The 50,290-nt window shown below is 66.9% G+C and carries 45 protein-coding genes and 1 tRNA gene; 13 read left to right on the forward strand and 33 right to left on the reverse strand.

Annotated elements, in window-relative coordinates; translation table 11 throughout:
- The 9 genes from AB839_RS15230 to AB839_RS15270 all read right to left on the reverse strand — a co-directional run.
- A partial coding sequence (locus AB839_RS15230; protein ID WP_197467688.1) for an NAD(P)H-dependent oxidoreductase subunit E occupies nt 1-276 on the reverse strand: 276 nt, incomplete at its 3' end.
- 97 nt (nt 277-373) lie between these two features.
- Nucleotides 374-1,681 (reverse strand): NADH-quinone oxidoreductase subunit D, encoded by a 1,308-nt coding sequence (locus AB839_RS15235; protein WP_061480010.1) that lies wholly within the window; start codon nt 1,679-1,681, stop codon nt 374-376.
- Entirely contained in the window at nt 1,678-2,427 is a 750-nt protein-coding gene (locus AB839_RS15240; protein WP_010486428.1) for an NADH-quinone oxidoreductase subunit C, read from the reverse strand. The genes AB839_RS15235 and AB839_RS15240 overlap by 4 nt, the downstream gene beginning before the upstream one ends.
- 33 nt (nt 2,428-2,460) lie before the next feature.
- Nucleotides 2,461-3,015, reverse strand: coding sequence for an NADH-quinone oxidoreductase subunit B (locus tag AB839_RS15245; protein WP_005417936.1), 555 nt, complete (start codon nt 3,013-3,015; stop codon nt 2,461-2,463).
- Complete coding sequence (locus AB839_RS15250; protein ID WP_005417937.1) at nt 3,006-3,362, reverse strand: NADH-quinone oxidoreductase subunit A; 357 nt, start codon at nt 3,360-3,362, stop codon at nt 3,006-3,008. The genes AB839_RS15245 and AB839_RS15250 overlap by 10 nt, the downstream gene beginning before the upstream one ends.
- A 111-nt stretch (nt 3,363-3,473) precedes the next feature.
- Nucleotides 3,474-3,558, reverse strand: a tRNA-Leu gene (locus AB839_RS15255).
- 51 nt (nt 3,559-3,609) lie between these two features.
- The gene (gene secG / locus AB839_RS15260; protein ID WP_049415231.1) at nt 3,610-4,047 is read right to left on the reverse strand and encodes a preprotein translocase subunit SecG; all 438 of its coding nucleotides are present in this window, start codon (nt 4,045-4,047) and stop codon (nt 3,610-3,612) included.
- A 32-nt stretch (nt 4,048-4,079) separates the two neighbouring features.
- Nucleotides 4,080-4,835 (reverse strand): triose-phosphate isomerase, encoded by a 756-nt coding sequence (gene tpiA / locus AB839_RS15265; protein WP_019660587.1) that lies wholly within the window; start codon nt 4,833-4,835, stop codon nt 4,080-4,082.
- Nucleotides 4,836-5,188: 353 nt separating this feature from the next.
- Entirely contained in the window at nt 5,189-6,166 is a 978-nt protein-coding gene (locus AB839_RS15270) for a 2-oxoglutarate and iron-dependent oxygenase domain-containing protein (RefSeq protein ID WP_061480011.1), read from the reverse strand.
- 149 nt (nt 6,167-6,315) lie between these two features.
- On the opposite strand from AB839_RS15270, the gene AB839_RS15275 reads away from it, so the two are divergent.
- Genes AB839_RS15275 through AB839_RS15285 form a run of 3 tightly spaced genes read left to right on the forward strand, consistent with a single transcriptional unit; the run spans nt 6,316 to nt 10,209 of the window.
- Complete coding sequence (locus tag AB839_RS15275; protein ID WP_061480012.1) at nt 6,316-8,193, forward strand: sulfatase-like hydrolase/transferase; 1,878 nt, start codon at nt 6,316-6,318, stop codon at nt 8,191-8,193.
- Nucleotides 8,194-8,213: 20 nt separating this feature from the next.
- Nucleotides 8,214-9,359, forward strand: a complete 1,146-nt coding sequence (locus AB839_RS15280) for a glycosyltransferase family 4 protein (protein WP_061480013.1) — start codon at nt 8,214-8,216, stop codon at nt 9,357-9,359.
- Nucleotides 9,352-10,209: a polysaccharide deacetylase family protein gene (locus tag AB839_RS15285; RefSeq protein WP_061480014.1), complete on the forward strand. Its 858-nt coding sequence runs from the start codon at nt 9,352-9,354 to the stop codon at nt 10,207-10,209. Before AB839_RS15280 ends, AB839_RS15285 begins: the two co-directional genes overlap by 8 nt.
- 81 nt (nt 10,210-10,290) lie before the next feature.
- On the opposite strand, the gene glmM is transcribed toward AB839_RS15285, so the two are convergent.
- The 5 genes from glmM to trpB form a co-directional block, all read right to left on the reverse strand.
- Complete coding sequence (gene glmM, locus AB839_RS15290) at nt 10,291-11,652, reverse strand: phosphoglucosamine mutase (protein ID WP_061480015.1); 1,362 nt, start codon at nt 11,650-11,652, stop codon at nt 10,291-10,293.
- Nucleotides 11,652-12,527 carry an acetyl-CoA carboxylase, carboxyltransferase subunit beta gene (gene accD / locus AB839_RS15295; RefSeq protein WP_005417947.1) on the reverse strand — a complete coding sequence of 292 codons (876 nt, stop codon included), beginning with the start codon at nt 12,525-12,527 and terminating at the stop codon, nt 11,652-11,654. Before accD ends, glmM begins: the two co-directional genes overlap by 1 nt.
- Before the next feature lie 215 nt (nt 12,528-12,742).
- Nucleotides 12,743-13,552, reverse strand: a complete 810-nt coding sequence (gene trpA / locus AB839_RS15300; protein WP_061480016.1) for a tryptophan synthase subunit alpha — start codon at nt 13,550-13,552, stop codon at nt 12,743-12,745.
- A gap of 1 nt (nt 13,553) precedes the next feature.
- The gene (locus AB839_RS15305; protein ID WP_061480017.1) at nt 13,554-14,243 is read right to left on the reverse strand and encodes a hypothetical protein; all 690 of its coding nucleotides are present in this window, start codon (nt 14,241-14,243) and stop codon (nt 13,554-13,556) included.
- Nucleotides 14,240-15,457 (reverse strand): tryptophan synthase subunit beta, encoded by a 1,218-nt coding sequence (gene trpB / locus AB839_RS15310; RefSeq protein ID WP_061480018.1) that lies wholly within the window; start codon nt 15,455-15,457, stop codon nt 14,240-14,242. Before trpB ends, AB839_RS15305 begins: the two co-directional genes overlap by 4 nt.
- A gap of 98 nt (nt 15,458-15,555) precedes the next feature.
- On the opposite strand from trpB, the gene AB839_RS15315 reads away from it, so the two are divergent.
- On the forward strand, nt 15,556-16,443 hold the full coding sequence (locus tag AB839_RS15315; protein WP_005417955.1) for a LysR family transcriptional regulator: 888 nt from the start codon (nt 15,556-15,558) through the stop codon (nt 16,441-16,443).
- Between the two features lie 71 nt (nt 16,444-16,514).
- On the opposite strand, the gene AB839_RS15320 is transcribed toward AB839_RS15315, so the two are convergent.
- The 13 genes from AB839_RS15320 to prmB all read right to left on the reverse strand — a co-directional run bounded on the left by AB839_RS15320 (nt 16,515) and on the right by prmB (nt 34,886).
- Entirely contained in the window at nt 16,515-17,624 is a 1,110-nt protein-coding gene (locus AB839_RS15320; RefSeq protein ID WP_061480019.1) for a toxic anion resistance protein, read from the reverse strand.
- 44 nt (nt 17,625-17,668) lie between these two features.
- Entirely contained in the window at nt 17,669-18,376 is a 708-nt protein-coding gene (locus tag AB839_RS15325) for a hypothetical protein (RefSeq protein WP_061480020.1), read from the reverse strand.
- Entirely contained in the window at nt 18,373-23,760 is a 5,388-nt protein-coding gene (locus tag AB839_RS15330) for a DNA repair ATPase (RefSeq protein WP_061480021.1), read from the reverse strand. Before AB839_RS15330 ends, AB839_RS15325 begins: the two co-directional genes overlap by 4 nt.
- 82 nt (nt 23,761-23,842) lie before the next feature.
- Nucleotides 23,843-25,861 carry a hypothetical protein gene (locus tag AB839_RS15335; protein WP_061480022.1) on the reverse strand — a complete coding sequence of 673 codons (2,019 nt, stop codon included), beginning with the start codon at nt 25,859-25,861 and terminating at the stop codon, nt 23,843-23,845.
- On the reverse strand, nt 25,861-26,535 hold the full coding sequence (locus tag AB839_RS15340) for an OB-fold-containig protein (RefSeq protein WP_053500243.1): 675 nt from the start codon (nt 26,533-26,535) through the stop codon (nt 25,861-25,863). The genes AB839_RS15335 and AB839_RS15340 overlap by 1 nt, the downstream gene beginning before the upstream one ends.
- A 168-nt stretch (nt 26,536-26,703) precedes the next feature.
- Complete coding sequence (locus AB839_RS15345; protein ID WP_053500245.1) at nt 26,704-27,360, reverse strand: phosphoribosylanthranilate isomerase; 657 nt, start codon at nt 27,358-27,360, stop codon at nt 26,704-26,706.
- Nucleotides 27,357-28,127 (reverse strand): tRNA pseudouridine(38-40) synthase TruA, encoded by a 771-nt coding sequence (gene truA / locus AB839_RS15350; protein ID WP_061480023.1) that lies wholly within the window; start codon nt 28,125-28,127, stop codon nt 27,357-27,359. The genes AB839_RS15345 and truA overlap by 4 nt, the downstream gene beginning before the upstream one ends.
- Nucleotides 28,128-28,160: 33 nt before the next feature.
- Nucleotides 28,161-28,523, reverse strand: a complete 363-nt coding sequence (locus AB839_RS15355) for a VOC family protein (protein WP_049414720.1) — start codon at nt 28,521-28,523, stop codon at nt 28,161-28,163.
- Between the two features lie 26 nt (nt 28,524-28,549).
- Nucleotides 28,550-30,580 carry a FimV/HubP family polar landmark protein gene (locus AB839_RS15360; RefSeq protein ID WP_061480024.1) on the reverse strand — a complete coding sequence of 677 codons (2,031 nt, stop codon included), beginning with the start codon at nt 30,578-30,580 and terminating at the stop codon, nt 28,550-28,552.
- A gap of 129 nt (nt 30,581-30,709) precedes the next feature.
- On the reverse strand, nt 30,710-31,738 hold the full coding sequence (locus AB839_RS15365) for an aspartate-semialdehyde dehydrogenase (RefSeq protein WP_019660602.1): 1,029 nt from the start codon (nt 31,736-31,738) through the stop codon (nt 30,710-30,712).
- An 88-nt stretch (nt 31,739-31,826) separates the two neighbouring features.
- A complete protein-coding gene (locus AB839_RS15370) occupies nt 31,827-32,864 on the reverse strand; it encodes a D-glycerate dehydrogenase (protein ID WP_061480025.1) in 1,038 nt (345 codons plus the stop codon).
- Complete coding sequence (gene aroC / locus AB839_RS15375) at nt 32,857-33,960, reverse strand: chorismate synthase (RefSeq protein WP_061480026.1); 1,104 nt, start codon at nt 33,958-33,960, stop codon at nt 32,857-32,859. The genes AB839_RS15370 and aroC overlap by 8 nt, the downstream gene beginning before the upstream one ends.
- Nucleotides 33,957-34,886, reverse strand: coding sequence for a 50S ribosomal protein L3 N(5)-glutamine methyltransferase (gene prmB / locus AB839_RS15380; RefSeq protein WP_049414727.1), 930 nt, complete (start codon nt 34,884-34,886; stop codon nt 33,957-33,959). Before prmB ends, aroC begins: the two co-directional genes overlap by 4 nt.
- A gap of 122 nt (nt 34,887-35,008) precedes the next feature.
- On the opposite strand from prmB, the gene AB839_RS15385 reads away from it, so the two are divergent.
- On the forward strand, nt 35,009-35,659 hold the full coding sequence (locus tag AB839_RS15385) for an SCO family protein (protein ID WP_061480027.1): 651 nt from the start codon (nt 35,009-35,011) through the stop codon (nt 35,657-35,659).
- Nucleotides 35,656-36,498: an archaetidylserine decarboxylase gene (asd, locus tag AB839_RS15390; RefSeq protein WP_061480028.1), complete on the forward strand. Its 843-nt coding sequence runs from the start codon at nt 35,656-35,658 to the stop codon at nt 36,496-36,498. Before AB839_RS15385 ends, asd begins: the two co-directional genes overlap by 4 nt.
- A 141-nt stretch (nt 36,499-36,639) precedes the next feature.
- On the opposite strand, the gene AB839_RS15395 is transcribed toward asd, so the two are convergent.
- Nucleotides 36,640-36,987, reverse strand: coding sequence for a ribonuclease E inhibitor RraB (locus tag AB839_RS15395; RefSeq protein WP_049414732.1), 348 nt, complete (start codon nt 36,985-36,987; stop codon nt 36,640-36,642).
- 23 nt (nt 36,988-37,010) lie between these two features.
- The gene (locus tag AB839_RS15400) at nt 37,011-38,621 is read right to left on the reverse strand and encodes a transglycosylase SLT domain-containing protein (protein WP_061480029.1); all 1,611 of its coding nucleotides are present in this window, start codon (nt 38,619-38,621) and stop codon (nt 37,011-37,013) included.
- Between the two features lie 122 nt (nt 38,622-38,743).
- Between AB839_RS15400 and AB839_RS15405 the strand changes: the two genes are divergently transcribed.
- Both AB839_RS15405 and greB read left to right on the forward strand, forming a co-directional pair.
- On the forward strand, nt 38,744-40,249 hold the full coding sequence (locus AB839_RS15405; RefSeq protein WP_061480030.1) for a helicase HerA-like domain-containing protein: 1,506 nt from the start codon (nt 38,744-38,746) through the stop codon (nt 40,247-40,249).
- 87 nt (nt 40,250-40,336) lie between these two features.
- The gene (greB, locus tag AB839_RS15410) at nt 40,337-40,843 is read left to right on the forward strand and encodes a transcription elongation factor GreB (RefSeq protein WP_005418006.1); all 507 of its coding nucleotides are present in this window, start codon (nt 40,337-40,339) and stop codon (nt 40,841-40,843) included.
- 86 nt (nt 40,844-40,929) lie between these two features.
- Here greB and AB839_RS15415 read toward each other — a convergent pair whose 3' ends face one another.
- A complete protein-coding gene (locus tag AB839_RS15415) occupies nt 40,930-41,754 on the reverse strand; it encodes a DUF3025 domain-containing protein (RefSeq protein ID WP_061480031.1) in 825 nt (274 codons plus the stop codon).
- Nucleotides 41,751-43,112 carry a 30S ribosomal protein S12 methylthiotransferase RimO gene (gene rimO / locus AB839_RS15420; protein ID WP_061480032.1) on the reverse strand — a complete coding sequence of 454 codons (1,362 nt, stop codon included), beginning with the start codon at nt 43,110-43,112 and terminating at the stop codon, nt 41,751-41,753. The genes AB839_RS15415 and rimO overlap by 4 nt, the downstream gene beginning before the upstream one ends.
- Nucleotides 43,113-43,317: 205 nt before the next feature.
- Here rimO and AB839_RS15425 point away from each other — a divergent pair, with 205 nt between their 5' ends.
- From AB839_RS15425 to AB839_RS21730, 3 genes are read left to right on the forward strand one after another with little or no spacing between them, the layout of a single operon-like run.
- Nucleotides 43,318-43,989, forward strand: a complete 672-nt coding sequence (locus AB839_RS15425) for a dienelactone hydrolase family protein (protein WP_061480033.1) — start codon at nt 43,318-43,320, stop codon at nt 43,987-43,989.
- A complete protein-coding gene (locus tag AB839_RS15430; RefSeq protein WP_005418010.1) occupies nt 43,986-44,408 on the forward strand; it encodes an HIT family protein in 423 nt (140 codons plus the stop codon). The genes AB839_RS15425 and AB839_RS15430 overlap by 4 nt, the downstream gene beginning before the upstream one ends.
- Before the next feature lie 15 nt (nt 44,409-44,423).
- Entirely contained in the window at nt 44,424-44,591 is a 168-nt protein-coding gene (locus AB839_RS21730; RefSeq protein ID WP_005418011.1) for a DUF5668 domain-containing protein, read from the forward strand.
- A gap of 106 nt (nt 44,592-44,697) precedes the next feature.
- On the opposite strand, the gene dcd is transcribed toward AB839_RS21730, so the two are convergent.
- Nucleotides 44,698-45,270 carry a dCTP deaminase gene (gene dcd / locus AB839_RS15435; protein WP_005418012.1) on the reverse strand — a complete coding sequence of 191 codons (573 nt, stop codon included), beginning with the start codon at nt 45,268-45,270 and terminating at the stop codon, nt 44,698-44,700.
- Between the two features lie 78 nt (nt 45,271-45,348).
- The gene (gene apbC, locus AB839_RS15440; protein ID WP_005418013.1) at nt 45,349-46,203 is read right to left on the reverse strand and encodes an iron-sulfur cluster carrier protein ApbC; all 855 of its coding nucleotides are present in this window, start codon (nt 46,201-46,203) and stop codon (nt 45,349-45,351) included.
- A gap of 214 nt (nt 46,204-46,417) precedes the next feature.
- Between apbC and AB839_RS15445 the strand changes: the two genes are divergently transcribed.
- Nucleotides 46,418-49,207 (forward strand): TonB-dependent receptor, encoded by a 2,790-nt coding sequence (locus AB839_RS15445; protein ID WP_061480034.1) that lies wholly within the window; start codon nt 46,418-46,420, stop codon nt 49,205-49,207.
- Between the two features lie 412 nt (nt 49,208-49,619).
- Nucleotides 49,620-50,290, forward strand: a 671-nt coding sequence (locus AB839_RS15450; protein ID WP_156476676.1) for a TonB-dependent receptor plug domain-containing protein, incomplete at its 3' end; no start/stop codon positions are given.

The following is a 50,290-nucleotide window of genomic DNA, read 5'->3' on the forward strand; positions in this document are numbered from 1 at the left end:
CACCTTCTCGGTCTCGAACATCGAGTAGAAGCTGGCGACCTCGTAGGCCCACACCGGCGGCAGGTCCAGGTACTTGGCCACGCCGGCGATCAGTTCGTCGGTCAGCCAGCCCTGGTTCTGCTCCTGGGCCGCATGCAGGCCCTGCAGCACGGCAGAGCGCTTGCGGTCCGGCGGGAACTTGGACAGCCAGTGATCGATGTGAGCGCGGGTCTTGTCGCTCAGCACCACCATCGGGTCGACGTCGCGCGCCGCCTCGAAATTACCTGTCGCCTTCATCGGCCGACCTCAGCGAAATGCATAACGTGAAATTCCAGAAACTGCGGCGCCGGCTTGCGCCGGCTGCCTGCAGCGGGCGTTGGCGTGGCGGACGGCATTACCGGTCAACCTCGCCGAACACCAGGTCGTAGGTGCCGATCATCGCCACCACGTCAGCCAGCATGTGGCCGCGCACGACCGAATCGATCGAGGACAGGTGGGCGAAGCCCGGCGCACGCAGGTGCACGCGGAACGGCTTGTTGGCGCCATCGGAGACCAGGTAGCAGCCGAATTCGCCCTTCGGGGCTTCCACCGCCGAGTAGGTCTCGCCGGCCGGCACGCAGTAGCCTTCGCTGAACAGCTTGAAGTGGTGGATCAGCGCTTCCATGTCGTCCTTCATGTCCTCGCGCCTGGGCGGAGCGACCTTGAAGTTCTTCACCATCACCGGGCCCGGGTTGGCCTTCAGCCACGCCACGCACTGCTTGATGATGCGGTTGGATTCGCGCATTTCGGCAACGCGGACCAGATAGCGGTCATAGCAGTCGCCTTCCTTGCCCAGCGGGATGTCGAAATCGACGGCATCGTACTTGGCGTACGGACGCTTCTTGCGCAGGTCCCAGGCAATGCCCGAGCCGCGCAGCATCACGCCGGTCATGCCCCACTGGTGGGCCAGTTCGGGAGCGACCACGCCGATGCCGACGGTACGCTGCTTCCAGATGCGGTTGTCGGTCAGCAGGGTTTCGTATTCGTCGATGCGCTTGGGGAACTCGACGGTGAAGTTCTCCAGGAAGTCCAGCAGCGAACCCTCGCGCGAAGCATTGAGCTGCTTCAGCGCCTTGCCCTTGTGCCAGCGCGATTCCTTGTACTTCGGCATGTGGTCCGGCAGGTCGCGGTAGACACCGCCCGGACGGTAGTACGCCGCGTGCATGCGCGCGCCGGAAACCGCTTCGTAGCAGTCCATCAGCTCTTCGCGTTCGCGGAAGGCGTACAGCATCACCGCCATCGCGCCCAGGTCGAGCGCGTTGGAGCCCAGCCACATCAGGTGGTTGAGGATGCGGGTGATTTCATCGTACATGGTGCGGATGTACTGGGCACGCTCCGGCGCCTCGATGCCCATCAGGGTCTCGATCGCGCGCACGTAGGCGTGCTCGTTGCACATCATCGACACGTAGTCCAGTCGATCCATGTAGCCGATCGACTGGTTGAACGGCTTGGACTCGGCCAGCTTTTCGGTACCACGGTGCAGCAGACCCACGTGCGGGTCGGCGCGCATGATGGTTTCACCGTCCATTTCCAGGATCAGGCGCAGCACACCGTGAGCGGCCGGATGCTGCGGGCCGAAGTTCATGGTGTAGTTGCGGATTTCCTGCCGGCTCTCGGCGGCGTTGCTGGCGAATGCTTCGCCGGCCTGGTGTACGTGGCTCACTTCACTGCCTCCTGCGCGCGCTCACCTTCTGCGGTCTGCAGACGGGCGTCGTCGCGGATCACGCGCGGCACGCCGACACGCGGCTCCACCGAGGTGACCGGTTCGTAGATCACGCGCTTCTTCTCTTCGTCGTAGCGGACTTCGACATTGCCGATCAGCGGGAAGTCCTTGCGGAACGGATGGCCGACGAAACCGTAGTCGGTCAGGATCCGGCGCAGGTCCGGGTGGCCTTCGAAGATCACGCCGTACAGGTCGAACGCCTCGCGCTCGAACCAGTTCAGACCCGGCCAGATACTGGTCAGCGAGGACACCACCGGCAGCGCTTCGTCAGGAGCGAAGCAGCGCAGGTGCATCATCAGGTTGTGCTGGTAGGAACGCAGCTGCGCGACCACGGCGAAGCGCTGGGTCGGCATGTGCTGCGGGCGGGCACCGTCGGCACCGTTTTCCTCGGTGGGGAACTCGCCCCACGCGAAGCGGCCCTGGGCCTTGCCTTCGACGCCTCGGCTGAACCCCTGCGAGGACACGTCAGCGGTGTCCCATTCGTCGGAGCCATAACCGAGGTAGTCGACGCCGCACAGATCCACGGCCTGCTCGAAACCAAACTCGTCACGCAGCGCCAGGGCGGTGGCGTGCCACTCGGCGGCAGGCACTTCCAGCGTCACTTCGCCGCGGGGTTCGACCACGATGACCTTCGCACCAGCGAAACGTGCGGAGAGTCGGTCGATGAAGGATGCTTGCTCTGCCATGGGGGCTTGGCGCGCTCTAGTCAGGTGAAGGGGTCAGCGGGCGATGGTCTGTGTACGCCAGATCTTCTTCTGCAGCTGCAGGATCCCGTACACCAGCGCCTCGGCAGTCGGCGGGCAGCCCGGGACGTAGACGTCCACCGGCACCACGCGATCACAGCCGCGCACCACAGAATAGGAGTAGTGGTAGTAGCCGCCACCGTTGGCGCAGCTACCCATCGAGATGACCCACTTCGGGTCCGGCATCTGGTCGTAGACCTTGCGCAGCGCCGGGGCCATCTTGTTGACCAGGGTACCGGCCACGATCATCACGTCGGACTGACGCGGCGAAGGGCGGAACACTACGCCGTAGCGATCCAGGTCCAGGCGCGCGGCGCCGGCGTGCATCATCTCGACGGCGCAGCAGGCCAGGCCAAAGGTCATCGGCCACATCGAGCCGGTGCGCGCCCAGTTCAGCAGTGCGTCGACGCTGGTGGTGACGAAGCCCTTTTCCAGCAGCGGGTTGTCGCCTTCCGGCCGCAGGATGTCATCAACCCGGCCTTCCGGCGACGGATTGTTCATGAGGCCATCGAGAGTCTGAATCACTCCCATTCCAGCGCTCCCTTCTTCCAGACGTAAATGAAACCGAGGAACAGCATGCCGACGAACAGGCCCATGGTAACCAGCGAACGGGCGCCCAGTTCCATGAAGACCTGGGTCCACGGCACGATGAAGATGATTTCCAGGTCGAAGACGATGAACTGGATCGCGATCAGGTAATAGCGCACGTCGAACTTCATGCGCGCGTCTTCGAAGGCTTCGAAGCCGCACTCATACGGCGACAGCTTTTCCAGATCGGGGCGGCGGGGACCGAGGAATCGACCAACCAGCATCAGCGTAACGCCGATACCGGTGGCAACGATCAGAAACAGCAGAGACGGCAAATATTCGGCCAGCACAGCGATTCTCTCTTGCCTCTGCCGCTGCGCCTGCAGGCGCTTTGGCATGGGGGAGTGGACGGGAACCTGCCTGGCGCCTTGCGCGCCAGACGAACCCGCTTTACTTACAAATGGTGCCCAAGAGGGGACTCGAACCCCTACGACTTGCGTCGCTACCACCTCAAGGTAGTGCGTCTACCAATTCCGCCACCTGGGCAAACGATCACATCAGACTATCTTTCCGATGCGCCGCGTATTGTAACCGGCTTCAGTCTTTCTGGGAGCCTTCCGAAGGCTTTTCTTCACCAGAAACCGAAGATTCCGCCTGAGCCGGCACATTGGCGGCCGGAACCGGGGCTGCCGGGACCGCATCGGCCTTCGGGACGGCCGGCAGCTCGCCCGCCGGAGCCGCCGGAGCGGTCGCTGCCGGGGCGGACATCAGACCCAGATCCTGGTCGGCCGCCGGACGGGTGCCGTGACCGGCATACCAGGCCATGAAGAGGCTGATGCCAAAGAACACGACAGCCAGCCACTTGGTCGACTTGGACAGGAAGTTCGAGGCGCCACGCGCACCGAACACCGTGCCCGAGGCACCGGCACCAAAGCCCGAACCTGCCGCCGCACCCGAGCCACGCTGCATCAGGATCAGCGCGATCATGGCCACAGCGACCAGCACGTAGACGACATTGAGGATCAACATCAGCATTGGAAACCGCCCTCGGACAATACTTCTAGGATTTAGTTCGCGGCCGCCGCCCGTGCGATGGCCAGGAAGTCCGCGGCCACCAGGGAGGCGCCGCCGACCAGCCCACCATCGACATCCGGCTGCGCGAACAGTTCCCCGGCATTGTCGGGCTTCACGCTACCGCCGTAAACAATGGGCAGTGAATCGGCGATTCTAGCATCGATACGCGCGACTTCGCCACGGATGAACGCGTGCACCTGCTGTGCCTGCTCCTTGCTGGCGGTACGGCCGGTGCCGATGGCCCAGACCGGCTCGTAGGCGACCACGGCGTTGGCGAAACCGGCCGCACCGACCAGTTCCAGCACCGGCGCCAGCTGGCTGGCGATGACCGCTTCGGTCTGCCCGGCCTCCCGCTGTTCCAGGGTCTCACCCACGCACAACACCGGGACCAGGCCGGCATGCTGGGCGGCGGCGAACTTGCGCGCGACCAGCTCGCTGCTTTCATGGTGATACTGGCGGCGCTCGGAGTGGCCGACTAGGCCATAGCGGGCCCCGACCTCGACCAGCATGGCTGCGCAGACCTCGCCGGTGTAGGCGCCCTTCTCGTTGCTGCTGACGTCCTGTGCACCAAAGGCCAGGCCGGTCGCGCCGAAGTCCTCGACCAGCTCGCCCAGGTACGGCAGCGGCGGCAGGATCACCACGTCCACGCCCTCCAGTGGCAGCCCGGCGGCCACCTGCCCCAGCAGTTCATTGGCGAATTGACGGCTGCCGTGCAGCTTCCAGTTTCCGGCGACGATCTTGCGGCGCATGAGCGGGTGGCTCCTGTGTGAAGTCAGCCGGTCATGATACCCGTTACGGCAAAAATCCGTTTCCGTGTAAGCGGTTACATGGATTTTCAGCCAACGGCGCAGCCCCTCGTGGCGGGAGTTTGGTTGGGTTGGTCGCGGAAAGCCCGGTTGGATTGGCGGGCTTGGCCGGGCGGGTGGGGATGGCGGGGGACGCCTCATGGATGGGTCCACGGCGTCCCCGCCATCCGACACCTCCCCGCCTCCCCACGGAACACCCCAGAGCCGCTTTGGCTTTGGCTTTGGCTTTGGCCTCTGCGGGTGCAGGGTGCAGCCCTGCAAAGAAAAAGGCCGCCTTTCGGCGGCCTCACTTTTCTTTACTTCAGCTTGATCTCGCGCAGGCGTTCCTCGAGGAAGCCGTGGGCGGTGATCGGCTCCGGGTACCGGCTCGGGTTCTCCGGGGTGATGCACGAGGGCAGCACGTCGATCAGGAAGTCCGGGTTCGGGTGCAGGAAGAACGGTACCGAGTAGCGCGGCTGGCGCGCCAGTTCGCCCGGAGGATTGACCACGCGGTGGATGGTCGACGGATACACATGGTTGGTCAGGCGCTGCAGCATGTCGCCGATGTTGACCACGATGGTGTCCGCGTCCGAGGTGAACGGCACCCACTCGCCGTCGCGCGACTGCACTTCCAGCCCTGCGGCACTGGCACCCACCAGCAGGGTGATGAAGTTGATGTCGCCATGAGCACCGGCACGCACGTTCGGGATGTCGTCGGTGGTGATCGGCGGGTAGTGGATCGGGCGCAGGATCGAATTGCCGAAGTTGGTCTTGTCGGCGAAGAAATTCTCCGGCAGGCCGATGTGCAGGGCGAGCGCCGACAACACGCGCGACCCCAGGTTGTCCAGCGCCTGGTACAGGCCGTACCCCCGCTCGCGGAAGCCCTCGACTTCGGTCGGCCACAGGTTCGGCGCCATCACGTCACGGTACTTGGAGTCGTCGGCGATCTCGCGGCCGATGTGCCAGAACTCCTTCAGGTCGAAGTGCTTGGAGCCCTTGGCGGTCTCCACGCCGAAGGGGGTATAGCCGCGGGCGCCGCCGCTGCCAGGCACGTGGTACTTGCGCTTGACCTCTTCCGGCAGGGCGAAGAAGGCCTTGAAGGCATCGTAGGCCGCGTCGATGTCGGCCTGCGGGATGCCGTGGTTGCGGATGCCCGCGAATCCCCATTGGCGATAGGCCGCGCCCAGCTCGGCCACGAAGGCCTCGCGGTCGCTGTCGAAACGGGTGATGTCGAGGGTGGGGATCTGGCTCACAGCGGTTCCTGGCTTGTCATTGGGTCTGGGGGGCCAGCGCATTCATGGCCCGCCTGAACATTGTGACAGATCGCCCGGGGGACGCCACTCGATACGAAGAAACAAACCGATACAATGCGCGACCCGCGCGCGGATTAACGCTTCCGTCACGTGGCGCCCGACCTTTCCCCGCTCCCTGAATCCGCTTCGCCATGTCTGCAGCCGCCCCTGCCGCACTCGCCCTTGAAGGCTCCACCCGGCGTTGGCGCCGGCTGGCCTGGTGGTCGCTGTTCGTCGCCGGCAATGCGGTCCTGGCTGCGGCGATCGCACTGGGCAACGTGCCGCTGCGGGACAATCCAGGCGGCAGCCCGGGCCTGGCCTACCTCGCGATCGCCCTGCCCGGCCACCTGCTCGCGTTCGGCGCGCTGGCCGGCCTGCTGCCGTTGTTGCTGGGGCTGTGGCCACGCACTGCCCGTACGCTGAGCATCAGCGCCGTTCTCCTGCAGGGCCTGTGGCTGTGCCTGCTGCTGGTCGACGCCAAGGTGTTCACCCTGTATCGCTTCCACCTCAACGCCATGGTCGTGAACATGGTGTTCGGCGGCGCCCTGCAGGACCAGGTCGCCCTGTCCTGGAAGACCTGGCTGCAGGTCGCGCTGCTGGTCGCCGCGGTCTTCGCCGCCGAAGGCCTGCTGGCCTGGGCGTGCTGGAAGCTGCTGCCGGCCGTGCCGCGCCGGCGACGGGTGCTGCAGGCGTGGGCAGCGGTCGCGCTTCTGATGGCCGGCGGCCAGGTGGCCACCGCCTACTACGACGCCCGCGGCGACCGCGATGTGATCGCGCAGTGGAACTACCTGCCGTGGGCGCAACCGATCACCGCCAAGAGCTTCATGCGGCGCCTGGGCGTGGTCAGCCAGCAGCAGGCCGGCCTGCCCGACCCGCGCCATGCGCAGCTGCAGTACCCACTGCACCCGCTGCGGTGCCAGAACCCGCATCGTCCCAATGTGCTGATGGTGGTGCTGGAATCGCTGCGCCAGGACGTGCTGACACCGCAGCTGATGCCCAACACGTTGGCGCTGGCGCAGGACGCGCGCGTGTTCGACCAGCACTTCAGCACCGGCAATGCCACCCGCTACGGCCTGTTCGGGCTGCTGTACGGCCTGCCCGGTGGTTACTGGCCAAGCATGCTCGACGAGCAGCGCGGCTCGCAGCTGTTCCAGGTGCTGGGCCAGCAGGGCTACGACCTGCACCTGTACGGCAGTGCGCCGTTGTACAGCCCGGAATTCGATCGCACGGCATTCGCCGATGTGCGCGACCAGCTGCACCAGGGGCCATCGGCACTGAAGTCCGACGGCCGCGACCGCGCGATCATCAGTGCACTGCAGCAGGACATCCGCGCCAGCCAGGCGGCGCAGCGCCCGTGGTTTGGCTTCGTGTTCCTCGACTCCACTCACGCGCCCTACCACATGCCCGATGGTTACCCGCCCGTGGCGACGCCGATGGCTGCGGACATCGACTTCCTCAAATTCGGCCCGGAGCATGACCCGACGCCGGAACTCAACCGCTACCGCACCGCCGTGCACTACGCAGACAGCCTGATCGGCTCGCTGCTGGACGACCTGCGCGCACAGGGCCTGGCCGAGGACACCATCGTGCTGGTCACCGGCGACCATGCCGAAGAGTTCAACGACCTCAAGCTGAACTATTGGGGCCACAACGGCAACTTCTCCGACTACCAGCTGCAGGTCCCGTTCGTGCTGCATTGGCCAGGCAGGGCCGCTGGCCGCGACGCCCGTACCAGCTCGCACGAAGACTGGGTACCGACACTGATGCGCCATGCGCTGGGCTGCGAGAACGCGCTGAGCGATTACAGCACCGGCCAGGACCTGCTGGCCGAACCGCAGGGCCCGCGTGCCCTGGTGGTCGAAAGCTGGTCGCAGCGCGCGATACGCCATGGCGACGCGATCTACGTGTTCGACAAGTTCGGCAACGCCACAGCGCTGGACCGGCACTACCTCCCGCTGCCCCAGCAGGCCCCTGATGCGGCTGCCGTACGCACTGCATGGGAAGCGTTGACCCGCTTCCGCAATCGTTGACCTTCAAGGATCGATCCCGCATGAACCGTCCGCTGCGCATCCTGCACACCGAAGCCGCCAAGGGAATGGGCGGGCAGGAGATCTACATCTTCCGCCACATGCAGGTGATGCGCGCGCGTGGCCATGAGGTGGCGCTGCTGTGCCAGCCCGAAGCGCGACTGGCCAAGCTGGCACGCGACGACGGTTTCACCGTGCACACCCTGCGCATGGGGGGCCTGCTGCGCCTGCTGCGCGGCATCTGGTCGGTCTCGCGCCTGGTGCGTCGCGAGCGCTACGACGTGGTCAACACCACCAGCCGCCGTGACGCGCTGATCGCCGCCGCCGGTGCACGCCTGGGCGGCACACCGCTGGTAATACGCTCGCGCCACCTGATGAGCCCGGTCAACTCGCTGCTGACCTATACCGGCCTGCCGCACCGGGTGATGACCGTCAGCAGCTTCGTCAAGCAGCTGCTGACCGAGCGCGGCATTCCGGCCGAGCACATCGGTATCGTGCCGCCAATTGCAGTCCCGCCGCGCTGGAGCGAGATCCGCAAGGCCGATCCCTGGCAATGCCTGCAGGAGGTGCGCGCGGAGGTGCGCGCCGAGCTCGGTTTCGGCGAGCAGGACATCGTGGTCGGTTGCGTGGCGGTGCTGCGCGGACCCAAGGGCCATGCCGACCTCCTGCAGGCGATGGTGCCGCTGTGCAGGACGCATCCGAACCTGCACCTGGTGGTGATCGGCGATGGCCAGACGGTCATGGATCGGCTGCAGGCGCTGCGCGACGAGCATGGGCTGCAGCAACAGGTCCACCTGCTCGGCTATCGTGACGGCGCGTGCCGGCTGATGGCCGGCTTCGACATCTTCGCGCTGGCTTCGCACAAGGAAGCGGCCGGTACCGTGTTCCTGGAGGCCGCCTATGTCGGGGTACCGATCGTGGCCACGCGCGTAGGTGGCGTGCCGGAGATGGTGGTCGAGGGCAGCAATGCGATCCTCACCCGATTGGGCGACAATGCAGCCCTGACAGGCGCACTGCGCCTGCTGGTGGAAGATCCGGAACGGCGGCGGCAGATGGGCCGCGCCGGGTGGGACTGGATGCACAGCGCGCACCGGTTCACCCCCGATGGCCACGGTGAGACCACCGAACACTACTACCGCCAGTGGCTGAAGGAGCTGGGACATGGCTGATGCCCGAACCGTACCGGTGCTCATGCACCACCACGTCAGTCCGTCGCCGGGCATGATCACCGTGTCACCGGAGAATTTCGAAAGCCAGATCGCCTGGTTGGCCGGCAACGGCTGGACTTCGCTGACACTGGACCAGTACGCCGGCTTCCTGGCCGGCAAGCCGGTGCCGCGCAAGTCGATCGTGATCACCTTCGACGATGGCTACCTGGACAACTGGGTGTATGCGCACCCGATCCTGCAGAAGTACGGCATGCACGCAGTGGTGTTCGTGGTCACCGGCTGGATGGGTGAAGGCCCGGAGCGGCCCCACGCGGGGCTTGCCGGGGCAGTGCTGCCTGCCACGCCGGACCACCGCGGTTGCGAAGCGGCGATCTACGAGCAGAACCGCAGCGACGACGTGATGATGCGCTGGAGCGAAGCGCGCGCGGCCATCGCCGCCGGCACCTTCGAAGTGCATTGCCACACCCATACCCACACCCGCTGGCTGCGCCGCGACGACCTGGACCGCGCACAGCGCCGTGCGGGCCTGAGCCACGACCTGGCAGTCTCGCGCGAAGTCCTGCGGGACAAGCTCGGCGAGGTGTCCGATACGCTGTGCTGGCCTTACGGCGATTTCGACCAGGACCACATCGAGGTGGCACGCGAGCACGGCTTCCGCTACCTGCACACCACCCACCCGTTCGGCCGTAATGTGGTCGGCGGCGATCCGGAACGCATCTACCGCTTCGCGATCCGCAACCGCCCGGCGAGCTGGTTGCGCAAGCGCATCGCCCAGAGCTACACCCCCCTGATCGCGCCGCTGTTCAATGGCTTCAAGGCGCGGCAGAAGAAGATGGTGCCGGGGCCGTGAGCCTCGCGCAGCCTTGCCGCCTGAACGAAAAAACGCCCCGGCATTGCGGGGCGTTTCTGTTTGGGCAAATGCACAGCTGCCTCAGGCGGCGGCTTCACGGACCGCTGCAGACAGGCGGTCCAGCGTGTCCTGCATCAGCGTTGCATCATCGGCCTCGACCGTGACACGCACCACCGGCTCGGTACCGGACGGGCGCAGGAACGCACGGCCACGGCCGGCCACTGACTGCTGCGCGACGGCCAGCGCGGCCTGCACGCTGTCGGCCTGCACCGTTGCCTTGGCCGAGACATTGCCCAGCCGCACGTTGACCGTCTTCTGCGGCACCCGCAGCAGCCCCTTCAATGCCTGGCGCAGGGTCTGCCCGCTGTTGCGCAACGCCACCAGCACCTGCAGCGCACTGACGATGCCGTCACCGGTGGTGGCCCGATCCAGGCACAGCAGGTGGCCGGAGGCTTCGCCGCCGAGCACCCCACCGCCTTCGATCAGCGCCTGGTGCACATAGCGATCACCGACGTTGCTGCGCACGAACGGAATCTGCAGATCGGCGAAGGCCTTCTCCACGCCGTAGTTGCTCATCAGCGTGCCGACCACCGGGCCGCGCAGGCGGCCTTCGGCTTTCCATGCCCGGGCCAGGATGTAAAGCAGGTCGTCGCCGTCGACCGGGTTGCCCTGGTCGTCGGCCATCAGCACGCGGTCGCCGTCGCCGTCGAAGGCAATGCCGAGATCGGCGCGGGTTTCGCGGACCTTGGCCGCGAGATTGTCGATATGGGTGGAGCCTACGCCGGCGTTGATGTTGACGCCGTTGGGCTCGGCGCCAATGCCGATCACCTCGGCACCCAGCTCGCGGAACAGCAGCGGTGCGATCTGGTAGGTGGCGCCGTGCGCGCAGTCCAGCACCAGGCGTACGCCACGCAGGTCGAACGCGCGCGGCACGCTGGCCTTGCAGAACTCGATGTAGCGGCCGACCGCCTCGCGGCCACGCGACGCCTTGCCCAGCTTCTCCGATTCGACGGTGGTGAACGGAACGTCCAGCGCCGCTTCGAGGGCAAGCTCGGTGGCATCGTCGAGCTTCTCGCCCTGGGCGGAGAAGAACTTGATGCCGTTGTCGTAGTGCGGGTTGTGCGAGGCACTGATGACGATGCCGGCATCCACGCCCAGCGTACGGGTCAGGAACGCCACCGCCGGCGTCGGCATCGGCCCCAGCAGCTGCACGTCGGCACCGGCGGCCACCAGGCCGGCTTCCAGCGCCGCCTCGAACATGTAGCCGGAGATGCGGGTGTCCTTGCCGATCACCACGATCGGCCGGCGCCCGTCCTGGCCGCGCTGGGCGACCAGGACACGGCCCAGCGCGTTGCCCAGGCGCAGCACGAAGTCGGCCGAGATCACGCCCTGGCCGACCCGGCCACGGATGCCATCAGTACCGAAGTACTTGCGGCCTCCCATCAAGCCACCTCCGGCGCCGGCTGACGGCCCAGCATCGCCAGCAGGTCGGACAGGCGGTCGCGCAGCTCGCGGCGATCGCAGATCTGGTCGATGGCACCATGTTCGAGCAGGAACTCCGAGCGCTGGAAGCCTTCCGGCAGTTTCTCGCGCACCGTCTGCTCGATCACGCGCGGGCCGGCGAAGCCGATCAGCGCCTGCGGTTCGGCGATGTTGATGTCGCCCAGCATCGCAAAGGAGGCCGAGACACCACCGGTGGTCGGATGGGTCAGCACCGAGATATACGGCAGCCCGGCTTCACGCAGCTTGCCCAGCGCGGCCGAGGTCTTGGCCATCTGCATCAGCGAGAACAGGCCTTCCTGCATGCGGGCGCCACCGCTCTGCGAGAAGCACACGTAGGGCGCACCGATCTCGACCGCGGTTTCTGCGGCCAGTGCGAAACGCTCGCCGACCACCGAGCCCATCGAGCCGCCCATGAAGGCGAAGTCGAAGGACGATGCCACCAGCGCACGGCCCTTGAGCAGGCCGCGCATGGCGATCAGCGCGTCGTACTCGCCGGTATTCTTCTGCGCGATCTTGATGCGCTCGCTGTACTTCTTCTGGTCCTTGAACTTGAGCAGGTCGGTCGGCCCCAGGCGCGCACCGATCTCGGTGGTGCTGTCGGCGTCGAACAGGGCGGCCAGGCGCGCGCGCGCGCGGATCGCCATGTGATGGCCGCACTTCGGGCAGACTTCCAGGTTCTCTTCCAGTTCCGGACGGTACAACGCGCTGCCGCAGTTGCTGCACTTTTCCCACAGGCCCTCGGGGACACTGCGCTTCTTGCTGGGGGTGTTGTCGGTGCGGATGCCGGACGGCATCAACTTGCTGAGCCAACTCATGCGGGAGGACACTTCCGTTCAGGGCGGCCCGGGGGCCGCAAAGGCGGACAGTCTAGCTCCGCTTTCCCCGCCCGTGCACCCCCTTGCCAGCCGCGGGGAAGCCGGAAAAAACCATGCTGGGACGTACGTTTAGGTGCTGGGCGGTGCCCGCCGCCGGCCGGCAGCCTTTGCACGCCAGCCATCAGGAGGACGCCGGCCAGCGACCGGCAGTCCTGTTACGCGTCCAGCGCCTGCCGCAGCGGGGCGAGGAAGGCCCGGGCGCGCTGCACCGCGTCTTCCGCCGAGCCCGCTTCCGCCAGCGCCGCCACCAGCGCGCTTCCGACCACCACGCCATCGGCCTGGCGGGCCATGGCCGCGGCACTGGCGGCATCCTTGATACCGAAGCCCGCCACCACCGGCACCGATGCGCGCGCGCGCAACGCCTGCAGGCGGGTACCGGCGGCATCGCTGTCCAGGCGCTCGGACGCGCCGGTGACACCGGCAAAGCTGACGTAGTAGAGATAGCCACGGGCCAGCGCCAGCAGCTTGCCGGCTCGCGCCTCGCTGGTGGTCGGCGACGCCAGCAGGACCAGCGCAAGGCCGGCTGCGTCGAACGCCTGCTGGGCATCGCCCGCTTCTTCCGGCGGCAGGTCGACCAGCAGCACGCCGTCCACGCCGGCGTCGACGGCGGCCTTGGCGAAGGCCGCGTAGCCATGGATCTCCACCGGGTTGAGGTAGCCCATCAGCACCACGGGGGTCTGCGCATCGCGTTCGCGGAACTGCGCCACGGCCTGCAGGACGTAGCGGCTGCCGGCGCCGCGTGCCAGCGCGCGCTCGGAGCTGCGCTGGATGGTCGGGCCATCGGCCATCGGGTCGGAAAACGGCACGCCCAGTTCGATCACGTCGGCGCCGGCCTCGACCAGTGCGTGCATGACCGGCACGGTCGCCTCCAGCGAGGGATCACCGGCGGTGACGAAAGGAATCAGCGCCTTGCGCTGCTGTTCGCGCAGACGCAGGAAGCAGGCATCGAGTCGGGATACGGACATGTCAGGTACATCCTTCGATCAGGTCAACGGCGCCGCTGGCGCCCCAGTACATTCGGGAGATGGTGCCGTCGACGATCTCCACGCGGATCGCCAGGTCGGAACCGGGGTCCTGCCAGAGCAGGCTCTCACCGGCCTCCGCATCATCGTCATAGGGTTGCGTGGAAACGCCCTTGGGCAACTGCTGGAGTGCCTGCGCGCGTGGCATGCCCAGATGAAGGCCAAACGGCCCCGGCTGCAGCACCACCTGGCCGGAATCGTCAATGGGGGCCAGGTCGAAGCGCACCACGTCGCCGTCCTGCACCATCATCGCCACGCCCTCGGGCAGCGTGCCGCGCTCGTAGTACTCGCAACGCCCAGCGGTCGACTCGCCCAGCCCGGCCGAGTGCCACTGCGCCTCGCCCTGCAGTTCGCTGAAGGGCTGGCCGATCAGCACCTCACCGGCATGGTCCAGGGCCACCGACACCACCGCCCGGGCCGCCTGGTCCTCGCCGCCATCGCCTGCCGTGGACATCGCCGCGTCCTCGATCGGTCGATATGCGGCCTCATCGTCGTTGCTGGCCGGTTCGCGTGCCGGGGCGATCGCCGCAGGGGTGGCCGGGGCCGGAGCAAGCACCGGTGGATCGGGCGGCGTGCAGCCGCCCATGCCGATCACCAGCACCAGCGCCCCGCCGTGGCGCAGCACGTGATTCACAGCACCAGCCCTTCGCGCGCGGCGATGGTGTGCACGTCCTTGTCGCCACGGCCGGACAGGTTGCACAGCACGATCTGGTCACGCGGACGCTCACGCGCCAGCTTGATCGCCTGTGCCAGTGCGTGGCTGGACTCCAGTGCCGGCAGGATGCCCTCGGTATGCGCCAGCAGGTGGAAGGCCTGCAGCGCTTCTTCATCAGTGATGCCGAGGTAGCGCGCACGGCCGGTATCGGCCAGGAAAGCATGCTCCGGGCCGACGCCCGGATAGTCCAGGCCGGCCGACACCGAGTGGGTCTCGATGATCTGGCCGTCGTCGTCGCACAGCACATAGGTGCGGTTGCCGTGCAGCACGCCCGGCCGACCGGCGGCGATCGATGCGGCGTGGCGGCCGGTGCCGATGCCGTCGCCGGCGGCTTCGGCGCCGACGATCTCGACCTGGCGATCGTTGAGGAAGGCGTGGAACAGGCCGATGGCGTTGCTGCCGCCGCCGACGCACGCGGTGATCGCATCGGGCAGGCGGCCATACTCGGCCAGCATCTGTTCGCGCGCCTCGCGGCCAACGATGGCGTTGAAGTCACGGACCATGCGCGGATACGGATCCGGGCCGGCCACGGTGCCGATGATGTAGAAGGTGTCCTGCACGTTGGTCACCCAGTCGCGCATCGCTTCGTTGAGCGCGTCCTTCAGGGTGGCCGAGCCGGAGGTGACCGGCACCACCGTCGCGCCAAGCAGCTTCATGCGGTAGACGTTGATCTTCTGCCGCTCGATGTCGGTGGCGCCCATGTACACCACGCATTCCAGGCCCAGGCGGGCGGCAACGGTGGCACTGGCAACGCCGTGCTGGCCGGCACCGGTCTCGGCGATGATGCGCTTCTTGCCCATCCGCGCGGCCAGCAGCGCCTGGCCGATGGTGTTGTTGATCTTGTGCGCGCCGGTGTGGTTCAGGTCTTCGCGCTTGAGCAGGATCTGCGCGCCGCCGACATGGGCGCTCAGGCGCTGGGCGTGGTAGATCGGGCTCGGCCGGCCCACGTAATGGGCCAGGTCGCGGTCGTAGGCCGCCTGGAATGCCGGATCCTGACGGGCCTGGTCATAGGCCTGGGCCAGTTCCTGCAGCGGACCGACCAGGGTTTCGGCGACGAAGCTGCCGCCGTAGCGGCCGAAATGGCCCTGGGCATCCGGGAAGGCGTGGTAGTCGGCAATGGGGGAGGCAGACATGGAAGCGACCGCTGGTATCGAGACAGGTGGATACTCTAGCGCACGGGTCTTGACCGGAAAATGGATATTATCTGGCGCATATCGTCAGGAAATCTCACATGAGCCGCTCCCTGCTGCCACCGCTCAATGCGCTGCGTGCGTTCGAGGCCACCGCCCGTCTCGGCGGCGTCGGCCGCGCCGCACACGACCTGCATGTCACCCACGGTGCGGTCAGCCGGCAGCTGAAGCTGCTGGAAGACCATCTCGGCCTGGCGCTGTTCCAGCGTGCCGGTCGCGGCCTGCGCCTGACCGCTGCGGGCACGCGGCTGCAGGCAGCGTGCAGCGAGGCCTTCGGCGGCATCGAAGACTGCGTGCGCGAACTGCGGCGGCCGGCAGCGGCCCCGGCGCTGGTACTGGGCTGCAGCGGCAGCGTGCTGGCGCGCTGGATGATCCCGCGCCTGCCTGCGCTGCAGGCCGCCCTGCCCGGCGTGCGCCTGCAGTGGTCAGCGCTGGATGGCAGCTTCACCGAGGCACAGGCGGCACTGGATGCGGTTTTGCTGCTGGCGCAGGGGCCGTGGCCCCGCGGCTGGCAGGTGCGTGAGCTGGCGCCGGAACGGGTCGGCGTGGTGGTGGCGCCCTCGCATCCGGCGGCGCAGCGGCTGCGGCATGTACCGCCCTCGGCGCTGCTGCAGGAGACGCTGCTGCACACCAGCTCACGGCCGCAGGCGTGGCCGGCGTGGGCGCAGGCGCACGCTCTGGACCCCGCGAAGCTGCAGCTGGGCACGGCCTTCGAGCATCTGTACTACCTGCTGGAGGCAGCGGTGGCCGGGCTGGGCCCGGCGATCGCACCCGAGCCACTGGTGGCCGAGGATCTGGCAGCGGGCCGGCTGGTCGCACCGTGGGGGTTTGCCGCCACTGGCGGCTTCTGGGTGCTGGCGCGACCGGACGGACCACCTGATGCGCGCGTGGATGCGCTCGCCGACTGGCTGGGCCAGCAACTCCGCTGACAACAAAAAGGGGACGGAGGGAATTAAGTCGCAAGTGGCACAAACGACTTGATTCCCTCCGTCCCCTTTTTTCAGCTGGCGGTCGGTGTGACCAGGCGCTGCTGCAGGTCTTCGCGCAGGCGCGACAGCTCCGCTTCCGCCTGCTGCCGCTGCTGCATCCCTTCGCGGTGGATGCTGCGCACTTCTTCCACCGTGGCGATCAGCTGGTCGTGCACATGGCGCAGCGTGGCCACGTCGATCACGCCGCGCTGGTTGCTGCGCGCGGTATCCACCGAGGCCTGGCGCAACAGGTCGGCATTGCGGCGCATCAGTTCGTTGGTGGCGTCATCGATGGCCGTGGACAGTTCGACCGCAGCCTTCTGTTCGCCCAGCGAGAGCTGGATGGCGAACTGGCGCTTCCACGACGGAATGGTGATGTCGCGGACGGTGTTGAACTTCTCGATCAGCTGCAGCGCGTTGGCCTGGATCAGGCGGATCATCGGCAGCGACTGATCGGCCGCATGCTGCATCAGCTGCAGGTCGGACACGCGCTTTTCGAGGAGGCGGATCGCGTTGTCGACTTCGCTCTGGCGGATGCGCTGCTGCGGATCCTCACTGCCCTGCCCGGCCAGCTGTTCGGCCTGCAGTTCGGCCAGCCGCTGCTTGCCGGCTGCCGCATACAGTCCAAGCGCACGACGCTCTTCGCGGACGATATCGTGCATGCGGTCGAACTCGCCCACGCGCTTGCCCATCAACGCCTGCTGCACGCCAACGTCGGCCAGCAGCTGTTCGATCTGCGCGTTGGTGTCGCTGAACTTCTGCACCAGCTCGCCCTTGGAGGCGCGCATGCGGTCGATCAGGCCACCGATCACCGGCACCTTCGAACGCTGGGCGAAGCCGTCCAGCTTCAGGCTGCGCGCGATGCGCACCACCTCGCCCAGCTTCTCGCCACTGGCATCCAGGTCACGATTGCGGACCTGGTCCAGCAACTGGCTGGAGAACGCGGCGGTGCGCGTGGCCGCCTCGCGGCCGAACACCTGCAGGTTGCCCGGGCGCAGATCGTCCAGTTCCAGACGGATCTCGGCGATGCGCGGCAGATCCTCGCGGACCAGCCCAAGCGCCTGCAGTGCACCTTCGTCGAGCGCAGTGGCGGTGGTCGTGCCGGGTACGAGGGCACCGGGGGTCTGGCTGTCCTGGGTCATCGGGCAGTCTCCTTGCAGTTGGGTAAGCGGCAGCGGCGGCCGGCTCAAGGCAGTCTAGCCTGAGCCGCGGCCACCTCGTCATCGATCTGTGCGTGCAACGTGGCAGCCTTGCCGGCCAACGCAGCGCCCGCAGCGGCCTGGCCCGCCAGTGCAGCCTGCCGCCAGGCTGGCAGCAGCACGTCATGGATGCGCGCGAAGCGTTGCAGCAGCATGTGGTCCTGGTCCTGCAGCAGCTGCCATTGGCCGGCTTCCAGGCGGCGCAGCGAGGCCAGCCGGCGAAGATGGTCCAGCCGGTGCGACAGCGCGGCCTGACCGGCGATATCCAGCGTCGTCAGCCGCGACGCAGCCAGTTCGGCCCAGCCGTCCAGCGCCGCGGCCGCCGCGGAATGCTCAATGATGGCCATGGCCCGCAGCTGCATGTGCTGCTGCAGGTGCTGGGCCTGCTCACGCGCCTGCAGGGCCAGTACGCCCAGCTGCGACTGCAGCGCGTGCCCTTCTGCTTCGCGAGCGACATCGCGCCCCAGCAGCCGCCCCCACCAGCCTTCCTGCTGCCGGATCTGCGCCGGGTTGCCGGCCTGCAGGGCCAGCGCGATGCGCGCAAGCGCAGCCACCAGGCGCTCGCCCGCATCCGGTGGCAACGGCGTTTCGCGCCGCGCCAGCGCCTGCAGCAACGGCGCACCATAGTCGGCCAGCGCAGCGACATCGACCGTATCCGGCAGCATCGGTGGCGGCAATGGCACGCGCGTGGTCACGGCAGCGGCGGCGGCTTCGGCGTGGATGCCGGCATGCCATCGCCGTCTTCCGGTGGCAATGACTCGCCGTAGAAGTGGCGCATCAGCGCCTCATCCAGCGCCCGCTCCTCCGGCGTCGCGGCGCGGCGCACGCGCGCGCGCTGCGCCACCACAGCGCTCGGCGTGCCCCGCTCGACCTGCTGTCGTGCCCAGCCGGCGAACGCGGCCAGGGTCTGCGACACCTGCACCTGCTGCGCCTGCGATGCCGCCAGCAGCTCCACCAGCGGCGCCAGGCCCGTCTGCAGGTCTTCGGCCAGGGCCGTGGCCGGTACGCTGGGGGCTGCCGCGACCGGCGCCGGCGCAGCGGCCGGACGCGCCTCTGAAAGGCGATGCAGGGCCTCCAGCAGCGCCGGCCACGGCGCCGGGTCCGCAACGGCGATCGCTTCCGGCGCGGGCGGTGGCAGCTGCAGCGCGGTGGCGATATCGGCCAGCTGCGCCACCACGCGCCCGCCGACATCGCTGTCGTCGGCCCCCATGGCCTTGTTGCGCAGGAAGTCGCGCTTGATCTGTGCCCAGCGCTGCGCCTGCGTGTCATCCAGTACGCCGCGCAGTTCGGCCAGCTTCAACAGGTTCTCTTCGGCACCGGTAGTCAGCAGCTGCGCCTCGCCCAGGTAGTGGTCGGAGATCAATTGCTGCAGTTCGTCCTCGTTCATCACCGGGGAGATCTTCTCGGCCAGCTTGTTCATGTTGCGGTAGCTGCCTTGCAGGCGGAACGGCGGCTCGGTGCGGTAGCGGTCGTCCTGTGCGGCGCTGGCGATGTACTGCTGGTTGACCCGGTAGACCACGTCACGCACACGCAGCATGCGCTGCAGGGTGGCGGTGATCTCGTTGATCTCCGCGCTGCTGTAGGCGTGGCTGAGGCCGTTGGTCGAGACCTCCTTGCCCATCGCGCGGTCGACCAGTACATACAGGTCGGCCATGTCGCGCGTGGCCAGCGGCGCCAGCACCGGATTGGAGGTCAGGCTGTTCTCGATGTAGCTGAGGGTGAAGGCGGCCTCCATGCCACCGAGCACGTCACCGAGGTTGTAGATGTCGGCACGGTTGGCCAGCATGTCCGGAATCTTGAACACCTCGCCGGACTCGGTGTACGGGTTGCCGGCCATCACCACGCAGAACTTCTTGCCGCGCATGTCGTAGGTGCGGGTGCAACCGCGCCACACGCCCTCGATACGGCGGGTGCCATCGCACAGCGAGATGAACTTCTGCAGGAACTCGGGATGGGTGTGCTGGATGTCGTCCACATACAGCATGGTGTTGTTGCCCATTTCCAGCGCCAGGTTGAGCTTCTCCAGCTCCTGCCGCGAGGTCGCGTCCGGTGCCTGGGCCGGGTCCAGCGAGCGCACCTCGTGGCCCAGCGCCGGGCCGTTGATCTTCATGAAGACCAGGCCCAAGCGGTGCGCCACGTATTCCATCAGCGTGGTCTTGCCATAGCCCGGGGGCGAAATCATCATCAGCAGGCCCATCAGGTCGCTGCGCTTGTTCTCGCCGACCGTGCCCATCTGCTTGGCCAGGTTGTCACCGATCACGCCCAGGTAGACATCGTTGATCAGCTTGTTGCGTACGAACGAGGACAGCGGCCGCGCCTTGAACTCGGAAAGCCGCAGGGTCTCGCGCTCGCGACCGATGATGCCCTGGCGCAGCGCCTGGTAGGCATGGAACGCTGGCACGAAATGACGCAGGTGCTGCTGCAGGCGCGCGAGGAAATCATCCAGCGATACCACCAGCGCGCCATTGCTGATGCGTGCGTGTTCACCCAGCAGGCCATTGACCTCCGCCTGCAGTGCGGCATCGCTGGCACGGGTGCGCAACTGGCGCTGCACCAGCAGCAACGCGGCGGCTTCGTCGACATAGCCGGCATGCTGGGCATGCGCCGGCATCCGCGCCACTGCGCGCAGCCACTGCCCAGCCAATGACCAACGCGTAGCCAGTGGATCCTGGCCGCGCTGCAGGGCACGCTCGACCGCCTCACGCTGCCCCGCCTGTTCCAGCTGCTGGGCCAATGCCTCCAGCAGCGCCACCGCGTGGCGGCTGCTGCTGAACACCGGATCGCCCGCCGCCAGTTCTTCGCCCAGATAGGCGGCTGCAGCCTCCGCGGCATCGGCATCGAAGGGCAACGCGTGGGACTGCGCATACCCCAGCAGCGCCTCGGCCATTTCTGTGCGCAACGCCAGACGCCCTTCGTCGGACCCCAGCAGGCGTGCCAGCGCCTCGGCGCCCACCTGCCGCGCCGGCCATTGCGCCACCGCCTCGCGCCGCTGCTCGGCTGCCCAGAACAGCAACGCCAGCGCACGTATCCGTGGTGCATGGCGCAGGCTGCCAGCGGCCTGCTGCAAGGGCAGCAACGCACGCAGGATCAGCGCGGCATCATGGTCATGGATGCCACGCTCATAGCCTTCGCGATAGCGCGGCGCGGCGAACGCACGCACACGCTGATCCAGTGCTTCCGGGTTGGCGACGTCGTGCTGCAGCGCAGCCAGATCGAGGCCATCGCGCCCCTCCTGCGCGGCCAGCAGCAGGCTGCCGGCCAGATACTCGCCGCGATACAGCGTGGGCGATTCCGAGTCGAGGGTGACCGACCAGAACGGCTTGAGTGCGTCCAGCTCCGGATCGTGCAGGGTCTCCAGGAAGTCGGTGCCGGTCAGATGGATGGCCAACGTATCGCCACGCGGCAACAGGGTCAGGTCCAGTGCCTGCGTATTGACGCTGAAGCGATGACGCGGGCCCAGCCGTACCACGTTGCCGCCGGCTTCGTACAGGTCACTGCGGTCGCGCAGCTGGCGCACCGCCTGGTCACGCACGCCCTTCAGCCGCGCCTCGATGTCGTCGGCCTTGACGTTGTCGTGCAGCGTACGCAGGCGCTCGGCCAGCTCACGCAGCTTGAGGATCAGCGGATCACCGGCAAAGAACGCGTTGAGCTCATCGGCGGTGGCGAAGCGCTCGGTGCGCCTGGCCAGGCCGTCGAGGATCCGATTGGCCGCATCCAGTACCGAACGCGCCTTGCGCTGGCGGTCATCCAGCAACGCCTGCTTGTGCGTTTCGAAGGCCTCGACCAGCTCTTCGCGCTTGCTCAGGATGTCGCCGAGGAACTGCTCGTGTTCGCCGAACTGGCTCTCCAGTTCCTCCAGCTGCACCAGCAGGCGCGACAACTGCTCGTCGGCACGTTCGGGGTCGGTGGCCAGCGCCAGCGCGCTGGTGATCGACTGCGAGAACAGCGCGAACTGGGCGGCGAACTGCGCCACGGCCTCGGCCGAACCGAGTGACCTGCGGCGCTGGTCAGCACGCGCGCGCGCCTGGTTGAGGCGACCGTACAGCACCGAGATCGACTCGACCACGCGGGTGCGGGCAGTGGCATCGTCCACCTTCAGGCCGGCCATCAGCTCGGACAGCATGTCCAGGTCGGACGCCATGCCACGCAGGCCTTCCAACTGCTCGTCCAGCTGGCGCGCCGTCTGTGCCTGCTGCGCGGCATCATCCAGCGCCTGCAGGCGCGTGGCCAGCGGCGCCAGCGCTTCCTCGCCGGCGAGGAAGTCTCCGGTGGCGGCGCCAACACGGTCCTGTGCCTCCACCAGTTCGACGGTCATCACCTCGATGCGCGCGGTGTCGATGTAGCGCAGCTCGCGGAGGGTCAGCAGCCGCCCGCGCAATGCGGTGATCGCGTTGAGGGCCTCGACGAAGGCCTGCACCTCGCTCCAGTTCTGCGGTTGCAGCCGGCCCAGCAGCGCCTTGTGCGCGGCCTCGGCCTCCCCCATCGCCTGCGCCGATTGCTGACGGATCGACTGCACCTTCTCGTACTCGTCCAGCACTGATTCGCCGGTCGCGCTGATCTGCCGCAGCAGCGCCTCGGCGCCATCGCAGGCCGCGTCACCCAGCCAGTGGTGCGCATCGAACAGGCGCCGCGTATCGGCCACCAGGCGCTGGTAGCGCTGTACCGACACGTCCTGGCCATCGATCTCGCGCGCCAGGTTGAACAGGTTGGAAATGCCGCGCACCAGCTCGGCGTTGCCGATGCGGCCCATGAACGTGTTGCCGGGCGGCCGGTTGGCGGCGAACTCGTCACTGCTGAACGGCGTCTGCCAGACCTGCATCGGATGGATGCGGGTCGGTTCGCTGCCCTCGGCATGGAACAGCACCATGCGCCCGTCCTGCATCAAGGCGTAGCCATGGCCGAACACCGGGTTCTGCAGCACGCGCTGGATGGTGTTGTAGACGAACAGCGCCGAGCGCCCGCCTTCGCGCTCGTAGAAGATGTACAGCACGTCCTCGCCGTTTGGCGAACGGATGCTGCGCTTGAACTGCATGCCGGCCATCGAGGCATCAAATGCCTTGTGCTCGCCGCCCTGCAGGTAATAGCCACCCGGGAAGATCACGCCATGGTCTTCGGGCAGCTGCACGCAGGCCTGCACGATCGCATCATTGCGCACGATGCCGCCGGTCAGCGTGTTGTAGATCAGGCCGCGCCATTCGGTCTCGCGGTACGGCAGCACCTTCAGCAATACCAGCGAGCCGACCCGGGCGAACTCGAAATGGGCGTCGTCCAGCGACTGCGTGCTGTCCTCCACGGGTTCGCTGTAGATGCCCTGCCCGGTTTCGGTGTTGTTTTCGACCTTGATGGTGAGGTCGCCGCCGGTGGTCTCCACGAACAGGGTGTCGAGGATGTTCAGGTGCGAATGGCGGCCGTTGACCGCCAGGTCGCGGGTCGCCCGGGTCCATTCGAAGTCGAACGGTGGCGGCAGTGCGATATCGCGCTCACCGCGCGCATCCAGGTAGGTCAGCTCGCCGTCGCGCGACAGCGCCCAGCGGAACACGCGCACGTCGCTGCTGCGCTCGCCGATCTGGAACGAGGCCAGCAGCTTGTCGCCGACCACGATCAGCTGCAGCAGGCGCGCGTGCTTGTAGTAGGCATACAGCTCGTTGAAATCGTGCACGAAGCCGGGCTGGTCGAGGAAGCTGCCCTTCAGTTCCAGCGCCGCGACGTCGTAGCCGTCGCTGCCCTGCACCAGCCGGTACAGGCCGAACACATCCTCGATGCGGGTCTGGGTCTTCAACCCGATGAACACGTTGTAGCCGAACAGCAGGCGGTCCGGGCCCACCTGCACGATGTCACGGCCGACGCAGTTGTTGTCGCTGCGGATGCGGAAGCGCCCGACCACCTCCAGGCGGCTGTCGCCGAACTCGGCCAGGCGCTGGCGGTTGAGTGTTTCGGCCAGGCCCTGCAGGCGCTGGCCCTGCTCGGCCAGGCGGCGGCGCAGGACTTCGTAGGCGCCGCCCTGGGCGACAGCCTGGTCGACGGTGCTGCCGCCGGCCTCCGGCGCAGTGGATTCGGCGGACGGATGGGTTTCAGACATCAGCAGGTTTCCGGCTCACGGGCGGACGGCCGCGGTTGCGGCCGGCGCGGGCGGGCGATGGCGGCGGCCATCGCCCGATGCATCAACGGGCGCTGTCGACCACGGTAGCCGACACGGTCGGTACCGCTTCGGCATCCTCGGCGATCTGGCGCGGCGCCGGTTCGGCCACGGCCACGCCCAGGTAGCGCTGCATCAGCTCCTGCACGATCGGGCTCTTGCCGGCGAAGCCTTCGATCGACTTGCCCAGCGACACCGCCTTGACCAGGTTCTCGAACATGCCGCCGTCGCCACCGACCAGGTCGATATCGGCGTTGCGCAGCGCGCTGGCGATGACATTGGCGTTCTCGCGCGAGACTTCCTTGCCGGCTTCGATCGAGGCCAGCGCCTGCTTCAGGCTGTTGTCCAGCATCATGCGGAACTCTTCATGGCCACGTGCCTGGTCACTCAGCGAGGCGATGGCTTCGAACTTGCGCACCAGGCCCTCGGCCTCGGCCAGCAGCTTCTTCTGCACCACGCCGGCTTCGGCATTGCCCAGCGACTCGGTGGCGGTGGCACGGGCCAGGCCCATCTTTTCCTCACCCTGCGCCTGCGCCTGCAGGGTCTCGGCCAGAACGCGGGCTTCGTTGCTGCCCTGCTTCAGGCTGGCTTCGGCCTTGGCTTCGATCACGCGGGCCTCGGCAATGCCGACCTTCTCGATGGCCAGCGCCGAAGCTTCACGCACCTGCGCTTCGGCCAGGCCCGGCGCTGCCTGTTCGGCACGCAGGGCATCGGCCAACAGGCGCTTGGCTTCGGCCTGCTTGCCGGCCGCTTCATGCTCGGCCTGGGCCAGCGTGGTCAGTTCCACCGCGCGATGCTTTGACGCGGTCTCGCGCGCCTGCGCTTCCTTGACTTCGCGCACCAGCGCTTCCTGCGCCTTGGCCTCGGCTTCCAGGATCAGCACCTGCTTCTGGCGGTCGGCCTCGGAGACTTCGCGCACTTCCTTGATGCGCTCCTCTTCCTGCGCCACGGTCTTGTCGATGGAGATGCGTTCACGGGTGATGTTGGCCACGTCCATCTTGCCCTGCTCGACCACCTTGTCACGCTCCACGCCCTGCAGCTGCACTTCACGATCGGTGGTGACCTGCTCCAGCAGGCGTGCGCGCTCCACGCGCTCGGCCTCGATGGCCACGGCACGCTGGCGGTTCTGCTCGGCCACTTCCACTTCGCGCAGGCGGTTCTGGTCCCGGATCTCGATCAGCTGCTGCGCTTCGATACGGGCGTTCTCGGACAACTGGCGCTGCTCCTCCTGCACCTTGGCGGTCTCGGCCTCCTCGCGTGCGCGGATGGTCTCGATCTCACGCTTCTGACGTGCTTCGGCTTCGGCCTGCTGGCGTTCCAGGGCCAGCAGCGCTTCGCGCGCTTCCACGTTCTTCTTGGTGATGGCGAGCTTCTCGTTCTGCTCCAGCTCGTTGGTCACCACGTTCTGCGCGGCGGTCAATTCGGTGATCTTGCGGATGCCCTGCGCGTCGAGAATGTTGAACTGGTCCAGCAGCGACTTCGGGGTCTGCTCCAGGTAGTCGATCGCCACGTCCTCAAGGACGTAGCCGTTCAGATCATTGCCGATCACCGCGATGATCTCGTCGCGGAACTCCTGGCGCTTCTCGAACAGTTCGGTGAAGTCGAACTTCTTGCCGACCGTCTTCAGCGCTTCGGAGAACTTGGCGTTGAACAGCTCGTCGACCGCATGCTTGTCCGATGCACGGTCGGCACCGATGGCCTTGGCCACGCGCAGCACGTCGGCCTGGGTCTCGTTGACCCGCAGGTAGAACGCCACGGCGATATCGGCACGCATGTTGTCGCGGCAGATCAGGCCTTCCTTGCCGCGGCGGTCGATCTGCAGCGTGATCAGGCTGATCCGCATCAGCTCGGCGCGGTACAGCACCGGGATGATCAGCGCACCGGTGAAGTGCACCTTGGGCGTGGAGCTCATGTCGTTGACGATCAGGGCCACGCCCTGGTCGACCTTGCGGTAGAAGGCCTTGAACAGGCCGGCCAGGCCCAGCAGTGCGACCAGCAGCACGGCTACGCCGATCAGGAAGGGGGCCATGGTTGCCAACGTCATCAGTGATTCTCCTTGTTGCCCGGAAGCAGGTTGTCCTGGAAGTCGAGGGCGACCGCGTCGGCGCGGACCACCCGGTAATGGTGTTGATCAGCCACGTGTTCGACCAGCACGATGCGCTCGCCACGCTGCAGTTCGATCTCGCTGCGCACCTGCAGCACCAGTCCGGCGCCGCCATCGTCGAAGGTGGCGTGACCGCTGCGGGCATCCACCTTCGGCGAGGCAACCACGCCGGTACGCCCCAGCAGCGAGGCCTGCGCCACCGGGCGCAGGCGCAGCAGGAACCTGCGGACGGGGCGCAGCAGCAGCGCGGTGAACGGAACCGCCGGCAACGGCGCCAGAAGGGCCACGACCGCACCGATCGCCCAGCGCAGCAGGTCCGGCAGCGGCAACAGCACGAACAGATGGACGAAATAGGTGACGATCCAGGCGAAGAAACCCAGCAGCGTCACCACAAGCATGAGGGGAACCCCACCCAGGCCCCAGCGCGCCAGCAGCGCGGACAGTCCCTGCAGATCATGTGGGTCGCCATGCAGCGCCCCATCGGCGCCGGCATCGCCAAACCCGTCGTCGACCAGGCCGAAGGCCGCCAGTGCCCAATACAGCACCGCCACCGCCAGCACGATGCTGTACGGCAGGGTCGGGAAACCGAACACGACGGTGAGGAACTCCTGCATCGCTTGCCTTCCTGGGCTGTGGGCGGCGGCCGCCCGTTCGGGGCGCGCCATGCACGTCCCGTCGATCCCCGCGCCGACCCTCATGGCAGGCGCGCTTGGGTCCATCCTATGTGAAGAATGCGTGCAGGCTCAAATCCAAGTCCAAATTACGGCAAATAGTGACGCCAATCACTCAAGAACCGTGCAATCGGCGCGGCGCACTTCCTCGACAAAAGTACGCATCCTGTAGCCGTCCTTGATGCCCGGCTCCAGTTCGATGCCGCTGGAGACATCCACGCCCCACGGCAGGGTGGCCAGCACGGCGTCGTAGACGTTTTCCGGATTCAGGCCACCGGCCAGCAGGAACGGCCGGTGCAGGCCGGTCGGAATGCGGCCCCAGTCGAAGGCCACGCCGGTACCGCCGCCGCCGCCCGGGGCATGGCTGTCGAACAGGAAACCGGCGGCGCTGGGATAGCGCAGCTGCAGGGTGCGGGCGTTGATCTCTTCACGCCCGCCCATCGCGATCGCCTTCAGGTAGGGCATGTTGAAGCTGCGGCAGAAGCCCTCGTCTTCCTCGCCGTGGAACTGCAGCAGGGTCGGCCGTACCGTGCGCAGCACCTCGCGCACCTCTTCCTTGCTGTTGTTGCGGAACAGCGCCACCACGTCGACCATGGGCGCGATCGCCTGGCGCATCGCGCGCGCTTCGGCCGGAGCGACCCGGCGGCTGCTTTCACGGGCAAAGATGAAACCCACCGCGTCCACGCCCAGCTCACCGGCCAGGCGGACGTCGCCGGCCCGGGTCATGCCACAGAACTTGATGCGTGTGCGGTAGTAGGAGCGGCTCATAGCGTGACCTCGGCGGGCAGGTGCCAGTTGTCGGGGTACAGGGGCCCAAGGAACACCAGGCCCTGCGGCGGTGCGGTGGGACCGGCTACGGTGCGATCGCGCCCGGCCAGCAGTTCGGCGATCCATTCCACCGGCTTCTCGCCACTGCCCACCAGGATCAGCGATCCGACGATATTGCGGACCATGTGATGAAGGAATGCATTGCCCTGCACGGCGACCTCGATCACCTCGCCTTGGCGGCTGACCTGCAGTGACTGCAGCTCACGCCGGGCGTGCAGCGCCTGGCACTGCACCGAACGGAACGCGCTGAAATCGTTCTCGCCGAGCAGGGCCTGGCCGGCGGCGTGCATCAGGGTCTCGTCCAGCGCGCGGCGCTCCCAGCTCAAGGTCTGCCGGTCCAGCGCGGGCCGCACTTCGCGGTTGAGCAGGCGGTAGCGGTAGCGGCGTGCGCGCGCGGAGAAACGCGCGTGGAAATCCTCGGCCACCGGCACGCACCAGCGCACTGCGATCGAGCGCGGCAGGCGGGTGGTAGTGCCCAGCATCCACGCGCGCGGATCGCGCGCCACGTCGGTATCGAAATGCACGACCTGGCACTGGCCGTGCACGCCGGCATCGGTGCGGCCGGCACAGACCACCTGCAGCGGCGAATCGGCCACCGACGACAGGGCCTGCTCAAGGCTGGCCTGCACGCTCGGGCCGCCCTCGCCGAGGTTCTGCCAGCCCCTGAAATCGCTGCCGTCGTACTCGACGCCAAGCGCGTAACGCATGTGCTACCTCAGATGTTGCGGGAGGGGCGGCGCTCAGGCCGGATCGCGTTCGGACCACACCGCCAGTTCGTTGCCACCGGGCTCGACGAACTGGAAACGGCTGCCACCGGGGAAGGAAAACACCGGCCGCACGATCTCACCGCCAGCGTCAAGCACCGCCGCTTCGATCGGTGCCAGCTGGTCAGCGTACAACACCAGCAGTGGCGCACCGGCATCGCTGGCACGCAGCGGCTGGCCGCGGAAGAAGCCGCCCTGCAGGCGGCCGTCGTCGAACGCGGTGTAGTCGCTGCCATAGTCTACGAACGACCAGCCGAACGCCTTCTCGAAGAAGGCGCGGCTGGCCGCAGGATCCGTGGAAGCGAATTCAACGTAGTCGATGCGGCGCTCGCGGCTCATGACGGGGTCCTTGTCGGCAGGGTCGATCACGGCAGGCGGGCCAGCAGTTCGCGGGCCTGGGCCTGGCAGTGCAGGTCGCCGCCCTCGGCCACTTCCTGCAGCAACGTACGCGCGGTCTGGGCATCGCCCAGGTCGAGGTAGGCGATGGCCAGCTCAAGGCGTTCCTGCCCGGCGCGCGGCGCCCAGCCGGCATCGCTGGCCGGCGCCGCAGTACCGTCTTCATGCGCCGCCGCGGCCTGCGCGTCATGCGGCGCTGCGCCTGAAGCCTCGCCGTCAGGGTGCTCGGCCGGCAGGTCGAACACGCCGCGGAACTGCGGCTGCTGTTCGGCGTGCAGCGCGTAGTCCGGCACTGCCACCTCGCCAGGGGCCGCCTGCGCGAGCGGCTCATCCTGCGCGGCGGCGGCCGGCGCGGAATCCTCCTGCGTGGCCACCGGCTCGTCCCAGCGCGGCAGGTCGGTCACTGCCTCGGGCAGCTCCATCACTTCGTCATCGCGCAGCGTCTGCGCCTGCCAGTCAGCCTGGGCGGCGACGTCGGCGACCGGTTCGGCAGCGGCGTCATCCTGCCCCCCGGTTTCGCTCGCCCAAGCCGGCATCGCCGGCTCCTGGCGGCCTGCTTCGGGCACCACCGACGACCACGAGGACTGCTCGGCCAGCGTATCCAGCGCCGCGCCCGCCGGTACCGCAGCGGCCAGGCCGGCGGCATCGTCTTCGTCGCGCAGCGGCGGCAGCGGCGATGGCTTGCGACGACGCAGCAGCCAGGCTGCACCGGCCGCCAGCAGCAGCACCGGCAGCCCCAGCCAGTACCACGGCGTTGCCGCATCGCGGGTATCCGGTACCTGTGCCAGGCGCTGCTGCGCGGCGGCCAGGTCGTTGTCCTTCATCGCGATCAGCGACTGCTGCTGTTCCTTGAGTTTTTCCAGGTCGGCGACGCGCTGCTTCAGCTCGCCAATCTCGGCATCGCGGGTCGCGATGTCCTCGCGTGCCTGGCGCAGTTGTTCGTTGCCCAGCATGTCACCCTCGCTGCCGGCTCCAGTGCCGGTGGTTGTGCCCGCGCGCGCGGCGTCGGAAGCCAGCGCCGGGGCGATTTCAAGTCGTGCCCCATTGGCCGCGGCCGGGGAAGAAGCGTTCGTGGTTGCCGCCGCGGCCACCGGGGCGACGGTACCCGCCGGTTGCGGCACGGTGCGCGCCTGCCGCCACTGCGCTGCATGCTCGCGCACCAGCGCTGCGGCCTCGGCGGCATCGACCGCCGCCAGTGCATCGCTGCCGGGCATGCGCAGTACGGCGCCTTGCTTGAGCAGGTTGACGTTGCCGCGGATGAAGGCCTCCGGGTTGGCCCGCAGCAGGGCGATCATCGCGCGGTCGCGGCTGACCTGGTTGCCGCGGGCCACCGCGCTGGCGATCTGCGACAGGGTCTGCCCACGCTGGACGATGACGCTGCCATCGGCTGCCTGCGCGGCAGCGGCGGGTGCATCCCCTGCACGCGGGCGAGCCGATGCAGGTGCCGGCGCTGCCGCAGTGGACGGCGCAGGTGCGCTTGCGCTCTCCGCAGCGGCCGGTGCCGGTGCAACGTCACGGACGATGGTGTTGGAGAGGGTACCGGCCGGCGCGACGATTTCCGGTTCGGCCACCGCCAGTGCGCTGGAGGGCGCATCGATCAGCGCCGAGTATTCGCGCACCAAGCGGCCCTGGCCCCAGTCGGCCTCGATCAGGAAGCTCAGCGACGGGGTTTCGACCGGTGTCTGCGAGGTCACCCGCACCACCGCCCTGCCCTGCGCATTGCGGGTCAGTTCGAACTGCAGCTCGCTGACAAGCCCGGCCGGCCGCTGCAGGCCAACGCGTTCGAAGGTGACCGCAGAGGCCAGCGCGACGCGCAGGTTCTCCAGTTCGGATGGATCGGCCGAGACTACCGGGATTTCGGCCAGCAGGGGCTGGCCCGGCTTGGACAGGACACGGATGTCACCCAAGCCCAGGGCAAGCGCCGAACTGCTGGCCAGGGCCAGCAGCGCGGTGGAAAGATAGAGGAGCGGGCGCTTTGCGCCCCTGGCCCGTTTATTCATGGCGACACTATAAAGCGTGCGGACCGGGGTCCGCACCCATGTAGAGCCGAGCCCATGCTCGGCTGCATGGCCTGAGCCGAGCGTGGGCTCGGCTCTACAGAAAAGGCCGGGCATTGCCCGGCCTCTCCATCAACGCTGTTCGGCGGCGACCAGCTCGGCCAGCTGCACGGCGTTCAGGGCAGCGCCCTTGCGCACGTTGTCCGACACGATCCACAGGTTCAGGCCACGCGGGTGCGACAGGTCCTCGCGGATACGGCCGACATACACCGCATCGGTCCCCGAAGCATGGGTAACCGGAGTCGGATAGCCACCGGCCTCGTGACGATCCACCACTTCGATGCCCGGCGACTGCTCCAGCAGCGCGCGCGCTTCAGCGACGGTGACCTTGTCGCGGGTCTCGATCGCCACCGACTCGGAGTGGCCGTAGAACACCGGCACGCGCACCGCGGTCGGGTTCACCAGGATGCTGTCGTCACCGAGGATCTTGCGGGTCTCCCAGATCAGCTTCATCTCTTCCTTGGTGAAGCCATTGTCCTGGAAGTCATCGATGTGCGGGATCAGGTTGAAGGCGATCTGCACCGGGAAGCGCTGCGGATCGATCTCCTGGAAGCTGAGCAGCTGGCCGGTCTGCTTGCCCAGTTCCTCCATCGCCGAGCGGCCACCGCCGGACACCGACTGGTAGGTGGACACATTGATGCGCTCGATACCGTACTTGCGGTGCAGCGGCGCCAGCGCCACCAGCATCTGCATGGTCGAGCAGTTCGGGTTGGCGATGATGCCGCGCGGACGGTTGGCGACCTGTTCCGGGTTGACCTCGGACACCACCAGCGGCACGTCATCGTCGTAACGGAAGGCCGAGGAGTTGTCGATCACCACCGCACCGGCGGCGGCGAACTTCGGTGCGTATTCCTTGGACACGCTGCCGCCAGCCGAGAACAGCGCGATCTCGACACCGGTCGGATCGAAGGTGGCCAGGTCCTGGACCTTGACCTTCTGGCCGTTGAATTCGATCTCGCCACCGGCCGAACGCTCGGAGGCGAGGACGCTCAGGGTGCCGACCGGGAAATCACGCTCGGCCAGGATCGACAACATGGTCTCGCCAACGGCGCCGGTGGCACCGACGACGGCGACGTGGAAACTGCGCTGTGCATTGCTCATGGGGAACTCTCACGAAACGGGAATGGGGGAAAACACGCACGACAGCTGGGTTCGGGGAACCTCCTCAAGCGGGGCGCGCGGAGGTTCCCTATCGTTTCCCGGTTTTTTTGCCCAGCATCACGCGCGCGGCCATCGCCGCGTCAGCGTTGATCGCGCTCGGCATGCGCGACGGGCCACCATCCAGGCCGAGCCCGGCAGCCAGATTATCCACGGCCAGCTGTACCATCGCCGTGCGCGTGCCCAGCGAGGCGCTGCCGATATGCGGCGTGAGCACCACGTTGCGCAGCGCCAGCAGCTCCGGGCGCACCTTCGGCTCGCCCTCGTACACATCCAGGCCGGCAGCCGCCAGGTGGCCGTTGGCCAGTGCGTCGGCCAGCGCCAGTTCGTCGACGATGCCGCCGCGTGCGATGTTCACCAGGGTTGCCGTCGGCTTCATCTTCGCCAGGGCAACCGCATCGATGATGTGATGCGAGGCCGGCGTGTAGGGCAGCACCGTTACCAGATGGTCGGACTGTGCCAGCAGTGTATCCAGGTCCACGTAGGTCGCGCGGAGCGACGCCTCGGTGTCGGCCGGCAACCGTGAACGGTTGTGGTACAGCACCTTCATGCCGAAACCGTGCGCGCCGCGGCGGGCGATGCCCTGGCCGATGCGGCCCATGCCAAGGATGCCCAGTGTGCTGCCATGGACATCCGCGCCCAGCATGGTCTGGAACGACCACTGCTGCCACTGCCCGTCACGCAGCCAGCGCTCGGACTCAGTGATCCGGCGCGCGGTTGCCATCAGCAGCGCGAAACCGAGATCGGCGGTGGTTTCGGTCAACACGTCCGGCGTGTTGCTGGCCAGGATGCCGGCGGCGCTGAGCGCGTCGACATCCAGGTTGTTGTAGCCGACGCCGACATTGGCGATCACCTGCAACTGCGTGGCATTGGCCACCTGGGCCGCACCGATGCGCTCGTTGAGGGTGATGATCGCGCCGTCGGCGCTGGCCAGCTGTGCAGCGATCTGGTCCGGCGACCAGGCGGTGACGGTGTCGGTGCTGCGCAGCTGCACGCGATCGCGCAGCGGCGCGATGGCCGCCTCGATCAGCGGCTGGCTCACCCACACGGTCGGCCGCGTGTCAGCCATCGATCTGCCCGGGAATGCGCGGGGTGATCGTGCCGACATCGCCGCACTGCGCGCGATGACGCAGCGCCTGATCCATCAGCACCAGCGCCACCATCGCTTCGGCGATGGGCGTGGCGCGGATGCCGACGCAGGGATCGTGGCGGCCGGTGGTGACCACCTCGACCACGTTGCCGTCCGTATCCAGCGACGGGCCCGGCAGGCGCAGGCTGGACGTCGGCTTCAGGGCGATCGACGCAACGACCGGCTGACCGGTGGAGATGCCACCGAGGATGCCGCCGGCATGGTTGCTGGCGAAGCCCTGCGGCGTCAGCAGGTCACGGTGTTCAGTGCCCTTCTGCGCGGCGCTGGCGAATCCGTCGCCGATCTCCACGCCCTTCACCGCATTGATGCTCATCAGCGCAGCGGCCAGTTCGCCATCAAGCTTGCCGTAGATCGGCTCGCCCCAGCCCGGCGGCACGTTGTCGGCGACCACGTCCACGCGCGCACCGACCGAGTCGCCAGACTTGCGCAGCGCATCCATGTACGCCTCCAGCTCGGGCACCTGTGCGGCGTGCGGCCAGAAGAACGGATTGTCTTCCACCGCCGACCAGTCGAAACCGGCCGGGGTGATGTCGCCCAGCTGCGACAGGTAGCCACGCACGGTCACGCCGAAACGCTCGGCCAGCCACTTCTTGGCGACCACGCCAGCGGCCACGCGCATGGTGGTCTCGCGTGCCGAGGAACGGCCACCGCCACGCGGATCGCGGATGCCGTACTTGTGCCAGTAACTGTAGTCGGCATGGCCCGGGCGGAACTGCTGGCCGATATTGGCGTAATCCTTGCTGCGCTGGTCGGTGTTGCGGATCAGCAGCGCGATCGGGGTGCCGGTGGTCAGGCCCTCGTATACGCCGGACAGGATCTCGACCTCGTCGGCCTCGCGCCGCGCGGAAGTGTGCCGGCTCTTGCCGGTCGCACGGCGCTGCAGGTCGTGGGCGAATTCGGCCGCGTCCAGCGCCAGCCCCGGAGGGCAGCCATCGATCACGCAGCCGATGGCCGGCCCGTGCGACTCGCCGAACGTGGTGACGGTGAACAGCTTGCCGAACGAATTGGAGCTCACGGGCGCTGCGCCGCCAGTTCGGTGATGCGTGCGCTGTGGGCGATCAGCTCGCGGCATTCGACCGCAAAGATGCCCATCTGGCCAACCTTGAACTCGATCCAGGAAAAATCGACTTCCGGCAGCAGCTTGACCAGATGCTGTTCGGACTCACCCACTTCACAGATCAGCAGACCGTCTTCGCTCAGGTGCAGCGGGGCGTCGCGCAGGATCTTCAGCACCAGGTCCAGGCCATCGTCACCGGCACGCAGGCCCATTTCCGGCTCGTAGGAATATTCCTGCGGCAGGGCATCAGTCTCGTCGTTGGTGACGTACGGCGGGTTGGTGACGATCAGGTCGTAGTGGCGGCCGGTCAGACCATTGAACAGGTCCGACTTGATCAGGGTGACGTTGTGCGCCTGCAGGCGCTCCTTGTTCTCCTCGGCCAGCGACAGTGCGTCGTCACTCAGGTCGACGCCGTCCACTTCCCAGTTCGGGTAGTAGTGGCCCATGGCGATGGCGATGCAGCCCGAACCGGTGCAAAGATCCAGTGCACGGCTGACATCGCGGCCGGCCAGCCACGGTTCGAAACCACATTCGATCAGTTCGGCGATCGGCGAGCGCGGCACCAGCGCGCGCGCGTCACTCTTGAAGCTCAGGCCGGCGAACCAGGCCTCACCGGTCAGGTAGGCAGCGGGGATGCGTTCGTCGATGCGGCGCTGGAACAGCTCCAGCACGCGCAGCTTTTCGGCCTGCAGCAGGCGTGCCTGGCCGTAGGCCGGGCCGAGGTCGTGCGGCAGGTGCAGGCTGTGCAGCACCAGTTGGGTGGCCTCATCCAGCGCATTGTCGTAGCTGTGCCCGAAGGTCAGCCCGGCTTCGTTGAAACGGCTGGTGCCGTAGCGGATCAGATCGATGATCGTGTGGAGTTCGGCGGCCGTTTCAGCGGTCATGGCGGTACTGCGGGCAAAGTGGCCCCCGATTATAGGGGCTGGCGCCCGCGGCAGCATCCGTTGCGACGGAAACGATCGGGCCGCAGCCGGTATGATGGAGCCCATTTCGCGCGGGAGCCCCCATGTTCAATCGCAACGCCGGCATCATCCTGCTGATCGCCCTGGCCGCGGGGCTCGGCCTGCTGGCCGCCCAGCAGGTGTTCGCGCCGAAGCCGCCTGCCAACGCCCCGGCCACCGAAGCGATCACCCTGTACCCGCAGCCGCGTGAACTGCCCGACTTCAACCTGGCCCAGTCCGACGGCACCCGCCTGATCCCGGGCGAACTGAAGGGCCACTGGACCCTGGTGTTCCTGGGCTTCACCTTCTGCCCGGACGTCTGCCCGACCACCCTGGCCGAGCTGGCCGGCGCGCAGAACCAGTGGGAGGCCCTGCCCGATGGCCTGCGCCCGCGCGTGCTGTTCATCTCGGTCGACCCGGACCGCGACAGCGCCACCCGCCTGGGCGAGTACGTGCACGGCTTCCACAAGGACACCCTGGCCGCCACCGCCGATATCCCCTCGCTGGAGCGCTTCGCCACCTCGCTGGGCTTCGTGTTCCAGAAAGTGCCGGGCAAGCATTTCGACGAGAACGCCGAGGATTACACCGTCGAGCATTCGGCCAGCCTGGCCGTGCTCGACCCGCAAGGCCACCTTGCCGGCCTGGTGCGCCCCCCGTTCAATGCGCCGGCGATCGCCCGCGACCTGCACAAGCTGACCGAGAAAACCGCCCCATGAGCCTCACCACCGCCCTGACGTACGCCCTGCCCCATCGCCTGCTGTCCTCGATGGCACGCTCGCTGGCGTACTCGGACGATCCGCGCGTGTCGCGCTGGCTGATCGACACCGTCACCCGCAAGTTCAACGTCAACCTGGACGAAGCGGCCAACCCGGACCCGCGCAGCTATGCGACCTTCAACCAGTTCTTCACCCGCGCGCTGAAGCCGGGCGCGCGCGTGGCCGATGCCGATCCGCGCAGCCTGGTGATGCCGGCCGACGGCCGCATCAGCCAGCTGGGGAAGATCGAGGCCGGCCGCATCTTCCAGGCCAAGGGCCAGTCGTTCACCGCCGCCGAGCTGCTGGGCAGCGACGAGGACGCCAAGCCGTACAACGACGGTCTGTACGCCACCGTGTACCTGTCGCCGCGCGACTACCACCGCGTGCACATGCCGTGGACCGGCACCCTGCGTGAAACCGTGCACGTGCCGGGCCGCCTGTTCAGTGTCGGTCCTGCGGCCGTCAACGGCGTACCGCGCCTGTTCGCACGCAACGAGCGCCTGGTCTGCCACTTCGACACCAGCTTCGGCCCGATGGTCAGCGTGATGGTCGGCGCGCTGCTGGTGTCCGGCGTGGAAACCGTGTGGAGCGGCGAGGAGATCCCGGCCTACGGCGATCGCATCACCCGCAAGGACTACCGCGGCAAGGGCATCAAGCTGGAGCGTTTCGCCGAGATGGCACGCTTCAATTACGGCTCGACCGTGGTAGTGCTGCTGCCACCGGGCGTGGCCGAATTCGCCCCGCAGCTGGGCGCCGAAAGCCCGGTGCAGCTGGGCCAGGCCCTGGCAAAGCTGCGCTGACCGTAGATCCACGCGACGCATGGATGGATTCAACGGGATGCCGGCCAGCGGCCGGCACTACCGGGTCTGTAGAGCCGAGCCCATGCTCGGCTGCCGGCATGAACAGCCGAGCATGGGCTCGGCTCTACAGTCAGAAGCGGATTACTGCAGGACCGGTGCCGGGCCGACGTCCATGCCGTCGTAGTCTTCCACGCCGTGCTCCGCGGCCAGCGCCGCGAATTCCTGGTTGCGGCGGTCCAGCGAGGCTTCGTCGTGGATTTCCACGCGCTCCACGTGCAGCACGTGGAACGGCGCGTCGCCCTCTTCCGGTTCCTGCTCGAAGAGTTCCACGAAGGTGTAGCCCTGTGCCTGCAGGTGCTGGGCCAGCGCCTGCAGCGGCTCGGCACTGGCGTGGACGAAGAAATACCCCCACAGCAACGGGCCGTTGATGTCCCAGTCGGTGTTCTCGCGGAGGTTGGCGAACAGGTTGCGGGTGGCTTCGAGGTCCATACAAATTCCAGTGGTCTTGGGAATTACTTGTCGCAGCCCTGCAGCTTCAGCGTCTGGCCCTGGCGCAGGCTGTAGGCCGGAGCCTTCAGGCCGTTGGCGCGGGCCAGGGTCGGCAGGTCGCACTGGAACTTGGCGGCGATGGCGCCCAGGGTCTCCCCCCGGCCCACCTTGTGGCTGCGCGCCGGCTTCGGCCGGGCGGCCGGCGCCGGGCGCGGTGCCGCCACTGCAGCCACCGGTGCGGTCGGCACGCTGGTGGATGCAGCCGCGTCGGCCACCGGCACCACGCCGCCCACCGCCACGCTACCGGTATAGCTCGACGCGGCCGGGCGCTTGATCGCCGCGTTGAGATCAGCGGTGATCAGCGTGCGGGCGAGGTCGGCACGCGGACCACTGACACAATTTCGCTGGTACAGGCCGACGATGCGGGTGGTGGCGTTGATCAGCGTACCGGCCGGAATCCAGCCATCGGCCTCATAGCGCGGGTTGAGGTTGCGCAACGCACGCATGTAGCCATCGCGGGTACCGTGGCTGCCCAGGCAGATGGTCAATTCATAGATGGTGGTGGACTTGGCCAGCCGCAGCGTGGCCGGCTGCGCGCTGATCTTCGGGAACTCCACGCCGTACTGCTGCGGGTGCAGGAAGATCCAGGCCGCGGCGATCACCATCGGCACGTAGTCCTTGGTCTCGCCCGGGAACTGGTTGTAGACGCTGTCGGTCCAGAAGCTCTGCCCACCGCTCTGCTTGAACACGCGCGCAGCACGGCCTTCGCCACCGTTATAGGCGGCCACCGACATTTCCACGTTGTTGTTCAGTTCGCGCAGGCGCTCGTTGAGGTAGCTGGCGCTGGCCTCGGCGGCGCTGCGCGCGTCGAAGCGGGTATCGAAGCCGGTGCCGTCCGGGCCCAGGCCGAAACGGCGGCCAGTGGCTGGCATGAACTGCATCAGGCCGGCGGCGCCGGCGCGCGAGGAAGCATGCACACGGCCATTGGATTCCTTGGCCATGATCCCGAACAGCAGCGCCTCGGGCAGGCCGCGCTTTTCCCACTCCGGCCACATCACCGCGCGCAGGTTCTGGTAATTCTCGTAGCTGGTCAGCAGCGCCGGGCGCATGTCGGTCAGCCAGCGGCGGATGCCGGCCTGCACCGCCGGGTTGTACTCGACCATCGTGTCGAAGGCGTGCCGCTTGTCGTTCAGCAGCGCGGCAGCGCGCGCGGCCTCGGGCACGTCGGCGGTGAGCGGCCCGATGTGGTCCGGGTCGGCTTCCAGGCGGTCACCGCCCTCGTCGGCCACGTCATCGCTGGCGGCGGCATCGGCGTCGTGCTTGAGCAGCCGCTTGTAGCTGGCCAGCAGGGTCCCCATCTGGCAGCCCTTCTGCTTCACGCAGTCGTTGAGGACATCTTCCATGTCCTCCAGCGCGGCATCAGCCTCGTTGCTGCCCTTGGGATCGGCGTTGGCGACCAGCAGCAGGGCATCGCCGTAGCGCTTTTCGGCGGCGGTCATGCGCTGCTGCAGCGCATCCACCTTCACCTTGTCCCGGGCCGAAACCCGCTGTGCGTGGGCGTCGGGCGCCAGGGAAACCAGGCCGGCCAGGGCCAGCAGCGGCCAACCGCGGGAAATCAGGACAGGAACGGGCATTGATGGCACTGTGTGCAAAACAGGCAGGCAGAGTAGCGGCGCCGCCAAGGTCCGGGCAAGCCGACCTTCGGACCGTCACTGCCGGCGGTTAACATTGGGCTATTCATCACAAGGGCTGGACAATGGATCCGATTCTGCTCGGCAAAGGCATTACCGACGATATTGCCGTCACCCTGCTGCCGAAACTCGGCAACCGCCACGGTCTGGTGGCCGGCGCCACCGGTACCGGCAAGACCGTGACCCTGATGACCCTGGCCGAGGGCTTCTCGCGGCTGGGCGTGCCGGTGTTCCTGGCTGACGTGAAGGGCGATGTGTCCGGCCTGGCCGTGCCCGGCACCGGTGCCGAGAACCTGCTCAAGCGCGCGGCCGAGATCGGCGTGGCCGACTATGCGCCGGCCGCCAGCCCGACCATCTTCTGGGACCTGTACGGCAAGCTCGGCCACCCGGTACGCACCACCGTCAGTGAGATGGGCCCGACCCTGCTGTCGCGCATCCTCGAATTGAACGACACCCAGGCCGGGGTGCTCGATATCGTATTCAAGCTGGCCGACGACCGCGGCCTGCTGCTGCTGGACATGGACGACCTGCGCGCCCTGCTCGGCCTGGTCGCCGAGGAGCGCAAGGACATCTCCACCGAGTATGGCCTGGTCAGCGCGCAGTCGATCGCCGCGATCCAGCGTTCGGTGCTGCGCCTGGCGCAGGACGGTGGCGAGAACTTCTTCGGCGAACCGGCGCTTGAACTGGCCGACATCATGCGGGTCAACCACGACGGCCGCGGCATGATCGGCATCCTCGCCGCCGACCAGCTGGTGCTCAAGCCCAAGCTCTATTCCACCTTCCTGCTGTGGCTGCTTTCGGAACTGTTCGAGCAGCTGCCGGAAGTGGGCGACCTGGACAAGCCGAAACTGGTCTTCATCTTCGACGAGGCCCACCTGCTGTTCGATGATGCACCGCCGTCGCTGGTGCAGCGCATCGAGCAGGTGGTGCGCCTGATCCGTTCCAAGGGCGTGGGCGTTTACTTCTGCTCGCAGTTCCCCGACGACGTGCCGGGCAACATTCTCGGCCAGCTGGGCAATCGCGTTCAGCACGCACTGCGTGCGTTCACCCCGCGCGACCAGAAGGCGGTGAAAACCGCGGCCGAGACGTTCGTGCCGAATCCCAAGCTGGACGTGGCCAAGGTGCTGAGCCAGCTCGGCACCGGCGAGGCACTGGTATCCACGCTGCAGGACAAGGGCGTGCCGATGCCCGTGCAGCAGACGTTGATCGCGCCGCCGCGCTGCCGGATGGGACCGATCACCGAGGCCGAGCGTGCACAGGTACGCGCCGGCAGCCCGGTCGGCAGCCGCTACGACACCGCGATCAACCGCGAATCGGCCGCCGAACTGCTGGCCCAGCGCGCGCAGAAGAGCATCGAGCAGGCACAGGCGCCGGCCGCGCGCAGCCGCGAGCAGGACGAAGCTCAGGAAGGGGGTTTCGGACAGGCCATCAAGGATGCGATCTTCGGCACCAAGCGCCGCCAGGGCATGATCGAGACCATGGCCAAGCAGACCACGCGCACTGTCGGCACCAAGCTGGGCAACCAGATCGTGCGCGGCATCCTCGGTGGCATCTTCGGCGGCAAGCGCTAGATGCCCCTGCTGGGGTCAGAGCCCTTTCCGCTGGCAAGGGATCCGACCCCGCTCCCCATTCGTCATCCAGAAAAGAAGTCGTATTGCATGTCCCGTTGGCGTCCCCCCGCAGAAAAAAGCACCGCCCTGATCACCGCTTCCGGGCATGCGCGACTGAAGGCCGAACTGGATGAGCTATGGCGCGTGCGCCGCCCGGAGGTGGTAAAAGCACTCGCCGCCGCTGCCGCAGAAGGCGACCGCTCGGAGAACGCCGAGTACACCTACCGCAAGAAGCAACTGGGCGAGATTGACCGCCGCGTGCGCTACCTGACCAAGCGGCTGGAATCGCTGCGCGTGGTCGACACCACGCCGACCGACCCGTTGGCGGTGTTCTTCGGCGCATGGGTGGAACTGGAGAACGTGGACAGCGGCGACACCAGCCGCTACCGCATTGTCGGTCCGGATGAGACCGATGCGGGCCTGGGCTGGATCAGCATCGATTCCCCCCTGGCGCGTGCGCTGCTGAAGAAGCGGCTGGATGATGAGTTCTCGGTGGAGCTGCCTGGTGGGCAGTTCACCTTTGCGGTGATCGGGGTGGAGTACGAGCCTGTGTAGCGTCGAGCCATGCTCGACCTCGCCGCCGTTGTAGAGCCGAGCCCATGCTCGGCTGATGGGCAACGCAGCCGAGCATGGGCTCGGCTCTACAACGGTGGTGGGTACGTACGCCCTGCACGCAGCGGGCGGAAATAGTCGGCATTGCGATAGAAGGCGGAATCCTGCACGTCATGCCAGCCGGGAACACCGGCCAATGGTAACGGCCGCAGCTGCAGCGGATCGGTCACTGCCCTGCCCTCGGCAATGGCCGCAGTCATCACGTCAACGCAGGCAGCATCGGCATCGCCCTGCACCACCACGCACTTGCCGACCAGCAATCGCCCCGGCAGCAGTGCCTGTTCCATCAGCGCATGCCCGAATACCACAGTGATGGCGATGTCACCGCTCTGCCAGTTCACCGGGTCAAACAACGCGGGCCAGTCGTGTGCATCCCAGGCAGCCAGCAGTGAGTCATCGCGCACACGCACGATCACGCCGGTTTCGTCGAACTGGGTCAAGGCGGCCTGCGCGCGGTTGCGCTGGCCGGGTGGCATCGCCTCGATATGCAGGCACTGCCGCACGTTGAGCGCTCGCTTCAGCTGCGGCTGTGAGGCCCACACCAGCGCATTGAACAGGTCGTGCCAGTTGCCGGCACGGGTGGCGATGCGTCCCTGCGCGATACGCACTTCGTAGTGCAGGCCATCGGCCAGCAGCGCGGCGTCCTGTTCAACCAGGCGCTTGCCAGGCACGGCCAGGCGTGCATCGAGCGCCGCGATGGACGGCCATGCGGTGCCGTCCAGCAGGTCACGGAAGTCCTGAAGCCCGGCAAACAGCGGGTGCTCGAACCGCCGTGCAGCTACCGCCGCACGTGGCGGCGGTACGAAGCGCCGTGAACCGCCGCCGTTGCCGGTGGCGGCCGTCGCTGCGATCACAGCACCTTGAGGTCGAACGCCGGACGGGGGGTGGCCGCCAGCGCGTCACCGTACAGGTCATGCTCGTCGCTCTCGGTGATCTCCACGTCGACGAATTCGCCCACGCGCAGCGGCACCTGGTCGGCATTCTGGATGTGCACCAGGCCGTCGATCTCCGGGGCATCGGCCTTGGAGCGGGCCACGGCGATGTCGCCTTCGATGGCGTCGACCAGGCACTGCTGCACGGTGCCGATCTTGGCTTCCAGGCGCGCGGCGGAAATCTGCGCCTGCTTCTCCATGAAACGGGCCAGGCGTTCCTGCTTCACCTCTTCCGGCACGGCGTCAGGCAGGTCGTTGGCGGTGGCACCCTCGACCGGCGAGTAAGCGAACGCACCGACGCGATCCAGCTGCGCTTCGTCAAGGAACGACAGCAGTTCCTCGAACTCGGCTTCGGTTTCGCCCGGGAAGCCGACGATGAAGGTCGAACGCACAGTGATGTCCGGCGCGATACGGCGCCAGTTCTGCACGCGCTCCAGGGTCTTCTCCACCGCGCCGGGGCGCTTCATCAGGCGCAGGATGCGCGGGCTGGCGTGCTGGAACGGGATATCCAGGTACGGCAGGATGCGGTTCTCGGCCATCAGCGGCACCACTTCGTCCACGTGCGGATACGGGTAGACGTAGTGCATGCGCACCCACGCATCCAGCTCCGACAGGCCTTCGCACAGCGCCTTCAAACGGGTCTGGTAGGCCTTGTCGCGCCACATCTTTTCTGCGTACTTCACGTCCACGCCGTAGGCCGAGGTGTCCTGCGAAACCACCAGCAGCTCGCGCACGCCGCCACGCACCAGGCGCTCGGCTTCACGCAGCACCTCGTCGACCGGGCGCGAAACCAGCTTGCCGCGCATCGACGGAATGATGCAGAAGCTGCATTTGTGGTTGCAGCCCTCGGAAATCTTCAGGTACGCGTAGTGCCGCGGGGTCAGCTTGATTCCGTAGTCGGGCACCAGGTCCACGAACGGATCGTGCTTGGGCGGCAGTGCTTCATGCACCGCTTCCATCACGCTCTGGTAATCCTGCGGGCCGGACACCGCGAGCACGTTGGGGTACGCCTCGCGGATCTGCTCCGGGCGCTTGCCCAGGCAACCGGTGACGATCACCTTGCCGTTCTGGTTCATCGCCTCGCCGATCGCGTCCAGCGACTCGGTCACCGCAGAATCGATGAAGCCACAGGTGTTGACCACCACCACGTCGGCCGAATCGTAGGACGGGACGATGTCGTAGCCTTCCGAGCGGAGCTGGGTGAGGATGCGCTCGGAATCGACGAGGGCCTTCGGGCAGCCAAGGCTGACGAAGCCGACTTTGGGGTTCAGCTGGGACATGGAAATCGCGGGACTCTGGGGGCCTGGGCCCCTGCCGCCATGGCAGGGGTTCCTGGGGGCCGGGGCCTGAAAGGGCGCCAGTATACCGGGGTTGGCGGCCGCGCTCTGAATGCCCAGCCGACCGATCCGGCACAGCCACTGACGCCGCGCTAACCGGCGCAGCACCGACAATGCAGTTCTGTTTCCAGCAACGAGGAAGATGACGATGGCCGAGTGGATCACCCTGGATACGCATCACGGCCCGGTACGGGCCTGGCAGGCCCTGCCGGAAGGCACCGCGCGTGGCGGCCTGGTGGTGGTGCAGGAAATCTTCGGCGCCAATCCGCATATCCGCAGCGTGGCCGAGCGCTTCGCGGCGGAAGGCTATGCGGTGCTGGCGCCCTCGTTCTTCGACCTGCTCGATGGCCCCGACGCCGATCCGGACGCGCTGCCCTACGACGCCGACGGCGTGAAACAGGGCCTGGAACGGGTCGGCGCGCTGGGCATGGAGCGGGCACTGGAAGTGGTACGTGCGGCGGCCACCCGGCTGGCCCCTTACGGCAAGGTGGGCACCGTCGGCTACTGCTGGGGTGGCACGGTGGCGATGCTGTCCGCAGTGCGCCTGGGGCTGCCGTCGGTCAGCTACTACGGCGCCCGCAACGTCCAGTTCCTCGATGAGACACCCAAGGCACCGGTGATCTTCCACTTCGGCGCCCAGGACCGCAGCATCCCACCGGAAGCCGTGCAGGCCCACCGCGAGAAGCTGCCGCAGATGACCACCTACGTCTATCCGGCCGATCATGCCTTCAACCGGGAGGTCGGACATGCGTATGATCCAGACAGCGCCGCCCTGGCGCTGCAACGCACCCTGGACTTCTTCTCGGAGCATCTTGGATGAGCGAATTCGAACTCGATTCACGCCTGGCCGCCGATAGCGTGCTGGTGGCGGAAGGACCGTTGTCGCAAGTGCGGCTGATGAACGACGAACGATTCCCCTGGCTGGTGCTGGTACCGCGCCTGGCCGGGGTCACCGAGTGGATCGAGCTGGACGGCGAGCAGCAGGACAAGCTCCGCACCGAGCTCAACCGCGCCTGCAAGGCCCTGAAGGGCTCCGACGGGGTGGAAAAGATCAACATCGGGGCGCTGGGCAATATCGTGCGCCAGCTGCATTTCCATGTGATCGGCCGCCATGACGGTGATCCGGCCTGGCCTGGCCCGGTCTGGGGCAGCGGCCCGGCGCACCGCTACGAGCCGGCGGCGCTGGACCAGCATGTCGCCTACTGGAAGGAACGGCTAGGATATCCGGCCCTGTCCTGAGCCTTCGCCGACCCGATGCGATTCAACCTCGTTGCCGCCGTCCTGCTGATCCTGATCGGCCTGTTCATGCTCGCCAGCAATCTCGGCTGGACGCACCTGAACCTGTCCAAGCTGCTGCTGACCTGGTGGCCGGTGGCCCTGGTGGGTGTCGGCATCGCGATGCTGTTCGGTCGCGGCAAATAAGGAAGGCGGCGCATTGCACCGCCTTCCTTCATGTGGAGCCGGGCCATGCTCGGCTGCCCTGCATTGAAGCCGAGCATGGCTCGGCTCTACAAATCGCCTGCAATCTTCAGGTCCGCGGCAGGGTCACGCCGGTCTGGCCCTGGTACTTGCCGCCACGGTCGCGGTACGACGTCTCGCAGATGTCATCGGCGGCCGCCTGGAAGAACAGCATCTGCGCCACGCCTTCGTTGGCGTAGATGCGCGCCGGCAGCGGCGTGGTGTTGCTGAATTCCAGGGTGACGTGGCCTTCCCATTCCGGCTCCAGCGGCGTCACGTTGACGATGATGCCGCAGCGCGCGTAGGTGCTCTTGCCCAGGCACACCACCAGGGTATCGCGCGGGATGCGGAAGTACTCCACGGTACGCGCCAGCGCGAAGCTGTTCGGCGGGATGATGCACTCATCGCCGACGATATCCACGAAGCTGCCCGGATCGAAATGCTTGGGATCGACGATCGTCGAGTTGATGTTGGTGAACACCTTGAACTCGCGCGAGCAGCGCACGTCATAGCCATAGCTGGACGTGCCGTAGCTGACGATGCGCTGGCCGTTGGCCTGCTTGACCTGCCCGGCCTCGAACGGCTCGATCATGCCGTGCTGCTCGGACATGCGGCGGATCCAACGGTCACTCTTGATGCTCATGCTTTGTCCTGGGGGTACGAGGGGGCGCGAGGATTCTAGCAGGGGGCCGGCCTGCGCCGGCGGCCCCTGCCCCGGCACTTACAGCAGCGAGGACAGGATCGGGATCGAGGCCCGCGGGCGCTTGCCGACTTCCTCGATCAGGCGCTGCGCGGCATGGCGATAGGCCTGGGCCGGTGCCGAATCCGGCTGGGCCACGGTGATCGGCGTGCCTGCATCGCCCTGCTCGCGGATGCCGATCTGCAGCGGCAGCGACCCCAGCAGCGGCACGCCGTACTGCGCGGCCATGCGCTCGCCGCCACCCTCGCCGAACAGGTGCTCGATGTGCCCGCAGCTGCTGCACGTGTGCACCGCCATGTTCTCGACGATGCCCAGCACCGGCACCTCGACCTTCTCGAACATCTTCAGCGCCTTCTTCGCATCCAGCGTGGCGATGTCCTGCGGCGTGGTGACGATCACCGCACCGGCCAGCGGAATCTTCTGGGTCAGGGTCAGCTGGATGTCACCCGTGCCCGGCGGCAGGTCGATCAGCAGGAAATCCAGGTCGTCCCACAGGGTATCGTTGAACAGCTGGGTCATCGCCGAGGTGGCCATCGGGCCGCGCCAGATCATCGGGGTGTCTTCTTCGATCAGGTAGCCGATCGACATGGTGTCCACGCCGAACGCACGCAGAGGCTCGATGCTCTTGTTGTCCGGGCTTTCCGGGCGGCCGGACAGCCCCAGCATGGCCGGCACGCTGGGGCCGTAGATGTCGGCGTCGAGCACGCCCACCCGCGCACCGAGCTGCTGCAGCGCCACGGCCAGGTTCACCGAGGTGGTGGACTTGCCGACGCCGCCCTTGCCCGAACCGACCGCGATGACATTGCGGATGCGGGCATGCGGCGTAAGTCCCTTCTGGACCTGGCTGGCATGGGGACGGCGGGGAGAACTGTTCACAACGAGCACCGGCGGAGTCAGGGGGATAACCCAGCATCATACAAGCTGGACGTAACCTGACTGAAATTCAGGATTGCGACGGATTCGTGCACAGATTGTTAAGTTCATGTTACGTTCGATCAGCACTGTTTTGAGCTGCGGAGCCCGCTGTTGCGGCCCGCGCGATGGCGCATGCGCAGTGCCGTTTTTGTTTTTTGCTCTCCATTGGAACTACATGAAACACGTCAGCAATACCGCACGTCGCAACACGCTCGCCGTCGCCCTGCTTTCCGCTCTGATGGCCGCCTCCCCGGCAATGGCCCAGGACAAGGCGACCAACCTGGACAAGATCACCGTCACCGGTTCGCTGATCCCGCAGACCCAGGTCGAAACCCAGACCCCGGTGATGTCCATCACCGCCGAAGACATCCAGACCCGCGGCTTCAGCAGTGTTGCTGAAGTGCTGCAGCAGTCATCGCTGACGACCGGCGGCCTGCAGGGCGGCCAGACCTCGGGTGCGTTCACCCAGGGCGCCGAAGCCGCCGGCATGTTCGGCCTGAATCCGGGCTACACCAAGTACCTGATCAACGGCCGCCCGATGCTCTCGTATCCGGCGCTGTACAACGGCAGCGAGTCGTTCAACAACATCAGCGGCATCCCGATCGACATCGTCGAGCGCATCGAAGTCCTGCCGGGCGGCCAGTCGTCGCTGTACGGCTCGGACGCGATCGCCGGCGTGGTCAACATCATCCTGAAGGAACGCATGGACGGCGGCACGATGTCGATCCGTGGCGGTACCTACACCGAAGGTGGTGGCGGCAACATCCGCTTCAGCGCCGCCAAGGGCTTCAACGCGTTCGACGACCGCTTCCACGCGCTGGTCAACGTGCAGATCGAGAACGGCAGCCCGATCTGGGGCTACCAGCGTGACATCACCAAGCAGAACAACCCGGTCGGTTACACCGCGCAGCTTCCGTCGAACGACTTTGCCGTCATCGGCAACGCCGACAACAAGCTGTACATGATGGACCCGACCCGCTGCGCCAACGTGGCAGGCCTGTACGACGGCACCACCACCGTCGGCAAGCGTGCATCGGGCGAATCGTGCGGCTCGGTGTACAGCGCCGGCTACAAGACCCTGAAGAACGGCAAGAACAGCGGCCAGTTCTACTCGTCGATGACCTTCGACGTGAACGACAACTTCCAGCTGTTCGCCGACGTGCTGTACAGCAAGGAAAAGACCGAGTTCACCTCCGGCTCCAGCGCCCTGTGGTGGGGCACCAAGTCGGTGATGGGCGGCTTCTACGACCAGGGCCTGGGCAAGGTCGTGAACCTGCAGCGCGCCTTCGCGCCGGAAGAAATCGGCCCGGGCCACTACAACAACATCCTGAACTCCGATGAGAGCCGTTCCTACCAGGTCACCCTGGGCGGCAAGGGCATGGTCGGCGACTGGGACTACAGCGCCAGCTTCACCCGCGGCGAATACCGTCTGGACCAGAACCGCTTCGCGCGCTGGAAGGACAAGATCGAAGGCTTCTTCGGCGACACCGTGCTGGGCCCGCGCCTGGGCACCACTGCTGATGGCTTCGGCATCTACAACCCGAACTACACCGCCTTCTACTCGCCGATCACCCCGGACCAGTTCGCCAGCTTCACCGGCTATGGCACCCATCGCAGCAAGACCTGGCAGAACCTGGGTCGCGTGCAGGTGACCAACGGTTCGCTGTTCTCCCTGCCGGGCGGCGACGCCGGCCTGGCCGTGGTGCTGGAAGGCGGCAGCGAAGGTTGGGATTACTCGCCCGACCAGGCCTTCGTCGATGGCAACGCCTGGGGCGCCACCGCCGTGGCCGGTGCCGGCCACCGCAGCAACTACGCGGTGACCAGCGAACTGCGCATGCCGGTATTCGAGTCGCTGACCATCAGCGCCTCGGGCCGCTATGACGCCTTCAAGATCGCCGACAAGACCGTCGACAAGGCCACCTACAGCATCGGCCTGGAATACCGTCCGGTGGAAAGCCTGCTGCTGCGCGGCAAGTACGGCACCGCGTTCCGCGCGCCGACCCTGTCCGATGCCTTCCAGGGCATGAGCGGCTCGTTCGCCTCCGGCCAGAACGACTACTACCGCTGCAGCCAGATGGGTTACGCGCTGCGTGACGAAGCCTGCTCGTTCTACAAGACCACCTCGGTGTACAGCGAAAAGTCCGGCAACCCGGACCTGAAGCCGATCACCGCCGACGTGTGGAGCGCAGGCGTGGTGTGGGCCCCGGTGAGCAACTTCTCGCTGTCGGTCGACTACTACAACTGGAAGATCAAGAACGAGGTCAAGACCCTGAGCACCGACCAGCTGCTGCTGGCCGAGTACCAGTGCCGCAACGGCCTGCCGAACAACACCTCGGCCAGCTGCCAGAACGTGACCGACTGGGTGACCCGCGACGCCGGTGGCAACCTGACCCGCGTGTACACCCCGAAGCTCAACGTGGCCAGCCAGAACCTGGAAGCGGTGACCGTCGGTGCCAAGTACCAGCAGGACCTGGGCCGCTTCGGTTCGCTGATGTTCTCCGGCAACTACACCAACATGCTGAAGCGTGAAGTGGTGGCCCTGCCGGGTGCGCAGAAGCTGGACCTGCTGAGCGATCCGTACAACATGTGGTACTACGACAACTTCGCCAAGGTACGCGGCGACGTGTCGGTGGGCTGGGCCATCTCCAAGTTCACCACCACCGTGTACGCCAACTACGTCGGCAGCACCCCGAACTACCTGGCCTACACCGGCCGCAGCTACGACTACGTCCACTCCTCCGGCGCCAAGGCCGGCAAGTGGGGCTCGTACACCACGTACAACATGAGCCTGAACTACCAGGCACAGGACGATCTGACCCTGTCGCTGATGGTCAACAACGTGTTCAACAAGCTGCCGGAAGGCCAGCGCTACAACTACCCGGGCAACGAATCGACCCCGTTCAACGACGGCTTCTACAGCGTCTACGGCCGTCAGATCTCGGCCCAGGTCAAGTACGACTTCTGATCCCGTCGTATTCCGGACCGCGTGTCTGGACCAGGCCCCGCTTCGGCGGGGCCTTTTTTTTGCACCACTGCCCGCTCCCTGTCCGGCCTGTAGCAGAAAGTGTGATCCACAACGCACAAACATCCAGGTTCCCGGCAGCGCTGATCCAAGGCAACGCATTGATCTACAAGGCATATCCGCCATGCCGACATGCTCCCTTGCACGCCGCAAACTTTTGAAACATGCCAAAACAAATCGCCTTATCCATTGATTCTGAAGCGTTTTTTCATCTCCCAACGGCACCTTGATGTGACAGCCCTGTGTTGGCAGCGTTAACGACGTGTTACGGTCGACCTGAATGGAGTCACACTGAACGAATTGTTAATGCGCAGGGAATGCGCCGCCAAGACATTGCTCACTACGGGGATCCACCATGTCTCGCCAACGTTCCACGCTCTCGCGCCACCCTCTGACCCTCGCCCTGCTCGGCACCCTCCTGGCCTCCGGCACCGCCCTGGCCCAGGACGGCAATGCGCCGACCCAGCTTGATCGTGTGACCGTCACCGGGTCGCTGATTCCGCAGACCGAGATCGAGAACCACACGCCCGTCCTGACCGTCACCGCCGAGGATATCCAGACCCGCGGTTTCACCAGCGTCGCCGATGTCCTGCAGCAGTCCTCGCTGTCCACGGGCGGCCTGCAGGGTGGCCAGACCTCCGCATCCTTCACCCAGGGCGCCGAAGCGGCGGGCATGTTCGGCCTCAGCCCGGGCTATACCAAGTACCTGATCAACGGCCGCCCGATGCTCTCGTATCCGGCGCTGTACAACGGCGGCGATACCTTCAACAACATCAGCGGCATCCCGATCGACATCGTCGAGCGCATCGAGATCCTGCCGGGTGGCCAGTCGTCGCTGTACGGCTCGGACGCGATCGCCGGCGTGGTCAACATCATCCTCAAGGAGCGCATGGATGGCGGCGTGCTCAATGTGCGCGGCGGTGCCTACAGCGAAGGAGGCGGCAACAGCTTCCGCTTCAGCGGCGCACGCGGTTTCAACTCCAAGGATGACCGCTTCCATGCACTGGTCAACGTGCAGTATGAGAA

The sequence above is a fragment of the Stenotrophomonas sp. DDT-1 genome (assembly GCF_001580555.1).
Classification (GTDB): Bacteria; Pseudomonadota; Gammaproteobacteria; order Xanthomonadales; family Xanthomonadaceae; genus Stenotrophomonas; species Stenotrophomonas sepilia.

Excerpts from the sequence above, each read along its gene's own strand:
- AB839_RS15385 (WP_061480027.1), top strand. The coding sequence starts at position 35,009 with ATGTTCAATCGCAACGCCGGCATCATCCTGCTGATCGCCCTGGCCGCG.
- trpB (WP_061480018.1), bottom strand. The coding sequence starts at position 15,457 with ATGTCTGCCTCCCCCATTGCCGACTACCACGCCTTCCCGGATGCCCAG.
- AB839_RS15245 (WP_005417936.1), bottom strand. The coding sequence starts at position 3,015 with ATGGGAGTGATTCAGACTCTCGATGGCCTCATGAACAATCCGTCGCCG.
- asd (WP_061480028.1), top strand. The coding sequence starts at position 35,656 with ATGAGCCTCACCACCGCCCTGACGTACGCCCTGCCCCATCGCCTGCTG.
- glmM (WP_061480015.1), bottom strand. The coding sequence starts at position 11,652 with ATGGGAGGCCGCAAGTACTTCGGTACTGATGGCATCCGTGGCCGGGTC.
- AB839_RS15240 (WP_010486428.1), bottom strand. The coding sequence starts at position 2,427 with ATGGCAGAGCAAGCATCCTTCATCGACCGACTCTCCGCACGTTTCGCT.
- AB839_RS15330 (WP_061480021.1), bottom strand. The coding sequence starts at position 23,760 with ATGTCTGAAACCCATCCGTCCGCCGAATCCACTGCGCCGGAGGCCGGC.
- accD (WP_005417947.1), bottom strand. The coding sequence starts at position 12,527 with ATGAGTTGGCTCAGCAAGTTGATGCCGTCCGGCATCCGCACCGACAAC.
- trpA (WP_061480016.1), bottom strand. The coding sequence starts at position 13,552 with ATGTCCGTATCCCGACTCGATGCCTGCTTCCTGCGTCTGCGCGAACAG.
- AB839_RS15335 (WP_061480022.1), bottom strand. The coding sequence starts at position 25,861 with ATGACGTTGGCAACCATGGCCCCCTTCCTGATCGGCGTAGCCGTGCTG.
- AB839_RS15320 (WP_061480019.1), bottom strand. The coding sequence starts at position 17,624 with ATGACCCAGGACAGCCAGACCCCCGGTGCCCTCGTACCCGGCACGACC.
- AB839_RS15280 (WP_061480013.1), top strand. The coding sequence starts at position 8,214 with ATGAACCGTCCGCTGCGCATCCTGCACACCGAAGCCGCCAAGGGAATG.
- secG (WP_049415231.1), bottom strand. The coding sequence starts at position 4,047 with ATGCTGATGTTGATCCTCAATGTCGTCTACGTGCTGGTCGCTGTGGCC.
- AB839_RS15275 (WP_061480012.1), top strand. The coding sequence starts at position 6,316 with ATGTCTGCAGCCGCCCCTGCCGCACTCGCCCTTGAAGGCTCCACCCGG.
- AB839_RS15430 (WP_005418010.1), top strand. The coding sequence starts at position 43,986 with ATGAGCGAATTCGAACTCGATTCACGCCTGGCCGCCGATAGCGTGCTG.
- AB839_RS15340 (WP_053500243.1), bottom strand. The coding sequence starts at position 26,535 with ATGCAGGAGTTCCTCACCGTCGTGTTCGGTTTCCCGACCCTGCCGTAC.
- AB839_RS15315 (WP_005417955.1), top strand. The coding sequence starts at position 15,556 with ATGAGCCGCTCCCTGCTGCCACCGCTCAATGCGCTGCGTGCGTTCGAG.
- prmB (WP_049414727.1), bottom strand. The coding sequence starts at position 34,886 with ATGACCGCTGAAACGGCCGCCGAACTCCACACGATCATCGATCTGATC.
- AB839_RS15365 (WP_019660602.1), bottom strand. The coding sequence starts at position 31,738 with ATGAGCAATGCACAGCGCAGTTTCCACGTCGCCGTCGTCGGTGCCACC.
- AB839_RS15360 (WP_061480024.1), bottom strand. The coding sequence starts at position 30,580 with ATGAATAAACGGGCCAGGGGCGCAAAGCGCCCGCTCCTCTATCTTTCC.
- rimO (WP_061480032.1), bottom strand. The coding sequence starts at position 43,112 with ATGTCCCAGCTGAACCCCAAAGTCGGCTTCGTCAGCCTTGGCTGCCCG.
- AB839_RS15405 (WP_061480030.1), top strand. The coding sequence starts at position 38,744 with ATGGATCCGATTCTGCTCGGCAAAGGCATTACCGACGATATTGCCGTC.
- AB839_RS15445 (WP_061480034.1), top strand. The coding sequence starts at position 46,418 with ATGAAACACGTCAGCAATACCGCACGTCGCAACACGCTCGCCGTCGCC.
- AB839_RS15370 (WP_061480025.1), bottom strand. The coding sequence starts at position 32,864 with ATGGCTGACACGCGGCCGACCGTGTGGGTGAGCCAGCCGCTGATCGAG.
- dcd (WP_005418012.1), bottom strand. The coding sequence starts at position 45,270 with ATGAGCATCAAGAGTGACCGTTGGATCCGCCGCATGTCCGAGCAGCAC.
- AB839_RS15285 (WP_061480014.1), top strand. The coding sequence starts at position 9,352 with ATGGCTGATGCCCGAACCGTACCGGTGCTCATGCACCACCACGTCAGT.
- AB839_RS21730 (WP_005418011.1), top strand. The coding sequence starts at position 44,424 with ATGCGATTCAACCTCGTTGCCGCCGTCCTGCTGATCCTGATCGGCCTG.
- AB839_RS15400 (WP_061480029.1), bottom strand. The coding sequence starts at position 38,621 with ATGCCCGTTCCTGTCCTGATTTCCCGCGGTTGGCCGCTGCTGGCCCTG.
- AB839_RS15345 (WP_053500245.1), bottom strand. The coding sequence starts at position 27,360 with ATGAGCCGCTCCTACTACCGCACACGCATCAAGTTCTGTGGCATGACC.
- truA (WP_061480023.1), bottom strand. The coding sequence starts at position 28,127 with ATGCGTTACGCGCTTGGCGTCGAGTACGACGGCAGCGATTTCAGGGGC.
- AB839_RS15270 (WP_061480011.1), bottom strand. The coding sequence starts at position 6,166 with ATGCGCTGGCCCCCCAGACCCAATGACAAGCCAGGAACCGCTGTGAGC.
- greB (WP_005418006.1), top strand. The coding sequence starts at position 40,337 with ATGTCCCGTTGGCGTCCCCCCGCAGAAAAAAGCACCGCCCTGATCACC.
- AB839_RS15425 (WP_061480033.1), top strand. The coding sequence starts at position 43,318 with ATGGCCGAGTGGATCACCCTGGATACGCATCACGGCCCGGTACGGGCC.
- tpiA (WP_019660587.1), bottom strand. The coding sequence starts at position 4,835 with ATGCGCCGCAAGATCGTCGCCGGAAACTGGAAGCTGCACGGCAGCCGT.
- AB839_RS15395 (WP_049414732.1), bottom strand. The coding sequence starts at position 36,987 with ATGGACCTCGAAGCCACCCGCAACCTGTTCGCCAACCTCCGCGAGAAC.
- AB839_RS15355 (WP_049414720.1), bottom strand. The coding sequence starts at position 28,523 with ATGAGCCGCGAGCGCCGCATCGACTACGTTGAATTCGCTTCCACGGAT.